Here is a 57,671-nt window from a genome sequence, read left to right on the forward strand (position 1 = left end):
ATATGTTAAAACGAAAAGAAGGAGCGGCGCTAAAGCCCTCCTTCTTTATTTTTCTTTCTCTATAGCAATGCTAATTTCAAGCACAGTATCAAAAGATATTGTATCGACTTTAAAACGATATATACGATCGTAATGTTTGTACGATTTATTTTCGATTGCTTTTTTGAGAAGGTCTTTGTTTTTTGCGATACTTTGAATGTTTTTCGTTAAAAGATGTTGAAGATCATTATGGATAGAAGTGGTCATATTTTCGAGTGTAAGGTTGTCTAAATCGTATTTTTCTCGATTTATAATTTTTATTTTAATCTCTTGGATGGTTAAGAGTCGTTTGTTTTCTGTATTCAATTTCTCTTGATCTTCGAGAAGGACGTGGAGTTTTGCTTCTTGCTTTTCTATAATTTCTCGTTGCTGTGCTATTTTACTAGCTTGTTCTTGCTGGAAAACACCGTATATGTACAAAAAAACAAACCAGCTCAATACGCCTCCAACGGCAGCACCAGCTAAAACTAAATACCATCTTTTAGCTGTATTGGCACTTGGTACTCTCATACATGTTCCTGCGTTAGCCATTTAATAATAGTAAGACCTGTTTGCATACCACCAGTTGCGAAAAAAATAAGGAGAATTTGTTTTACGATATCTTTCATATCTCCGCCAAAGAAACTTCTTTCAAAGCTATAAAAAGTATCAAATGTTCCGCCAATTGCTGCAACAAGTGCCCAAATTCTTAAATTTTGAGCAAATTGATTAATATAAGTTAGAGCTGGTTTTCCGATAAGAAATGCACCAAATCCGCCAATTAATGAACCGCCAAGTATAACCCCAAAGGCAATAAAATAACTAATAATAAGCAGAGAGAAAAAAGTATGTTCTCTTACATCCATCGTCATTCCCCTTTCTTCTTCATATATATGGACAAAGTATAAGAAGTATGTTTTGATTTCCACTTTCCTCTTCACCTATAATAAAAGTAGTCAAATAGGTAAAGAGAGGGTACAACAGTGAAGTTTGTGCATTTACAATGTCAAACCGTTTTTAGTTTATTAAAAAGTGCTTGTAAAATTGATGAGCTTGTAGTCAGGGCGAAAGAGCTTGGTTTTTCCTCGCTGGCTATTACGGATGAAAATGTTATGTATGGCGTTATTCCGTTTTATAAAGCATGTAAGAAAAATGGTATACAGCCTATTATCGGCTTAACAGCTTCTATTTTTAGTGAAGAAGAAGAAAGGTCTTATCCGCTTGTCTTACTTGCTGAAAATGAAATAGGCTATCAAAATTTATTAAAGATTTCTAGTAGCATTATGACGAAATCGAAAGAAGGTATTCCGAAGAAGTGGCTGGCGCATTATGCGAAAGGGCTAATTGCAATTTCACCAGGGAAAGACGGGGAAATTGAGCAGTTATTATTAGAAGACAAAGAGAGTCAGGCTGAAGAAGTAGCTCGAACATATCAAAATATGTTCGGCGATTTTTATATAAGTTTGCAGCATCATGCGATTCAAGATGAGCTGCTTTTACAAGAGAAGCTACCTGAATTTATTAATAAAGTAAACGTTCCAGTCGTTGCAACAAATGATGTACGTTACATCAATCAAAGTGATGCACTTGTTCATGAATGTTTATTATCTGTTGAAAGTGGAACGAAAATGACGGATCCAGATAGACCGAGAATGAAAACGGATCAATATTATTTAAAGTCATCAGATGAAATGGGAGCACTATTTTCCCAAGCAGAAGAAGCTATTTATAACACAGCAAAAATCGCAGAACGTTGTAATGTAGAAATACAGTTTCATGTAAATCAATTACCGAAATTTCCTGTTCCATCTAGCGAAACGAATGATACGTATTTGCGCCGTGTTTGTGAAGAAGGTATGCGTAAACGATATGGTACGCCGAAAGAAGTGCATATAGCGCGTTTGAATCATGAATTAAATGTCATTTCTAGCATGGGATTTAGTGATTATTTCCTTATCGTATGGGACTTTATGAAGTATGCGCATGAAAATCATATTTTAACAGGACCAGGCCGTGGGTCGGCTGCTGGCTCACTCGTTTCTTATGTATTAGAAATTACGGATATTGATCCGATTGAATACGATTTATTATTTGAAAGATTTTTAAATCCCGAACGTGTGACACTTCCGGATATTGATATCGATTTTCCAGATATAAGACGTGATGAGATGATTCGATATGTGAAAGATAAATATGGTCAGCTTCGTGTTGCGCAAATTGTAACGTTTGGTACGCTTGCGGCGAAAGCAGCAATTAGAGACATTGCACGTGTAATGGGGCTGCCGCCGAGAGATATTGATATATTTTCAAAACTTATCCCGTCAAAGCTTGGTATAACGTTAAAAGATGCTTATGAAGAATCACAATCGCTTCGTGAGTTTATTCAAGGAAATCTTTTGCATGAACGTGTATTTGAGATTGCAAAGCGTGTAGAAGGCTTACCGCGTCATACGTCTATTCATGCAGCTGGCGTTATTATGAGTCAAGAACCATTAACGGGAAGTATAGCGATTCAAGAAGGGCATAACGATGTTTATGTTACACAATATCCAGCTGATGCATTAGAAGAACTCGGGTTGCTCAAGATGGACTTTTTAGGATTACGTAATTTAACGTTACTTGAAAATATTATAAAGTTTATCGTGAAAAAAACGGGGGAGCAAATTGATATAAGAAAGTTACCTCTTCAAGACGAAAAGACGTTTCAATTGTTAGGGAGAGGGGATACAACAGGTGTATTCCAGCTTGAATCAGGTGGTATGCGAAATGTACTTCGCGGATTAAAACCGAATGAATTTGAAGACATTGTTGCTGTTAACTCGCTATATAGACCAGGACCGATGGAACAAATCCCCACCTTTATTGAATCGAAGCATGGAAAAAGAAGTATTGAATATTTACATCCGGATTTAAAACCGATTTTAGAAAGAACATACGGTGTAATTGTATACCAAGAACAAATTATGCAAATTGCCTCGAAGTTAGCTGGATTTTCGCTCGGAGAAGCAGATTTATTGCGCCGTGCAGTGAGTAAAAAGAATCGTGATATTTTAGATCAAGAACGTAAGCATTTTGTGCAAGGTTGTTTGAAAAACGGTTATGAAGAGACATCTGCAAATAAAATTTACGATTTAATTGTAAGATTTGCAAATTACGGTTTTAACCGAAGTCATGCTGTAGCTTACAGTATGATTGGATATCAACTTGCCTATTTAAAAGCGAATTATACGCTGGAATTTATGACGGCATTATTATCAAGTGCAATTGGAAATGAAGATAAGATTGTGCAGTATATACGAGAAACGAAGCGGAAAGGTTTTCACGTTTTGCCACCGTCTCTTCAAAGAAGTGGTTACAACTTCCAAATAGAAGGGAATGCAATACGTTACAGTTTACTTTCAATTCGAAATATCGGAATGGCTACAGTGACGGCATTATTAGAAGAACGCGAGAAAAAAATGTTCGAAGATTTATTTGAATTTTGTCTTCGTATGCCATCAAAGTTTGTAACAGAGCGAAATTTAGAGGCGTTCGTCTGGTCGGGATGTTTTGATGATTTTGGTATTTCGAGAACAAATTTATGGAAAAGTCTTAAAGGAGCGTTAGAGTACGCCAATCTTGCACGTGATTTAGGAGATGCTGTTCCAAAATCAAAATACGTACAAGGAGAAGAGCTATCTTTTATTGAACAATTAAATAAAGAAAAAGAAGCACTGGGCTTTTATTTATCAAGTTATCCGACAGCGCAGTATGTGAAGTTAGCAAAAGAATTAGAAATTCCATCACTCGCTCAGGCGATGCGACATAAGAAAAAAGTACAAAGAGCTATCGTGTATATAACAAGTGTGAGAGTGATTCGTACGAAAAAGTTGCAAAAGATGGCGTTTATTACATTCTGTGATCAAAATGATGAGATGGAAGGTGTTATGTTTCCGGAAACGTATATCCATTTTGCAAATAGGTTACAAGAAGGAGCAATTGTTTTAGTCGATGGTACGATTGAGCTAAGAAACCATAAGCTGCAATGGATTGTAAACGGAATATATCCATTAGAAGAAATGGATGTTTACGAAGAAAAGAAAGACGCATCCGTTTACGTGAAATTGCCGTCTCAGTATGAGAAAAAGCTTTTAAATCAGGTTACAAAATTATTGTTTGACTATTCAGGTTTTGCGAAAGTACTAATTTATTATGAAAAGGAACATAAAATGGTACAATTATCTCGAAGTTTATCGATTTATCCAAGTGAAGAATGTTTAGGAGCACTTCGTGAAATTGTCGGGGAAGAAAATGTGGTTGTGAAAATATAATGGACAATTTCCCTACACTTCGATTATTATAGTAGTAGTGTTCGTGGTCAGACCACTTGGAGAAATTGATATCAGCAAGAATAATTTGAGGAGAGTGGATAGTTTGTCAACACTTCGTGAAGAAGCACTTCACATGCATAAAGTGCATCAAGGAAAATTAGAAACTGTGTCAAAAGTAAAAGTAGAAAATGCAAAAGATTTAAGTCTTGCATATTCTCCAGGGGTTGCAGAGCCTTGTAAAGAAATTTATGACGATAAAAGTAAGGTATATGAATATACAATGAAGGGAAATATGGTAGCAGTTGTGACAGATGGAACAGCTGTACTTGGTCTTGGTAACATTGGACCTGAAGCATCTCTTCCAGTAATGGAAGGTAAAGCTGTATTATTCAAGAGCTTTGCTGGTGTAGATGCATTCCCAATTGCCTTAAATACAAACGATGTAGATAAAATTGTTGAAACTGTAAAATTAATGGAGCCAACTTTTGGCGGCGTTAACTTAGAAGATATCGCAGCACCAAACTGCTTCATTATTGAAGAACGTTTGAAAAAAGAAACGAATATTCCTATCTTCCATGATGATCAACACGGAACAGCTATCGTAACAGTAGCGGGGCTTGTGAACGCATTGAAATTAGTTGGAAAGAAAATGTCTGACATTAAAGTTGTCGCAAATGGCGCAGGTGCAGCAGGTATTGCAATTATTAAACTTTTATATCGCTATGGTGTACGTGACGTTATTATGTGTGACCGTAAAGGTGCGATCTACGAAGGTCGTCCTGCAGGTATGAATCCGGTGAAGGATGAAGTTGCAAAATATACGAATAAGAATCGTATTGAAGGTTCTTTAGCTGATGTTGTACAAGGTGCGGACGTATTTATTGGTGTATCTGCAGAAGGTGCATTAACAGAAGAGATGGTTCGTACAATGAATGACGATGCAATTATTTTTGCAATGGCGAATCCAGTTCCAGAAATTATGCCAGAATTGGCAAAAGCAGCGGGCGCAGCTGTTGTTGGAACAGGTCGTTCTGACTTCCCGAACCAAGTAAATAATGTACTAGCGTTCCCTGGTATTTTCCGCGGAGCACTTGACGTACATGCGACACAAATTAATGAAGAAATGAAGATGGCAGCTGTACAGGCTATTGCAGAGCTTGTAGCAGAAGATGAGTTAAATGCAGACTATATCATTCCAGCACCGTTTGACGCGCGTGTAGCGCCTCAAGTAGCGGCTTATGTTGCGAAAGCTGCAATGGAGACAGGAGTAGCTCGCCGTCAAGTAGATCCAAACGAGATCGCTGAGAAAACAAAACAATTAGCGCTGATTGGTAAAGAATAAGCGAGGAATTTCCATTGACATCATCAAACACAAAAGTATATCTCGAAATTGTAAAAAAAATCCGTTCCATTATGGAAGAGGATGGATTGGTAGCGGGGGATCGTTTGCCGTCTGAGCGTGAGTTAAGTTCACGCTTAAACGTTGGACGTTCCTCTGTAAGAGAAGCATTGCGTGCTCTAGAACTTGTAGGGTTAATTGAAACGAGACGTGGTGAAGGAACGTTTATTCGAAACTTTTACGATAACGGTCTTGTACAATTAATCGCTCCGTTTTTACTGCAAGATGAGAAAACAATTCGTGATTTATTGCAAACAAAACGATTGCTTGAAAAAGATATGATTCGAATTGTATGTAATTTACCGAAAGAAACGTTTTCTAAAGTACTAAGGAAATTAGATCAAGTACTTGAAGGAAATGAAAGCTCAATTCCAACGCTTCATCAAACGTTCTTTAAAACACTTATTGAACAAGTCGATAATTATTTACTATATCGCATTTGGATGATCGTAAATGATTATGTAGCAACTCTTTCTTGTGAAGTTTCAGGAGACTCTATCGATTTGTATAGAAAGCTTTATGCGATTTTGGAAGAAAAACAAGAAAATGATGCACTAAAAATTTACGATGAATTAGTAGAGAATATACAGTTTCACTCGTAATGTATAAAATTTGTCGAAATGACCATGACACGTTATGACAAACATTCTACCGCATAGCGGTTAAAGTTAAACGTAAAGAGAGAGGTTATTAGACAGATTGAGAAGATAAGGCTAACATCAAACTTTGGTGTTAGCCCCATTTTCTTCTTACGCTAACCTTAGCTCTCAACGAAGGGGGTCAAATTGTGCTAAGAGATTTATTCGTGAAAAAGAAAAAGTATGCTGCAATACCTTCAGAACAAGTACGGAAAGATGTGCCGGATGGTGTTATGACAAAATGTCCGAAATGTAAAAAAATCATGTATACGAAAGAAGTTCTAAAAAATTTAAAAGTATGTGTGAACTGTGGATATCATCATCCTATGAATGCATGGGAACGTCTTAATAGTATATTGGACGAGGGGTCATTCCGTGAGTATGACAAAGAGATGGTTTCATTAAATCCACTCGAGTTTCCTGGATATGAAGAGAAACTAGAGAGCGATCGTAAGAAGACTGAATTGAACGAAGCGGTTGTAACTGGTGAAGGAACAATTGATGACATGCTTGTTGTTGTTGCAGTAATGGATTCTCGTTTTCGAATGGGGAGTATGGGCTCTGTAGTAGGAGAAAAAATTGCCCGTGCGGTTGAAAAGGCATACGACTTACAAGTTCCATTTATTATCTTTACTGCTTCGGGTGGTGCCCGTATGCAAGAAGGGATATTAAGTTTAATGCAAATGGCGAAAACAAGCGTAGCTTTGAAAAAGCATAGTAATGCAGGAGGATTATTTATTTCTGTTATGACTCATCCAACGACGGGCGGGGTTTCAGCGAGTTTCGCTTCACTTGGTGATTATAATCTTGCAGAACCAGGCGCACTTATCGGATTTGCCGGTAGACGTGTAATTGAACAAACCGTGCGTGAGAAACTACCGGAAGATTTCCAAACGGCAGAATTCTTACTAGACCACGGTCAATTAGATGCGGTTGTGCATCGTGATGATATGAAAGAATCACTTCGCAAGATTTTAGAAGTTCATCAAGGAGGGGAAATGGCTGTATGGCAGAGCTAGAATTTGAGAAACCAGTTGTTGAGCTAAGAAATAAGATTCGTGAACTGAAAGACTATACGAAAAACAGCCAGATGGACTTCAGTGAGGAGATTCGCATTTTGGAAGACAAGCTAGAAAATTTAGAGGAAGACATATACGGCAATATGAAAGTATGGGACCGTGTTCAAATTGCTCGTCATGCAGAACGACCGACAACGCTCGATTATATTGAGCACTTATTTACTGATTTTTTCGAATGTCATGGAGATCGCCTATTTGGTGATGATGCAGCGATTGTCGGCGGCATTGCGAAATATAAGGGGATGCCTGTAACTGTAATTGGGCATCAACGCGGAAAAGATACGAAAGAAAATATTCGTCGTAATTTTGGGATGCCTCATCCAGAAGGATATCGAAAAGCACTGCGTCTCATGAAGCAAGCGGAGAAGTTTAATCGTCCAATTATTTGTTTTATTGATACGAAAGGAGCTTATCCTGGTAAAGCTGCTGAAGAACGTGGGCAAAGTGAAGCTATCGCCCGCAACCTATTTGAAATGGCAGGTTTAACGGTACCTGTTATTTGTATCGTTATCGGTGAAGGGGGTAGTGGTGGCGCGCTAGGCCTTGGAGTAGGAGATTACATTCATATGCTAGAAAATTCCACTTATTCTGTTATTACGCCAGAGGGCGCAGCGGCAATTCTTTGGAAAGATGCAGGAAAAGCGAGGGAAGCTGCAGAAGCGATGAGAATTACAGCGGCAGATTTGAAAGAATTAGGTGTAATTGACGAAATTATTCCAGAAGCAAAAGGTGGAGCACACCGTAATGTTTTGAAGCAGTCGGAAAATATAGACTTAATGATTAGAAAAACTTTTGAACAATTAAACGGAATTTCGAAAGATGAATTAATCGAAAAACGTTATGAAAAATATATGAAAATTGGGCAAGTTTCGTTTTCAAACGCTTCCATTTGGATAAAATAATAAAAACGTGCGTTCCACTTCGCGAATGCACGTTTTTATTGTGAAAAGACACATCTTCTCCATTGTAATTTTATATTTTTTCGTGTTATTTTATTATAAGGTAAATAATCTTTATGAGGTGAGTACAAATGAAACGTATTGGTGTATTAACAAGTGGTGGGGATTCACCTGGTATGAATGCTGCCATTCGTGCAGTTGTTCGTAAAGCGATTTTCCATGATATTGAAGTATATGGTATTTACCATGGATACGCTGGTTTAATTTCTGGTCATATTGAAAAATTAGAACTTGGTTCTGTTGGCGATATTATCCACCGCGGTGGTACAAAATTATATACAGCAAGATGTCCTGAGTTTAAAGACCCAGAAGTACGATTAAAAGGTATCGAGCAATTAAAGAAACACGGTATCGAAGGACTCGTTGTTATTGGTGGAGATGGTTCTTACCAAGGCGCTAAAAAATTAACTGAACAAGGATTCCCATGTGTTGGTGTACCAGGTACAATTGACAATGATATTCCTGGAACAGACTTCACAATTGGTTTCGATACAGCTTTAAATACTGTTATTGATGCAATTGATAAAATTCGTGATACAGCTACATCTCATGAACGTACATATGTTATTGAAGTAATGGGACGTCACGCTGGTGATATCGCATTATGGGCTGGTTTAGCTGATGGTGCAGAAACAATCTTAATTCCAGAAGAGAAGTATGACATGGATGATGTTATCGCTCGTCTGAAACGTGGTAGTGACCGTGGTAAAAAGCACAGTATTATCGTTGTAGCTGAAGGTGTTGGAAGTGCAATTGACATCGGTAAGCACATTGAAGAAGCAACAAATTTTGATACTCGTGTAACGGTATTAGGTCACGTACAACGTGGTGGATCACCAAGTGCACAAGACCGTGTATTAGCAAGTCGTCTTGGCGCAAGAGCAGTTGAATTATTGATCGCTGGTAATGGCGGACGTTGTGTTGGTATTCAAAATAATAAACTTGTTGATCATGACATTATCGAAGCGTTAGCTCAAAAGCATACAATCGACAAAGATATGTATCAATTATCTAAAGAGTTATCCATCTAATCGGTTTAATGTCAGATATTTGGGAACGGTTTCATAATTTTCGGAGGTGCAATATGCGTAAAACTAAAATTGTATGTACTATAGGTCCTGCTAGTGAAAGTATTGAGAAATTAGAACAATTAATCGAAGCGGGTATGAACGTTGCTCGTTTAAACTTCTCTCACGGTAGTCATGAAGAGCATGGAGCTCGTATTAAAAGCATTCGCGAAGCTTCAAAGAAAACTGGTAAAACAGTTGGTATTTTACTTGATACAAAAGGTCCGGAAATCCGTACTCACGACTTCGTAGACGGGCAAGCTGAGCTTGTAACAGGTGCAGAAGTAGTTATTTCTACTGAGCAAGTGCTAGGTACTGCAGAGAAGTTCTCTGTATCTTATGCGGGTCTTTATGACGATGTAGATCCAGGTTCTCGTATTCTAATCGATGACGGTCTTATCGAACTAGAAGTAATCGAGAAGGCTGGCGGAAACATCCGTACAAAAGTATTAAACAGCGGAACTGTAAAAAATAAAAAAGGTGTTAACGTACCAAACGTAAGCATTAAGCTTCCTGGTATTACTGAAAAAGACGTAAAAGATATCGTTTTCGGTATCGAGCAAAAAGTTGATTTCATCGCAGCATCTTTCGTACGTAAAGCATCTGACGTATTAGAAATTCGTGAATTATTAGAAGGGCATAACGCTCAATACATCCAAATTGTACCGAAAATTGAAAACCAAGAAGGTATCGACAACATCGATTCAATCTTAGAAGTTTCTGACGGTTTAATGGTAGCTCGTGGTGACATGGGTGTAGAAATTCCGCCAGAAGAAGTACCATTAGTACAAAAACGTCTAATCAAAAAATGTAATGTGTTAGGTAAACCGGTTATTACTGCAACACAAATGTTAGACTCTATGCAACGTAACCCGCGTCCGACTCGTGCGGAAGCAAGTGACGTAGCTAACGCAATCTTCGATGGTACAGATGCAATCATGCTTTCAGGTGAAACAGCTGCTGGTCAATATCCATTAGAAGCAGTAACAATGATGGCTAACATTGCAGTACGTGTTGAAAAATCATTACAATATGAAGATATGTTCAAAAAACGTATTAAAGAGTTCACTCCAACAATTACAGATGCAATTAGCCAATCTGTTGCGCACACTGCACTTGCTCTTGGTGTAGCTGCAATCGTAGCTCCAACAGAAAGTGGATATACTGCGAAAATGATCTCTAAATACCGTCCAAAATCTCCAATCGTAGCTGTAACAACTGACGAGCAAGTAGGACGTCGTCTTGCACTTGTTTGGGGTGTACAAGCATTTATGGCTGATAAGCGTGCAGCTTCTACTGACGAAATGTTAGATACTGCAATTCAAACAGGTATGGATGCGGGTCTAATCGGACTTGGAGACACTGTAGTAATCACTGCTGGTGTACCAGTTGCTGAAACTGGTACAACAAACTTAATGAAAATCCATGTTGTTGGTGAAGAAGTTGCTAAAGGACAAGGAATCGGTCGTAAAGCTGCAAAAGGTAAAGTAGTTGTAGCGAAAACAGCTGCTGAAGCTGTAGCGAACGTAAACAAAGGTGATATCCTTGTTACAACAAGCACAGATAAAGATATGATTTCTGCAATCGAAAAAGCTGCTGCTTTAGTTGTAGAAGAAGGCGGTCTAACAAGCCATGCAGCTGTTGTAGGTGTATCAATCGGTATTCCTGTTATCGTGGGTGTAAATGGCGTAACAACAACTTTAAAAAATGGCCAAGAAGTAACAGTTGATGCAGCACGCGGAATTGTTTATAATGGACATGCGGAAGTGCTATAAGTAATACGGAGAGAAGGATCGGAGTCCTTCTCTTTTTTTTACACAAAAAAGAGATATAGATAGCTTAAAAAGCCTGGAAATGCTTTAAAAATCGTTTCTTATGGAGTTTTAATAGGGAAAGGTTGTTTATCTTTTTGGGAGCTTATAAGAGCGTTGTGAGTGCTTTAAAGGTAATGTTAGAAGAGATAATGTTTGAGTTTTTTTGATAGAATATGAAAGGAGTGTGGAACCGTGAAATGGTTGTTATTTTTACTTATTTTAATACCTGCGATTGAGATTACGGTCTTAATTGGATCAAGTCATGTAATAGGTTTATGGTCTACGTTCGCTATGATTGTATTTACAGGAATTGTAGGCGTGTATTTGGCAAAACGACAAGGGTTTAAAGTGCTTAGAGAGATTCAATTTAGGTTAAATAGAGGAGAAATGCCGGGCGATGCAGTCCTAGATGGTATTTTTGTCTTTATAGGAGGTATTCTTTTGGTGCTTCCTGGATATGTGACGGATATAATAGGGTTTATCTTTGTTATTCCTGTAACGAGGGCTTTATTGAAGCCGTTTGTTATGAAGTGGATGGAATGGAAGTTTAGAAAGAAATCTACTATTATTATTCAGAAATAGTGCTTAGATTATAGCAATCTAAGCACTATTTTTTTATCCTGCAAAAGCCTGATTGGTGCGGGAGATTAAAGTATTGTTTTATCCGGCTATTTGCCGGATAGCAAGACTCCTGCTTCAAAATTCGGCGAATGCTAGGAAGTTAGGTGGGAGATAACTGTCCGAATTGGTGTGGGCTGTAATCAGTGGGGATGAACCTCTGCTTTATTGTGTTCCCTGTGTATTTTCGGTTCAATATATAATTCTCAACGTTATATATAAGATTAAGTAGCATCAAGAAATGATATTAGAGCGGAGAAATTGTTGGTGAAAAGTCTTCTCTTATGCTATTTTGTATATTTATTCATTTACATAAAAAGTAATAAATGTAAGTAATAATTATAAAGGGAATAGAATAAAAATGTAAAAACGCCACGAAATATGCGTTTTCTATGCAAAAAAACAAGAAAATTATCCTTTTTTAGGAAACCCTCTCGTTTAAAATGTAATTAATATAAAAATAAGTACAATGAATAATCAGTGGGAATTTCCCACTGATTACAGTTAAGTTTTTTGTTGTATGTGAATTAGAATTTATTATTTTGATGGTGAGCCTTTAATGAATTTCCACAAGTCATGGAATACATGAGCTTTGTGCAATGTATTAAGTAGTACTAATGTGACTGGACCGATGATTAATCCTAAGAAACCAAAGAGCTTAAAGCCGACAAATAGAGCGATTAGTGTCGCTAATGGATCGAGGCCGATACTAGATGAAAGTACTTTAGGCTCCATAATTTGTCTTTGGACAATCACGACGATGTATAAGATGAGAAGACCGATGGCGAATGCGGTGTCGCCAGTGAAAAATACGTATATAACCCAAGGAACGAAGACAGCTCCTGTTCCTAAATAGGGGAGTAAATCTACAACGCCTGTAATAATTGCGATAGTAATAGCGTATGGTACGCGTAATATTAAAAGTCCAATTAACACAATAACGGTTGTCATAGATACGAGTGTAAGTTGTGCTTTAACAAAACCGAACAAAGCTTTTCGTAAGTCGACAAAAATCGTTTTTCCGTAGCCGTGTACACGATTCGGTAGCAATTTTCTTGCTTTCTGAGCAAGGCGGTGCCAATCGTAACTAATAAAGAAAGTGGCTAATAAAACGAATACAAGAACAGTTAAAGTTGTTGGTAATGCGCTAATGAAATTTGTTAACCCGCTTATAATGGCGGTTAAAAGTTCTTTCATTTGTGTTGTTGCTTCGGTTCCTAAATTTTGAATGTTTTGTGTAATTGTATAGCGCTGTGGTTCTCCAAGATGATTAAATTTAGAGATTAAATCATCGTAGAGAGGCATAATATGATTAAGTGCAAATTGTTGAGCGAATGTAACGATATCTGGAAACTTCACTGTAACAATTTGTAGTAAGTATGTTGTGGCAGATATTGCTTCAGTTACAAGGTATGTAACAAGCCCGACGATAGCTCCGAATACGAGAATTAAACTAACGAGTACTGCTAGTGCGCGAGGAAATTGTAGTTTTTGATTAAGGAAATTGACGACAGGATTAATCAAATAAGCAAATGCAAAAGCGATAATAAAAGGATAGATAAGTCCTGACATGTATAGCAATGCATAGAACCCAACTACTGTTGCCACAATGACAAATATGAGTCGCAATATCATATATAGTAAGTTTCGGTTCAAAGATGTTTACCTCCCATTCCAATTTGGATTATCCTAATTCGTTCAACTTATAACGAGTGTGCTTCACTGATTAAAGTTTCACTTTATGTTATAGTGGAATGATGGATTTGGCCTGCTTTTTAAGTGCATGAATGACTGCGAAAGCCTGTTGATGATGCTTCTACTATATGGTAAAAAATTCATTTTCTCTTCTTTTTATTTTACCTGTTTCTTATTAGAAAAGAAAGGAGAGACAAGCGTTTTCAAAAATGTATACATGCTTTAATTTTTTTGTTAAAGTCTCGTTTTGTAATTTGAAAATGCATATAAATAATGAAGTTGTTGCCTTATTGTCATCGATATAGCATGTATAACGATAGGTTTAAAGGTATTTTTGTTTGGAAACGAGTTCATTATTTTCAGAAAGGAAGTGTAATCATGATTAGTCAGTCAACTTTATTTTTATTCATACTACTTATTATAGGACTTATTGCGAAAAACCAATCGCTTACTGTAGCTGTCGGTGTGTTATTTTTATTAAAGTTTACGTTTTTAGGAGATAAAGTCTTTCCTTATTTACAAACAAAAGGAATTAACCTCGGTGTGACGGTTATTACAATAGCGGTGCTTGTACCAATTGCAACAGGGGAAATAGGTTTTAAACAACTTGGAGAAGCAGCGAAATCGTATTATGCGTGGATTGCTTTAGCTTCAGGGGTAGCGGTTGCTTTGTTAGCGAAAGGCGGCGTACAATTATTGGCGACGGATCCTCATATTACAACTGCACTTGTTTTTGGGACGATTATAGCAGTTGCCTTATTTAATGGGGTTGCTGTAGGTCCGTTAATTGGGGCTGGAATTGCCTATGCAGTTATGAGTATTATACAGATGTTTAAATAAGGAATTTTATAGTAATATAAAAATTTTGAATTCTTTCTGTTCACAAAAGTCAGATAATTGTTTATAATAGGATTAGAAACTTTGAAAAGTTACATAACAGCAGAGACTTTACACCAAATAAAATAAAAACAACATAAAACAANNTTGTTTTATGTTGTTTTTATCATAAAACTCTTCGGAATTTATTTTCCTCACTAACTTTTTGTTCTGAGCGTGAGGATTCGGGGAGACATTCACGCTCATGCTTCCATGTAGGCAATGGACATTAAGAGGGGAACATCGCAAAAAAATTGCATGATCGTGCATTTTGCTTGCCTAAAGAGTGAACGGGCGTTCATAATTTATAAGGGGAGCAAATAGATATAAGGAGCAAGGTTGGGAGAATTTTCAGGAAAAGGAGAGAATGTCATGACTGTTATTCGAGGTTTAGAAGGGGTAGTAGCAACAACATCATCTGTGAGCTCTATTATTGATGATACATTAACTTATGTTGGGTATAATATTGATGATTTAGCTGAGAATGCTACATTTGAAGAAGTAGTGTACTTATTATGGCATCGCAAGCTTCCTAACGAAAAAGAACTAGCGGAATTTAAAGACACTGTATCTGAATACTATAAAGTGCCAGGTGAGATTTTAACATATTTGAAACAAGTAGATTTAAAAATCGCACACCCGATGTCTGTTTTACGAACTGCAATTTCCATGCTATCATTATACGATGAGAGCGCTGAAATAATGGATGGAAAGTCCAATTATTTGAAAGCGGTTAAATTACAGGCTCAAGTGGGAACTTTAGTTGCTGCTTATGCAAGAATCCGTAAAGGTTTAGATGTTGTTGAGCCGAGAAAAGATTTATCATTAGCTGCAAACTTCTTGTACATGTTAAATGATCGCGAGCCAAATGAAGTTGAAATCGAAGCTTTTGATAAGGCGCTTGTACTTCATGCAGATCATGAGTTAAACGCTTCTACATTTACTGCACGTGTTTGCGTAGCTACACTTTCAGATGTATATTCTGGTATTACAGCAGCAATCGGTGCATTAAAAGGTCCTCTTCACGGCGGAGCAAATGAAAATGTAATGAAGATGTTAACTGAAATTGGCGAAGAAGAAAATGTAGAATCATATATTCATAATGCTCTTCAAAATAAAGTGAAAATTATGGGATTTGGCCACCGTGTATATGAGCATGGTGATCCACGTGCGAAACACTTACGTGAAATGTCTAAGAGATTATGCGTGCTTTTAGGAGAAGAGAAATGGTATAATATGTCTATCAAAATTGAAGACATTGTAACAAAAGAAAAAGGTCTTCCACCAAATGTTGATTTCTATTCAGCATCTGTATACCATTGTTTAGGAGTCGACCATGACTTATTTACACCTATTTTTGCGATTAGCCGTATGTCAGGCTGGTTAGCTCATATTCTAGAACAATATGAAAACAACCGTTTAATCCGTCCACGTGCTGATTATAATGGACCTACGCATCAAGTGTATGTTCCAATTGGACAACGATAAGTAAAAAACACTATTTAGATAGTGAAAATACGCTTTCAAAAGTCTGATTTTTTAGGGAAGATGTAATGATTAGAATATTTTAATTTGACTAACGGTTTGAACTGAGGGGTTACTCCCTCAGTTTCATACATATGAAATTTCAAACATGGGGGTTATCACATTGACGACAGGTGAAAAAATTACTGTAACTAATGGTGTTATGAATGTACCAAACAATCCGATTATTCCATTTATCGAAGGAGATGGAATTGGTCCTGATATTTGGGCTGCAGCATCTCGCGTACTAGAAGCAGCAGTTGAGAAAGCATATGATGGTGAGAAGAAAATCGTTTGGAAAGAAGTGCTTGCAGGGGAAAAAGCATTCAACCAAACAGGCGAGTGGTTACCGGAAGAGACTTTAAATTTAATTCGCGAATATTTAATCGCAATTAAAGGCCCACTTACAACTCCAGTTGGCGGTGGTATTCGTTCTCTAAACGTAGCGCTTCGTCAAGAATTAGATTTATATGTATGTCTACGTCCAGTTCGTTATTTTGAAGGTGTTCCTTCACCTGTAAAACGTCCGGAAGATACTGATATGGTTATTTTCCGTGAAAATACAGAAGACATTTATGCTGGAATTGAATATGCACAAGGATCTCCAGAAGCAGAAAAAGTTCTTGCTTTCTTAAAAGAAGCAATGGGTGTTAATAAAATCCGTTTCCCAGAAACATCTGGTATTGGTATTAAGCCAATTTCAGAAGAAGGGACAAAGCGTCTTGTTCGTGCTGCAATTCAATATGCAATTAACGAAAAACGCTCTTCTGTTACATTAGTTCATAAAGGAAACATTATGAAATTTACAGAAGGTGCTTTCAAAAACTGGGGTTACGAAGTAGCTGAACAAGAATTCGGCGATAAAGTATTTACTTGGGCTGAATATGATCGTATCGTTGAAAAAGATGGAAAAGATGCAGCGAATAAAGCGATGGCAGATGCAGAATCTGCTGGGAAAATCATCGTAAAAGATTCTATTGCAGACATCTTCTTACAACAAATTTTAACTCGTCCACGTGAGTTCGATGTTGTTGCAACAATGAACTTAAATGGAGATTACATCTCTGATGCACTTGCTGCACAAGTAGGTGGAATTGGTATTGCACCTGGTGCAAACATTAACTATGTTACTGGACATGCTATCTTTGAAGCTACACATGGTACAGCTCCAAAATATGCAGGTTTAGATAAAGTAAATCCATCTTCTGTTCTTCTTTCAGGTGTATTATTATTAGAGCACTTAGGATGGAACGAAGCTGCGAAATTAGTAACTGCTTCAGTTGAGAAAACAATTGCTTCAAAAGTAGTAACATACGACTTCGCTCGTCTAATGGAAGGCGCAACAGAAGTAAAATGTTCAGAATTTGCTAATGAGCTTATTAAAAACATGGATGTAGCGATAATCAAAAACGCATAATTAAAGCGGGGGGTAAATTATGACAATCAAACGCAAGAAAGTTTCAGTCATCGGTGCAGGATTTACAGGAGCAACAACAGCATTCTTATTAGCACAAAAAGAACTTGCAGATGTTGTATTAGTGGACATTCCACAGCTGGAAAATCCAACAAAAGGGAAAGCGTTAGATATGTTAGAAGCGAGCCCAGTACAAGGTTTTGATGCTAACATTATTGGTACATCAGATTACGCAGATACTGCTGATTCTGACGTTGTCGTTATTACAGCAGGTATTGCGCGTAAGCCTGGTATGAGCCGTGATGACTTAGTAGCAACAAACTCTAAAATTATGAAAAGTATTACGCGCGACATTGCAAAACATTCACCAAATGCAATCATTGTTGTATTAACAAATCCAGTTGATGCAATGACATATTCTGTATTTAAAGAAGCAGGATTCCCGAAAGAGCGTGTTATCGGTCAATCGGGCGTATTAGATACAGCTCGTTTCCGTACATTTATTGCACAAGAATTAAACCTTTCTGTGAAAGACATTACAGGATTTGTTCTTGGTGGACACGGTGACGATATGGTACCTCTTGTACGCTATTCCTATGCAGGTGGCATTCCGTTAGAAACGTTAATTCCAAAAGAGCGTTTAGAGGCAATTGTAGAACGTACACGTAAAGGTGGCGGCGAAATTGTAGGCTTATTAGGAAACGGTAGTGCATATTACGCACCAGCTGCTTCTTTAGTTGAAATGACAGAAGCAATCTTAAAAGATCAACGCCGTGTATTACCGGCTATTGCGTACCTTGAAGGTGAATATGGTTATAGTGACCTTTACTTAGGGGTACCAGTAATTCTAGGTGGTAACGGAATTGAAAAAATTATTGAATTAGAACTTCTTGCAGATGAGAGAGAAGCGTTAGATCGTTCTGTAGAATCTGTACGTAACGTTATGAAAGTTCTTGTTTAACGATTTAATATAAGTGAAAAAGATTCGGGGCCCCGAATCTTTTTCTACTATTTACCGAATTGTTTTTTTGAAATAATATGAAAACGCTATCATTTGTAGTATCCTATAATGAAACTATAGATTTATACTATACATTGCCCTCATCATAGTAAATTTCGGAGAAGGTATCGCTTTTAGTAGGATAATAAGGTGAAAAAATCGGAGGGGGTTGTAACATGTTAAAGAAAAAAGTTCAAATTGGTCGTAAAATGGATGAAATTACAGTAGGAGAGAAATTATCTATCACTGAAAAAATTGAGGATAAAGATTTGTTATTGTACTTAGGGTTAACGAATGATGCCAATCCATTATATATTCAGCATGATTACGCATCCCAAACTCCGTACGAAAAGCCGATTGTACCGAGTATTATGCTAACAGGGCTCATTACAACGGCAGTTACGAAATATTTACCAGGTCCAGGTAGCCATATTACTAGGAAGGACCTTACATTCGTGAAGCATGTTCACCATTATGAGACGTTACAAATCCACTTTGAAGTTGTGGCTGTTTCAGAGGAGGAACATACAATTGATATGCTTGTATCTGCTCATGATGAAAAAGGAGATACTGTTGTGAAAGGCTCATTAACAGTAACACCACCTTATAAATCTGTTTCTATTATGGAAAAAGCATTAGATAATTTTTAAAACATGAAAATGCGAATAGCGCTAGCATACCTTTAATAAGGGAGCTAGCGCTATTTTTAGTTGAAGAATCCTTGTTTGAACCCTGCAGCGAAATCTGAACAGCTTGTTTTAATAGTATCCCAGCTAGGGGCGTTGAAAGAATACATGTTACTACTAAAGAGAGAATTGGTAGTACTAGTCGCACATTGTTAATATTTATATATTAGAATCAATAATATAAACTATCGCATAATGTAATAGTTGAAGTTAATTGAAGGAGTGATTTTTTAAGGTGAAATGGAAAAGAGAAGACATAATCTTTGAAACGATGAGAGAAGCTGAAGTGTGGGCCGATTCGATCGCGAATGAAATGTATGGAAGAGTATTTGATGGATATGAAACGCTAGACTATAAGATAGCGTATGTTCTTTCTTTTTTCTTAGCGCAGGAGAGGGAGTGGATAGTTCATACGGAAAAACACTTTGAAAAAGATAGAGTCATCTATAAAGTCTGGGTAACGGTGGTAGAAGGAATGAATTTATGAATGCTTCTATTTACGAAACAGTAGTACAAACGAGCTCCATGAATAGACAATTATATTGAGGGGGACCTTGTTTTCTAGTATGATGAGAATAACGGGGAAAATACTAGGATGAAGAAGGTTTCAAGTCTATAACTTGGAGGAAAAGAATGAACAATCGTATTTTGGTAGTTGATGATGAGGAGTTTATCTTAACTTTAATTGAATTTAATTTACAACAAGCTGGTTTTGAAGTTATAACAGCGATGGATGGAGAAATGGCGCTTCAAAAAGCGACAACAGAACGTCCAGATTTAATTATATTAGATTTAATGCTTCCGAAAATGGATGGTATGGAAGTTTGTAAAGAATTACGATTGCAACGTGTCATGACACCGATTTTAATGTTAACGGCAAAAGATGATGAATTTGATAAGGTGCTCGGTCTTGAACTTGGGGCGGATGATTATATGACGAAGCCGTTTAGCCCAAGGGAAGTTGTTGCTCGTGTGAAGGCGATTTTGCGCCGTACGAAGTTACAACAAGAAGAACAAGTTGCAGAAGCACCAGATGAAGATAGCATCACAATTGCAGAACTTAAAATTTTACCGGAGTTTTATGAGGCTTATTTCCAAGGAAGAAAGCTTGAATTAACACCAAAAGAATTTGAACTACTTGTGTATCTTGCGAAAAATAAAAGTCGCGTGTTGACGCGTGATCAATTATTAAGTGCTGTATGGAATTATGATTTTGCTGGTGATACACGAATTGTTGATGTTCATATTAGCCATTTGCGCGATAAAATTGAACAAAATACGAAAAAACCGACGTACATTAAAACGATACGTGGTTTAGGATATAAATTAGAGGAGCCAAAAGGGGATGAATAAATTTCGTTCCAGGCTTCTTTTTACATTTGTTTCTCTTATTGTTTTTATTTTAGTTGGACTAGGTTTATTGTTAGAAACTGTGTTTGAAAACTACTATATCGATCATGCTAAAGAGAGAATGGCAAAAGAGACAGGGTATGTTGCTGTATTAGCAGAAGAACAAGGGTTTGATGATGTTTTAAAAAATCCGTATATATTTGAAAAGCTAGAAGAAAAAATACCGGCTTCTATCCTATTTATAGATGAAAAAAAGAAAGTTCAATACAGTAAAGGACAACAATCTGCCTTTAGTCAAGAGACGATTAAAGAGCTTTCTTCGGAAGCAGCAAAACAAAAAAATAAAGTCATTACGAAAGAAACGGACCAAAAGAATGAGTTTTATCATGTTGTATTCGTTCAGGATGTAGAAGGGAAACAAGGATATATTTTGGTGAAAAGTACAGTTGATACTTTGAGGGACGTTCACCAGAAAACGTGGGGATTATTAATTATTGGATTCGTCATTGCTTGTCTTGTAGTTGTATTCTTAGGTGTCAAAATTACAGGGCAATACATTAGGCCAATTGAATCAGTTACGAAAGTTGCAATCGAATTAGCGAAGGGTAATTATAAAGCGCGTGCATACGAAAGTCATTCGGATGAAACAGGGATGTTGAGTAAAGCAATTAATATTTTAGCGCGTAACTTACAAGAGATGACACTTGAACAAGAAATGCAACAAGACCGCCTGCACACATTAATTGAAAATATGGGAAGTGGAATGATTCTAATTGATAGCCGTGGCTATATAAACCTTGTAAACCGTTCTTATAAGGAGACTTTCCACGTAACAGACGAAGAATATTTAGACCGTTTATACTATGAGTCGTTTCATCATACGGAAATTATTGAGCTTGTAGAAGAAATCTTTATGACAGAAGTGAAAGTGCGTAAACAAATGTTGTTGCCACTTGGTATTGAGCGAAAGCATTTTGAAGTATACGGAGCTCCAATTATTGGGACAAACCATGAGTGGAAAGGAATTGTTCTCGTATTCCATGACATTACTGAGCTGAAGAGATTAGAACAAATGAGAAAAGACTTTTTAGCGAATGTTTCTCATGAGTTGAAGACACCGATTACTTCTATTAAAGGTTTTTCAGAAACACTCTTGGACGGAGCGATGGATAATAAAAAATTCTGCGAACATTTCTTGCATATTATTTTAAAAGAAAGTGAGCGCATGCAAGGCTTAATTGAAGATTTATTAGATTTGTCAAAAATTGAGCAGCAAGGATTTAAATTAAATATGGGTACGGTTGATATGAAGGGGATTCTTGAAGATATTCAAATGGTGCTTGATAATAAAGCTGGCGAAAAAGAAATCTTTTTACAAGTGAATGTATTAAAGCGTGTTTCTGTCATCGGAGATCCAAGTCGTTTGAAACAAATCTTTATTAATTTAATTAATAATGCAATCGTATATACACCTGCCGGAGGCGTTGTTTCTGTTGAATTAGCAGAAGATAAATATAATGCTTATATAAAAGTATCTGATACTGGAATTGGTATTAGTAAAGAGGAAATTCCGCGTATTTTTGAACGCTTTTACCGAGTGGATAAAGCTAGAAGTAGAAATACTGGTGGTACAGGTCTTGGATTATCGATTGTAAAGCATTTAGTTGAGGCACATCATGGTACAATTACGGTGGATAGTGAAGTTGGAGAAGGGACGACATTTACAGTTGTTTTACCAAAATCAGCAACTGATAAATAGGATGAAGGATATTTACAATATATTAACATTGGCTTAATTAAATATTAATAAAGCTCTGTTAATATAATAGATGAAAACCCCTTCATCCAAGGAGTAATTTTGGACGAGAATAGTTATGCTGTTCTCGTCACTTCCCTTTTATGTTAATAAACGTTTGTATATATGAAAGAAAATAACCGTTATTTTTCTTCTCTCTATTAGTCATGTTAATATAGAGAGAGGAAAGAAACGGTTTTTTTCTATGGAAAAATCGTTTCAAATTTGTATGGGGAGGTTTGTAGTTTGGAAAAAAAAGTCGTATTAGTAGATGGTAATAATATCGCGTATCGTGCTTTCTTTGCACTACCGCTTTTAAATAACGACAAAGGTATACATACGAACGCAATTTACGGTTTTACAATGATGTTAATGAGAATATTAGAGGAAGAAAAGCCGACGCATATGTTAGTAGCATTTGATGCAGGAAAAACAACATTCCGTCATAAAACGTATAGCGAGTATAAAGGAGGACGTCAAAAGACTCCACCTGAATTATCAGAGCAATTCCCGTTTATTCGTGAGATGCTTGATGCATTCAACGTACCGCGTTATGAGCTGGAAAATTACGAAGCGGATGACATTATGGGAACGTTAGCGAAAGAAGCGAGTGAGCAAGGGGCGAGTGTAAAAGTTATTTCAGGAGATAAAGATTTACTTCAACTTGTTTCTGATAACACGCTTGTATGCATTCCTCGAAAAGGGATTACAGAAGTAGATGAATATACGACAGAAGCTTTATTTGAGAAATACAGCTTATCGCCAAAACAAATTATCGATATGAAAGGTTTAATGGGAGATCAGTCAGATAACATTCCAGGTGTACCAGGAGTTGGTGAAAAGACTGCCATTAAATTATTAACGCAGTTTGAAACGGTAGAAGCGGTATATGAAAATTTAGATCAAGTAAGCGGGAAGAAATTAAAAGAAAAGCTAGAAGCAAATAAAGAACAAGCTCTTATGAGTAAAGATTTGGCGACTATTATTACAGATGCACCAATTACTGTGCATGTAGATGATATGGAATATAAAGGATATGAACCAAGTGATGTCATTCCGATGTTTGAGAATTTAGGATTTACATCTCTTTTAAATAAGTTAGGTGTTACGCCAGAGGAAACAGCTCCAGCGGAATTAGATGATATTACATTTGATATTGTGGAAGAAGTTACAGAAGAAATGCTTCAGCAAGATAGTGCGCTTATTGTTGAAGTACAAGAAGATAACTATCATAAAGCGGATATTCAAGGTTTTGGTATTCAAAATGAAAATGGTTGTTATTTCATTTCGGCAGAAACAGCTCTTAAATCAGATGCATTCAAAACATGGCTTGCAAATGGAGAAATGAGAAAGCATACATTTGATGCGAAGCGTGCTATCGTTGCACTTAAATGGAATGAGATAGATATTCAAGGGATTGACTTTGATCTATTAATTGCTGCTTATTTACTTGATCCAGCTGATACAGACAAAGATTTCCGTACTGTAGCGAAAATGAAAGAAACACATGCTGTGAAATCAGATGAAGAAGTTTACGGAAAAGGTGCGAAGCGTGCTGTTCCAGAGTTAGGTGTAGTAGCGGAGCATGTAGCTCGTAAAGTGCATGTATTATATGATGTAAAGCAAACGTTCGTAGAAGAATTAGAAAAGAATGAGCAATATGAGCTATTCACAGAGTTAGAATTACCACTTGCACGTGTATTAGCTGACATGGAAGTAAAAGGTGTCAAAGTTGATACGGAGCGTCTTCGTAATATGGGAGAAGACCTTGCAGGTAGATTAAAGGAAATGGAACAGGAAATTTATGAGCTTGCGGGAACGGAATTTAATATTAATTCACCGAAGCAGCTTGGGGTTATCCTGTTTGAAAACTTAAACTTACCAGTTATTAAAAAGACGAAAACAGGTTATTCTACGTCAGCTGATGTACTAGATAAACTGATGGATCACCATGAAATTATTCCAAAGATTTTACATTATCGTCAATTAGGGAAACTAAATTCAACTTACATTGAAGGTTTACTGAAAGTTGTACATGAAGATTCATCTAAAATCCATACTCGTTTTAATCAAGTGTTAACGCAAACAGGCCGATTAAGTTCAACAGATCCAAATTTACAAAATATCCCGATTCGATTGGAAGAAGGAAGGAAGATTCGTCAGGCATTTGTTCCATCAGTAGAAGGATGGATTATGTACGCGGCCGATTATTCACAAATCGAACTTCGTGTATTAGCTCATATTGCAAATGATAAAGGGTTAGTGGAAGCGTTCCAACATGACATGGATATTCATACGAAAACAGCTATGGATGTATTTGGCGTTGAAAAAGATGAAGTAACTTCGAATATGAGACGACAAGCAAAAGCAGTTAACTTCGGAATTGTGTATGGTATTAGTGATTATGGTCTTTCGCAAAACTTAGGAATTACAAGAAAAGCAGCAGCGGAATTTATTGAAAAGTACTTAGAAAGTTTCCCTGGTGTACAAGAATACATGGATGACATCGTAAAAGATGCGAAACAAAAAGGATATGTGGCTACATTATTAAATCGTCGCCGTTATATCCCAGAAATTACGAGTCGTAATTTCAATTTACGTAGCTTTGCTGAGCGTACAGCTATGAATACACCAATTCAAGGTAGTGCAGCTGATATTATTAAAAAAGCAATGATTATTATGGCGGATCGTCTAGAAGAAGAAGGATTACAAGCGCGCCTTCTTCTGCAAGTGCACGATGAATTAATCTTTGAAGCACCAAAAGAAGAAATTGAAAAATTAGAGAAGCTTGTACCTGAAGTGATGGAACATGCAATTGAACTAGCTGTTCCGCTGAAAGTTGATTATTCTTACGGTCCAACTTGGTACGACGCAAAATAAGGACGTGATGAAATGCCTGAATTACCAGAGGTTGAAAATGTTAGACGGACGCTTGAAAATCTTGTGACAGGAAAAACGATTGAAGATGTCATCGTTACTTATCCCAAAATAGTAAAGCGCCCAGATGATGCAGAAATCTTTAAAGAAATGCTAAGAGGCGAGACAATTGAAAATATAAAGCGAAGAGGAAAATTTTTGCTTTTATATGTAACGAATTATGTCATTGTGTCACATTTGCGTATGGAAGGTAAGTTTTTACTGCATCAAGAGGGTGAGCCGATTGATAAACATACGCATGTCCGTTTCTTATTTACAGATGGAACTGAATTACATTATAAAGATGTGAGAAAGTTTGGTACGATGCATCTCTTTAAGAAAGGTGAAGAATTGAATCAAATGCCTCTTGCTGATTTAGGACCGGAGCCATTTGATGCTGAATTGACACCGAAGTATTTGCAAGAGAGATTGCAAAAGACAAATCGCAAAATAAAAGTCGTATTATTAGACCAGCGTCTTTTAGTAGGGCTTGGAAATATATATGTAGATGAAGTTTTATTCCGTTCTCAAATTCATCCGGAACGAGAAGCTTCGTCTTTAACAATAGAAGAAATTGAGCGGATTTATGAGGCTACCGTTACAACACTAGGCGAAGCAGTGAAGCGTGGCGGAAGTACAATTAGAACGTATATCAATTCGCAAGGGCAAATTGGTTCATTCCAAGAACTTCTAAATGTATATGGAAAAAAGGGAGAACCATGTGTGACTTGCGGTACGATTTTAGAAAAAACAGTTGTTGGTGGAAGAGGAACACATTACTGCCCAATTTGTCAGCCTAGAATATAGAAAAGAGATAACATCGGATAGGCATTTGTCATATACATACAGCAGAGCTATGTATAAGGGAGGAGCTTACCGATGTACCTTTATTTATCTCTTATTTTATTGGCTTTTACATTAAGCTTAGATAGCTGTAGTGTAGGGCTAACGTATGGTTTAAGAAGTGTAAGAATTCCACTAAGATCAATTATAATTATCGGAATCTGTTCAGCGGCTGTTATGCTTGTTTCAATGGGAATTGGACATATGATCGCGAAAATTTTTTCACCTGTTATTGCAACGCGTATCGGTGGGCTTGTTCTTATTGGAATCGGGATTTGGGTATTATACCAATTTTTTCGGAGTGATAAAAAAGAAGAACCGAAGCAAGAAGAGAAGGTTTGGAAATTAGAGATCGCTTCACTAGGACTAGTGATTCAAATTTTACGGAAACCGACAGTTGCAGATTTTGATAAATCGGGCACCATTTCTGCAGGAGAAGCGCTACTTCTTGGTATAGCTCTTTCTATAGATTCGTTTGGTGCTGGAATTGGTGCATCTTTATTAGGATATGCACCTGCGATGATGGCGGTATTAGTTGCAGTGATGAGTTCTTTGTTTTTATTTATTGGAATGAAACTTGGAACGGTTTTATCCAATATGAAATGGTTACAAAAATTTACATTCCTGCCTGGAGTATTACTCATTATTATTGGAATTTGGAAAATGTAAGTACGGGCGTGGAACATTAGTTTCGCGCCTTTTATATTGTGAGGGGGATTATTATGACAGTAGTAATTGGATTAACGGGAGGCATTGCAAGTGGAAAAAGTACAGTGTCTCAAATGTTTCGCGAGCTAAGTATACCAGTTATTGATGCAGATATTATCGCAAGAGAAGTTGTAGAACGAGGAAAACCAGCATATAACAAAATTGTAGAAGTATTTGGAACGGAAGTGTTACAAAAAGATGGAGAACTGGATCGACCGAAATTAGGAAGTGTCGTTTTCCATAATGAAGAAAAACGATTGCAGTTAAATGAAATTGTTCATCCGGCAGTACGTGAGGAAATGAATATGCAAAAGGAAATGTACATAAAAGAAGGTGTGCAAGCGGTTGTGTTAGATATTCCTCTTTTATTTGAAAGTAAATTAACAAGTCTCGTTGATCGCATTTTAGTTGTAGCAGTTACGCCGAGTACGCAATTAGACCGTTTAATGAAACGAAATAACTTTTCAGAAGAAGAAGCAACGGTGCGTATTCAATCTCAAATGCCGTTAGAAGAAAAAGTGAAGAATGCAGATGAAGTGATAAATAATGATGGCACAATTATGGAAACGAAAACACAATTACAGGTAATTTTAAAGAAGTGGAACATTATTGATTAAAAAATTGTGAAATTAATGAAAATGCTTAGTGACATCTCTCCTTTTTGTGTTATACTATTATTGGGATTAGAGATAAATAGTATAACGCATTCAAGGGGGATAACATATTATGACTCGTGTGGCAATTAATGGATTTGGACGTATTGGGAGAATGGTGTTTCGTCAAGCAATAAAAGAAAGCGCATTCGAAATTGTAGCAATCAATGCAAGCTATCCGTCCGAAACGTTAGCACATTTAATTAAATATGATACAGTACACGGTAAGTTTGCCGGAACAGTGGAAGCATTTGAAGATCACTTATTAGTAGATGGGAAAATGATTCGCCTTTTAAACAACCGTGATCCAAAGGAATTGCCTTGGAAAGATCTAGGTGTTGAAGTTGTAATTGAAGCAACTGGTAAATTTAATTCAAAAGAAAAAGCAATTCTTCACGTTGAAGCTGGAGCGAAAAAAGTTATTTTAACAGCGCCTGGTAAAAATGAAGATGTAACAATTGTAGTTGGTGTGAACGAAGACCAATTAGATATTACAAAACATACCGTTATTTCAAATGCATCTTGTACAACAAACTGTTTAGCACCTGTTGTGAAGGTGTTAGATGAGCAGTTCGGAATTGAAAACGGTTTAATGACAACTGTTCACGCTTATACAAATGACCAAAAAAATATTGATAACCCACATAAAGATTTAAGAAGAGCGCGTGCTTGCGGACAGTCAATCATTCCGACAACGACGGGTGCTGCGAAAGCGCTTGCAAAAGTTCTTCCGCATTTAAATGGAAAACTTCATGGTATGGCACTTCGTGTACCAACACCAAACGTGTCTCTTGTTGACTTAGTAGTAGATGTAAAACGTGATGTAACAGTTGAAGCTATTAATGAAGCGTTCAAAACTGTTGCAAACGGTGCGTTAAAAGGAATCGTAGAATTTAGCGAAGAGCCTTTAGTGTCTATCGACTTTAATACAAATACACACTCAGCTATTATTGATGGTTTATCTACAATGGTAATGGGTGATCGTAAAGTGAAAGTACTTGCTTGGTACGATAACGAGTGGGGTTACTCTCGTCGTGTTGTAGATCTTGTAACGTTAGTTGTAGATGAATTAGCAAAACAAGAAAATGTACAACATATTTAAGTGAAATAGGGGGAGGGCGAGTAAATATTTGCCCTCTTTTTTTTATTTTTTTCTGAAAAGAAAAAAATTATATGGGTATATTTTCAAATAGTGGACATACCAAAAACGTTGTAATTACTGTATTTGTGAATCATTTATTTTTTTTAGGGAAAAGTAAAGAGGAAAATATGACAGAAATTCGAAAAAACTGTTGTTGCAAAATGAAAATAAACAAAGTATACTAACACTCGTAAACTTAAGAGCTGAGGTACGTAGTCACTACTTAAAGGGTTAGGACCTCTCTGGACTAACTTTCCCCCGTGGTAGTGGAGCAAGCCAAATTGCAAATTAGTTTTCAATTCGAACAGTTAGAATAAATTTACAAGGGGGAACTGTAGAATGGATACTATGGATACGATGGGTCGTCACGTAATCGCTGAACTTTGGGATTGCGATTTCGACAAGCTTAATGACATGCCGTATATTGAACAATTATTTGTGGATGCAGCACTAAGAGCTGGTGCTGAAGTACGTGAGGTTGCTTTTCATAAATTTGCACCACAAGGTGTAAGTGGAGTAGTAATTATCTCGGAATCACATTTAACAATTCATAGCTTTCCGGAGCACGGTTACGCAAGTATTGATGTTTATACTTGTGGGGATCGTATTGATCCAAATGTTGCTGCAGAATATATTGCAGAAGGTTTAAACGCGAAAACGCGTGAGAGCATCGAGCTTCCTCGAGGCACTGGTAGCTTCGAAATTAAGCAGAGAGAAACAAAAGCTCTTTAAAAAAGAACATAATTGATTTAAAATGTAAAGAGGTGTATAATGCACCTCTTTTTTAGTTTATAAAAAAGGAAAAACGTAACGTACTCGTTAGTTGGATAAATTGAACTCTTACAAATAAGCTAGCGCTTCATCTACCATCTTATTTTTGAAAACGAGATGATAAAGTGAAACTTTAATTAGTGGGGGGCATCTCTCACTTAAGTTCTTTGCTGCAACCGAATTTTGAGCTGGGAGTCTTACTGCCCGCAAATAGCGGGATAAAATAATGCGTTTAAACTTAAAGTGGTAAGAGCGTTAGAATGAGTTATATAATATTGTATATATATATTTTCAGGTGAATTGAGTAGAGAAAAATAAAGAGTATAGTGTAAAGGAGTGAATGAATTGCGTTGTCCATCCTGTTCTCATAATGGCACAAGAGTGTTAGATTCGCGTCCGGTAGACGAAGGGCGCTCTATTCGAAGAAGGAGAGAGTGTGAAAGCTGTTTAAGCCGCTTTACGACATTTGAAAGAGTAGAAGAGTCACCTCTTATCGTTGTTAAAAAAGAAGGCACACGAGAAGAGTTTAATAAAGAAAAGATTTTACGCGGTTTAATTAAAGCATGTGAAAAAAGACCAGTATCTTTAAGACAATTAGAGGAAGTAACACAAAGTGTGGAACGTGAACTTCGTAATTTAGGTATTTCAGAAGTGAAAAGTGATATGATTGGTGAAATTGTTATGGAAGAGCTCCGTGATATCGATGATGTTGCTTACGTACGTTTTGCTTCTGTATATCGTCAATTTAAAGATTTAAATGTATTTATTGAAGAATTGAAAGATATACTGCAAAAAGAAAGAGAATAGAAGCTGTATTCCATTCTCTTTACATACTGTAAGTAATGAGATAAGAGAGCTAGAAGCGTAAGCTAATAGCTCTTTTTCACTAATAAAATATATAATGAAGATAGAACGAATGAAGTAGAGGATAGATTGGATGAGAGAAAGGAAAAGCAAGAATGGAAAAACAGTCATGGATGGAGCTATTGCCAATTGATCGTTATAAAGTAAGTGCGAAAGGACTACTACATAATTACGACCGAAAAGTGTTAACGATGTTGTATCAGCCGTTAATAGGTAGTAGAGCTTTTAGCTTATACATGACGCTATGGGGGGAGTTAGAGCAAGATCGTGTATTTGGAAAAGAGAATACACATCATTCCCTTATGGTGATTATGCAAATGCAACTTCCCGAAATATATGAGGAACGAGTAAAGTTAGAGGCAATTGGGCTTTTAAAGGTATATATTAAGAAAGAAAAAGATATTCGAATGTTTATATACGAGTTGCAACCGCCTTTATCTCCAAAGCAGTTTTTTGATGATATTGTTTTAAGTATCTTTTTATACAATCGATTGAGTCGGACAAAATATAATCAAGTAAAGCAATATTTCTTAGAAGAAGAATTTGATTTTGCTTCTTATGAAAATGTGACGCGCTCTTTCAATGAGGTGTTTGGCTCGTTTAATCCAGGACAGCTTGAGCATGCGCAAGAAGACCTTCGTATTCCAAAAACGACAACTATGCCAAGTAATGAGAAGGGAGACGCTCCGAAAGTTTGGAATGATTTCTTTGATTTCTCCTTATTTGTAGATGGGTTGTCCGCTCTTGTTCCTAAAAAGGCGATTACAGATCAAGTGCGAGAATGTGTCATCACACTCGCTTATGTGTACGGTGTAGATGTGTTATCGATGCAAAATATCGTTCTTGGTGCGGTGACAGAGATGCAAACAATTGATATCGAAAGGCTTAGAAAAGGAGCCCGCGATTGGTACCAATTTGAAAATGGTCAAGCATTACCTGTATTAAGTGAAAGAGTACAGCCGCATGCTGCACGTACGATGAAAGAGAAAGAGCCTTCATCGCAAGAAGAGATGCTAATAAAGCAATTAGAGGAAATATCACCCAAACAACTATTGAAAGAAATTTCGGGCGGTGCAGAGGCAACGAAAGCGGACTTACAAATTGTTGAGGATGTAATGATAAAACAAAAGTTAACGCCAGGGGTTGTAAATGTCCTTATTTATTACGTTATGCTACGCTCAGATATGAAACTTGCGAAAACGTATGTTGAGAAGATCGCTGGGCATTGGGCACGAAAAAAGGTCAGTACAGTAGGCGAAGCGATGGCGCTAGCAAAAGAAGAAAATCGTCAATACCAAGAGTGGGCTGAGACGAAGAAAAAAGGTCGTACCGCGAAGAAAACAGTGCGAAAAGAAATGGTACCAGATTGGCTGAAAGAAGAGCCTAACGAACAAGCAAAAGAACCTGTTAAGAAAGATGTAAGTTCAGAAAAAGGTGCAAGTACGTTAGAAGATGAACGAAAACGACTAGAAGAAGTGTTGAAAAAATATAAGCGTGATTAATAGAAGAGAATGAACGCTCTTTGAGGTGAGAAAATGGAGCATATTCAAAATTCATTTGCAAAATTAATGGAGAATAAAAATTTTAAAAATAGATATGAAGTATTAAAAGCAGAAGTGATGGCACACCCGCGTGTGAAAGAATTTATAGACGAACATAAAGGTGAAGTAACGACTTCGATGATTGAGCGCAGTCTTGTGAAGTTATATGAATATATTGGACAAAGTGTAGGGTGTGCGGATTGTCCGGATCTAGGGTCGTGTAAAAATATGCTGCAAGGATATGAGCCAAAGCTTGTTATCCAAGGTAAGATGATTGATATTCAATATGATCGTTGCATTAGAAAAGTAGCATATGATGAGAGAAAGAAATATGAAAAACTTGTTCAAAGTGTATATATGCCAACTGATATTTTACAGGCAACGATGGAAAACTTAGATCCGTCCGATTTAGATGCACGTATTGATGCAATTGGGGCAGCGAATGAATTTTTAAGCGCATATAAACCAGGTGAAAAAGTGCAAGGTTTATATTTGTACGGTAAATTTGGTGTAGGGAAAACATATTTGTTAGGAGCAATTGCGAATGAGCTTGCCCGAAAGAAAATAAGTTCGATGCTTGTATACTTCCCTGAATTTTTACGCGAAATTAAAAGTTCGATTCAAAATAATTCGATTGGGGAAAAGATCGATGCAGTAAAACGCGTACAAGTGTTAATGTTAGATGATATTGGAGCAGAAGCGATGTCAAGCTTTGTACGTGACGATGTGCTCGGTGCAATCTTACAATTCCGTATGCTAGAAAACTTGCCGACGTTCTTTACGTCCAACTTTGATTTCAAGGAGTTGGAACACCATTTAACGTATACACAGCGCGGTGAAGCAGAAGAAATGAAGGCAGCCCGTATTATGGAACGAATTAAATATTTAGCGAAACCAATTTCGATTGGTGGGAAGAATCGTCGTCATAAGTAAAGAGCAAGCTGAGAAGCTTGCTCTTTTTTTCGTTTCGGATATTTTTTCAGAGTAGTCGAATTGTAAAATGGACAGTTCTAATTGAAAATTCATAGTAGCTTGTATCATTTTTTTCTCCCTCCCTTAATATATATAAAATTAGCAAGCCATATCGAGTGGATTTTCTAACGATAGGAAATGTAATTCTACTAAGAGTGAACTTCCACAGGACGGACTCTTATAGGATTTGTAACGTATAGATACAATCCTTTAGAGCAGGGATAAAAGGGGGGACAAAAGTGATTGAAATTTGCTTCGAAGAAAAAAATGATGCTATGCACGTATATAGACAACTACTGAAAAGAGCGGAAATGTTATATAAGGAAACGAGTGTGTACTTACAGGAACAGAAAGTTGTGATTCACATACCAGTACGTGAATCGAATTATATTGAAAAGATTTTATTGCCAGTAATGGTGTATTTCATTGTGAATGTGAAACAAAATGAGTGGATTTATACAATTTTAAAAGAAAAGTTTTTTTATGAAGAACAAGAAGAATGCCATCAAATATTGCATATGGCACAAGAGATTTTAAAGGGAAGAAGAAAAGGGGTTACTCGTGAATTAACACGTCATACATTTGAATCGTATATAAAGTCTTCTTTAAACAATTGGGTTTGTGATCCGCTCTCATTCTCATTTTCATCATATGTTCGTTTTCGTCTTCGTACATATAGGGAGATGGTAGCTAGGCTTGCGGAAGTGGCGATTGATGAGTATAAGATGGAACAAGAATATCAAATGTTCATCGAGATGCTCCGGCAACAAGTTAGCAGTCGGAAGTCACGTTTGTCCTGTATACATCTTATTTTTGACGAAAGTTTTATTTTCTATGATGATAAAGGTAGACGTTTAAAACAAGAGAAATTGGTCCAATATATAGATGAGGATTTGTTAAAGCAAAAGGATGTATATATTGATACGAAAGTAATTGCACCACTTCTTTCTATTTCGCCGAAAAAAATTTATTTATATACGAAAGAACAAGACCATAATATGATTATTACTTTGCGAAATGTATTTCAAGAACGGCTACAATTACATGGATTGCATGAGTTTGAGCGCAATGTGAAAAAAATAAAAAATAAAGGTAACGCCCTTGATTTTCTAAGTTTTTGAGCATATAATTACCTACATAAATGAAATATATTGAAATGTCATGATGAGGACATGAGTAGTTTTCTACGATTTTCAGAGAGGGAAGCCTTAGGGTGTGAGCTTCCTAGTACGGGATTATTACTTACCACCTCTAAACTTTAGCAGTGAACGATTTTTCTAGTAATTGCTAACGGACAACACCGTTATGTTGAACTTGAGCAATTAACAATAATGTTAATTGGAACAAGGGTGGAACCACGAATTCAACACTCGTCCCTTTTTACGGGATGAGTGTTTTTTATTTTGAAAAAAAAGAGGAGTGACCAGTGATGGCAGATGTAGTTAAAATTACTTTCCCTGATGGAGCTGTGAAGGAGTTTCCAAAAGGCGTAACAACTGAAGAAATCGCAGCTTCTATTAGCCCAGGCTTAAAGAAAAAAGCTGTGGCTGGAAAATTAAACGATGAGATGATTGATCTTGTTACACCAATCGAAGAAGATGGTGCAGTTTCTATTATTACATTAGATTCTGAAGATGGCTTATACATTTTACGCCATTCAACAGCCCACCTTTTAGCCCAAGCATTAAAACGTTTATATAAAGATGTTAAGCTTGAACTTGGTATTGGTCCAGTAATCGAAAATGGCTTCTACTACGATATCGATATGGAAGAAGCAATTACAGTTGAAGACTTCAAGAAAATCGAAAAAGAAATGCAAAAAATCGTGAACGAGAACTTAGAAATCGTTCGTCATGAAATACCACGTGCAGAAGCACTTCGTCGCTTTGAAGAAATCGGCGATGAGTTAAAATTAGATTTAATTAACGATCTTCCAGAAGATGCAGTTATTTCAATCTATGAGCAAGGCGAATTTTTCGACCTTTGCCGTGGTGTTCACCTTCCATCTACAGGGAAAATTAAAGTGTTTAAATTATTAAGCGTTGCTGGTGCTTACTGGCGCGGTGATAGCAATAATAAAATGTTACAACGTATTTACGGTACTGCATTCGTTAAGAAAGCAGAATTAGATGAGCACTTACGTATGCTTGAAGAAGCGAAAGAGCGCGATCACCGTAAATTAGGTAAAGAATTAAAACTATTTACTAATAGCCAAAAAGTAGGACAAGGTTTACCACTTTGGTTACCAAAAGGCGCAACAATTCGCCGTATTATCGAGCGTTACATCGTTGATAAAGAAGCAAGCTTAGGCTATGATCACGTATACACTCCAGTACTAGGAAGCAGAGAGCTTTATGAAACTTCTGGTCACTGGAACCACTACCGTGATGGCATGTTCCCATCAATGGAAATGGATAATGAAGAATTAGTTCTTCGTCCAATGAACTGCCCTCACCACATGATGGTTTATAAAAACGATATTCACAGCTACCGTGAACTACCAATCCGTATTGCGGAACTTGGAACAATGCACCGCTATGAAATGTCAGGTGCGTTATCTGGATTACAACGTGTACGCGGAATGACTTTAAACGATGCACATATTTTCGTTCGTCCGGATCAAATTAAAGAAGAGTTAAAACGTGTTGTGAACTTAACTCTAGAAGTGTACAAAGATTTCGGTTTAGAGAACTACTCATTCCGTTTATCTTATCGTGATCCAGCAGATACTAAAAAATATTATGCTGATGACGAGATGTGGGAAAAAGCGCAAGGTATGTTAAAAGAAGCGATGGACGAAATGGGTCTTGATTACTACGAAGCTGAAGGTGAAGCGGCATTCTACGGTCCAAAACTTGATGTTCAAGTTCGTACTGCTCTTGGAAAAGACGAAACACTTTCAACTGTACAATTAGACTTCTTACTTCCAGAACGCTTTGAATTAGCTTACGTTGGTGAAGATGGTAAACAACATCGTCCAGTTGTAATTCACCGTGGTGTTGTATCAACTATGGAACGCTTTGTTGCCTTCTTAATTGAAGAATACAAAGGTGCATTCCCAACTTGGTTAGCTCCAGTTCAAGTACAAGTAATTCCAGTTTCTCCGCAAGTACATTTAGACTACGCGAAGCAAGTACAAGATGAATTACGACGCGCTGGCATCCGTGTTGAATTAGATACTCGTGAAGAGAAAATCGGTTACAAAATCCGTGAAGCGCAAATGCAAAAAATTCCGTACATGCTTGTAGTAGGTGACAATGAAGTAACTGAAAATGGCGTAAATGTACGTAAATATGGTGAACAAAAATCAGAAACAATCGCATTAGATGCTTTTGTTGACATGATTAAAGTAGAAGGAAAACGCTAAGACAAAGCCGCGGTATACCGCGGCTTTTCTATGTAATATAAGTAAGAAAAATTAGAAAAAATAACCAAGTAACACTTATCATAAAAAAGTATTGCAAGTATGCTAGTTGTTTGTTACAATATTTCTTGTTGTTAGTAAAACACATCGCGTCTTCTTGACAGACGTCATGTCCTATGATAAACTCATCAAGGATAATAGAATATTGTTTTGTGGAACAAGTAGAAGCACCCGCTTCTCACCTGATGGACGCATTCGCAGTTAGCAGGTAAATGTATTTCTTACTTAAGATTTTACAAGTGTGGGTGTCGTATGCCCGCACTTTTTTTGTCGGGTTCTATGACTACAAAATATGTTCTGATAAAACCTTGGAGGTGGCTTACTATTAGCAAGGATATGATGATTAACGAGCAAATTCGTGCACGTGAAGTACGCTTAGTTGGCGCAAATGGCGATCAACTTGGAATCAAGTCTCGTAATGACGCTTTAGACTTAGCTGCAAATCTTAATCTTGATTTAGTATTAGTTGCTCCAAATGCGAAACCGCCAGTATGCCGCATTATGGACTACGGTAAATTCCGCTTTGAGCAACAGAAGAAAGAAAAAGAACAGCGCAAAAATCAAAAAGTAATTAGCATGAAAGAAGTTCGTTTAAGTCCAACAATTGATGAACACGACTTTAACACAAAACTTCGTAATGCTATCAAGTTTTTAGAGAAAGGCGACAAGGTTAAAGCGTCAATTCGCTTTAAAGGACGTGCCATTACTCATAAAGAAATCGGTCAACGTGTTTTAGATCGCTTCTCAGAAGCTTGTGCTGAAGTTAGTACAATCGAATCTAAGCCTAAAATGGAAGGACGTAGTATGTTCTTAGTTTTAGCACCGAAAAACGATAAGTAATAGATAGAGGAGGAAATACCTATGCCTAAACAAAAAACTCATCGCGGCGCTGCAAAGCGTTTCAAAAAGACTGGATCAGGTAAACTGAAACGTTCTCACGCTTACACAAGCCATTTATTCGCTAACAAATCTACAAAAGCTAAACGTAAACTACGTAAAGCTGGTGTAGTAAGCGCTGGTGACTTCAAACGCATTCGTCAAATGCTTGACAACTTAAAATAAGTTCGGCTGATATATAGAACAATTAGGAGGTAATATTATGCCAAGAGTAAAAGGTGGTACAGTTACTCGTCAACGTCGTAAAAAAGTAATAAAATTAGCAAAAGGTTATTACGGTTCTAAAAATACATTATTCAAGGTTGCTAACCAACAGGTTATGAAATCTCTAATGTATGCATTCCGTGACCGTCGTCAAAAGAAACGTGACTTCCGTAAATTATGGATCACACGTATCAACGCAGCAGCTCGTATGAATGGTCTTTCTTACAGCCGCTTAATGCACGGTCTTAAAAATGCTGGCATCGAAGTTAACCGCAAGATGCTTGCTGACTTAGCTGTTCATGACGAAAAAGCTTTCGCTGAATTAGCAACAGTTGCAAAAAACAACATTAACTAATTAATCAAAACCTTAGAAGATTTTTCTTCTAAGGTTTTTTTATTTGCATTTATTATTTGTAAAATTCCCCATTTGTTAGCGTTATTTCTTGCTCAAGTATATTAATATGTGCTTGTAAGAACTTTTGTAATGATAACGAAGAGATGTTTATATGGAAGAAGGGGAGATTAACGGACGTGTCATTATCGATATGACAAAATTAATATAAAAATCATAGCAATATAAAAGAATATATATATATAAAGCAGGAGAATCCTCCTGCCTTTTTTTATTTGCACTCATTCTTAATGAAGTGTATCTTTCCTAGCTGAAACGACACTGCTATAATGGAAAGATGATATGGAACTTTCATCAGATAAAGTAAAACTTTAATCAGTGGTGTACTACCCTCGGCTAAGTATTAGCCATAACCAATTGGATGAACAGTCTAATAGTGATGATTGAAACGTATTTGTAAATTAAGGACAAGCTATCTTTATAAAGATGTAGGTAGCTGACTTGTTAATAAGAACCGAAAAATAATAATGAACTTTGAGATGAAACAACATTGTTGCGTAAAATGCGATGTTGGAGGAGGACAATAGAATGGACTTACTACAACTATTTAAATTACAAAAAGAATTAGATGACCGTATTGCGAAAGAACATGACTTACAGCCGAAAAAGTTGTTGAAAGAAAAAATGTTAGCTCTTCTTGTAGAAATTGGAGAACTTGCAAACGAAACACGTTGTTTTAAATATTGGAGTAAAAAACCAGCTTCGGAACGTGAAGTAATATTAGAAGAATACGTGGATGGTTTGCATTTTATTTTATCAATCGGAATTGATTTAGGTATTGATAAAAACTTCCTATTCTATAAATGTGCACAAACGAATAAAACACAAGTAGAAATTTTCTTAGACACATATGCGAAAGTGATTCGTTTTACAGATCAACCATCTATTACGAACTATATTGAATTATTTACAAGCTATCTTCGACTTGGACAAGCGCTTGAATTTGAACAAGAAGAGATTGAAAAGGCCTATTTAGATAAAAATGAAGTGAATCACCAGCGTCAAACACAAGGATATTAATTTGATTTTTGAATATTTCAATTTAATTATTGTATAATGAAGTGACTGAAGAAAAAGGAGGGTGTTGGCAATGACAAAATTAGACTCGACATTGACAATGCTAAAAGAATTAACGGATGCACGTGGTATTGCTGGTAATGAGCGTGAACCACGTGAAGTAATGAAGAAATATATCGAGCCGTTTGCGGACGAACTTTCTACGGATAATTTAGGAAGTTTAGTTGCGAAAAAAGTAGGGGAAGAAAACGGCCCGAAAATTATGGTTGCAGGTCATTTAGATGAAGTTGGCTTTATGATTACGCAAATTGATGAAAAAGGTTTCCTTCGTTTCCAAACGGTTGGTGGCTGGTGGTCACAAGTTATGCTTGCACAGCGCGTAACGATTGTAACGCGTAAAGGAGATGTAACAGGTGTAATTGGTTCAAAACCACCGCACATTTTACCTCCAGAAGCACGTAAAAAGCCAGTTGAAATTAAAGACATGTTCATCGATATCGGTGCTTCTAGTCAAGAAGAAGCGACAGAGTGGGGCGTACGACCTGGAGATCAAGTTGTACCTTACTTTGAATTCCAAGTGATGAAGAATGAAAAAATGTTACTTGCAAAAGCATGGGATAACCGAATTGGTTGTGCAATTGCGATTGATGTATTAAAACAATTAAAAGATGAAAAGCATCCAAACGTTGTATATGGCGTAGGGACTGTACAAGAAGAAGTTGGTCTTCGTGGTGCAAAAACATCTGCAAACTATATTAAACCAGATATCGCATTCGCAGTAGATGTTGGTATCGCTGGGGATACACCTGGTGTAACGGCAAAAGAAGCACAAAGTAAAATGGGTGATGGACCGCAGATTATTTTATATGATGCTTCTGTTATTGGTCATACAGGTTTACGTGACTTTGTAGTTGATGTTGCTGATGAGTTACAAATTCCATACCAATATGATTCTGTAGCGGGTGGTGGAACGGATGCAGGAGCAATTCACATTGCTGTAAACGGTATTCCATCTATGGCAATTACAATTGCGACACGCTACATCCATTCACATGCGGCAATGTTACACCGTGATGATTATGAAAATGCAGTGAAGTTAATTGTAGAAGTTATTAAACGTCTTGATAAAGAGGCTGTACATAACATTACATTTAATTAATAAGAAAAAGCGAAGGATAACCACCTTCGCTTTTTATGTTTTAAAAAGGTCTTTCTAATCCTGCGGCAGTATGGGTTCCTAAAATAATTAAGCGCGTTAATTGCATTGCCATAAAATGTGGGGTATAGATCATACCCTTTTTAAGCCATGACATAATCATTCCTAGATGAGCACCAGTAACATAGCTAATGAGGATATCACGAGGGACCATAAGCTTTTCGTCGTTCGGCTGTGAAATAGATAAGCTTAAAGTTAAATATGTTTGAATTGTTTTCAGCATTTTATGAGTATAGTTTCCAGCTGCTTTATCACCAAGCATAACGTTATAAAACTTAGCGTTTTCTGCAATATGCTCAAATAAAGCCAAAAATGTCGGATGTGGTGAATCGAATGTCAGTTGAAACTCTTCTTTATTTCTAATTTTCGGTTTAATTACTTCTGTTAACTTTTCTAACATTTCTTCAATACTTTTTTCTAATAGGTCATATTTATCGTGGTAGTGGCTATAAAACGTAGCACGGTTTACAGGAGCACGTTCTGCGATATGTTGAACAGTTACATTTTCAAAACCTTTTTCGCCTACTAAAGCGACAAAAGCATCCTGTATGAATTGTCTCGTCCGCTTTACACGTGGATCATTTGTATTTTTAATAGACATTTTAACTTCTCCTCGTTTAGTTTTTTGTACTTAAACAACACATTGATATTATATTGTTGTTTAACCGACATTTCATACTCAAATTGTCGGTTGTAGATTCAAAATAATTATTTATAATTATAAACGATAGTCCTTCAGTAATCAGCACCGCTCGCAGGCAGACGAATTACAGTTTACACTGCAGATGGTGTGATTTTTTTGTTTAAAAGTTAATATAATTAACAATTAAACAATATAAACAATAAGGATGTAAATAGTTTAGAAAAAAATTATATGCGATATAAGGAGAGGAATGCAATGAATCAGTTTCGAAGAATGGTAATTATCAACATTATCACATTGATTGTATTAGTTGGCGGCGGTATTGGCGGTTATTACTATTACAATCAAACGGAAAACTATTTAAAAACAGACAATGCAAAAATTGACGGAAAGGTAATTCCAATTGCGTCACCAGTAGCAGGTAAATTAACCGACTGGAAAGCTGAAGTGGGAAAAAATTACAATGAGAACGATAAATTAGGTGCTGTTACTGTAGCGGCAGCAAATGGAGAACAAACAGTAGACGTAACAATTCCGCAAAATGCAACAGTTGTACAATCAAACGCAACAACAAATGCGTTCGTTGGAGCAGGTAGCCCAATTGCTTACGCATTTGATATGAATAACTTATGGGTAACAGCAAACATTGAAGAAACAACTATTGATGATGTTCAAAAAGGCCAAACAGTAGATGTGTATGTAGATGCATACCCAGATACAACGTTAACAGGAAAAGTAGAACAAGTTGGATTAACAACAGCAAATACATTCTCAATGTTACCATCAAGTAACGCAACAGCGAACTATACGAAAGTGAAGCAAGTTGTACCAGTTAAAATTTCTCTAGACCATAGTAAATCAGTAAATATTGTTCCTGGAATGAATGTGTCAGTTCGTATTCATAAGTAAGGGGGAGATGAGATGTCCTCAATTGCAATTGTAGGATATGCACTATTTTGTATAATCGTCTTCTTCCTTGTAAATCGTCTTTTACGAAAGAAAAAAACGAACGTGGGAGAAGAACAAGTCCCAGCCGTAAGTAAAATAGAAGTAAGTAAGGCAGAAACAGTAGAGAAAGAAATTAAACAAGAACAAGAAACAGAAGTTTCTAACGTTGTGGAATTAGAAACAGGGAAGCAAGAGCAAGTAAAACAGGAAAAAGAAATGCTGAAGAGACAATTGCCGATAGAGAATGTGAATGTAAAGGCAGTTGTAACTGTATTAATTCTTGGTATGTTCATCTCTATTTTAAATCAAACGATCATTAATGTTGCATTGCCTCCGTTAATGAACGAATTTAACGTATCAACTTCAACGGCACAATGGTTAATTACAGGATTCATGCTTGTAAACGGAATTTTAGTGCCGATTAGTGCCTTTTTAGTTTCACGATTTACTTATCGTAAATTATTCGTAGCTGCAATGTTATTCTTCACGGTAGGATCTATCATTTGTGCTACATCAGGTAACTTTACAATGATGATGACGGGCCGCATTATTCAAGCGGTCGGTGCAGGTATTTTAATGCCAGTTGGTATGAATATCTTCATGACATTATTCCCGCCTCATAAACGCGGAGCAGCGATGGGGTTACTAGGGGTAGCGATGATTTTAGCGCCAGCTATCGGACCAACTATAACAGGTTGGGTAATTGAAAATTATAGCTGGAACTTAATGTTTTATGGAATGTTTGTGGTTGGCTTAATTATTACGTTCTTATCTTTAAAATTCTTTACACTAGCACAGCCGGTGTCTAAAACAAAGTTAGATGTATTTGGTGTTATTAGTTCAAGTATTGGACTAGGAAGCTTATTGTACGGATTTAGTGAAGCTGGAAATAATGGCTGGACTAGTGCAGAAGTTATTATAACACTGATCATCGGTGTCATTGGTTTAGCAGTATTTATTTGGAGAGAGTTAACAACGGACAATAAAATGCTTGATTTACAAGTGTTTAAATATCCAACGTTCACTTTCACATTAGTAATTAACGCAATCGTAACGATGGCATTATTCGGAGGTATGTTATTACTTCCAGTATATCTGCAAAATATTCGTGGCTTTACGCCGATGGAATCTGGTCTACTACTCCTTCCGGGATCATTAATTATGGGGATTATGGGACCAGTAGCAGGTAAACTATTTGATAAGTATGGCATTCGCCCGTTAGCAATTGTTGGATTAGCCATTACAACATTTGCGACATATAAATTTACAACGTTATCGATGGATACACCGTATATCGTTATTATGACGGATTATATTATACGTTCAATTGGTATGTCATTCATTATGATGCCAATTATGACAGCTGGTATGAACGCACTGCCGATGAAATTAATTTCTCACGGTACAGCAACGCAAAATACGTCAAGACAAGTAGCTGGTTCAATTGGAACAGCGATATTAATCACACTTATGACGCAACAAACTACTGCTCACGTAGCGGATTACGGCAATATGTTAACAACGTCAAATCCAATTTTAGTTGATAAAGTTCATGGCATGGGCCAAAGCTTAGCGGCATTAGCCGGGTCAGCACAAGCAGGAGATGCAATGAGTACGCAACTATTATTTGGACAAATTTCAAAGCTATCTGCAATTAACGGTATTAACGATGCCTTCTTAATTGCAACAATATTAGCAGGTATCGCTTGGGTGTTATCATTCTTCTTACCATCCGGCAATAAACGAAATAGAAAAGCAGGGAATTAATTTCCCTGCTTTTTTATGTTTTCATGTAGTTAGATATAAAAGATGATAAGCAGTCAAAGAGCATAATCCCGTTATAAACAAAATTATCCCCATAGAACGAATATGTGTTAGTTGTCTCCCGCTTATAGTAGCTAATAGCCCGGCTAAAAGGAAGAAGCTCCAATATAAAGTTCCTGAAATTGGGAGTCTCTGCTCTAAATCAATTCCAATTCCTATACAAATGATAGGAACAATGATAAGCAATACGCTAATCACTCCCGCTATAAAGGTAAGTAATTTACGATATTTAATTCCGGAAACAATCAAAAAAATGCCAACGATGAATTCGCATAACATCAAAATAGGAGCCAAAATAATCCAAGTTAATATTCCAAACACTTCTGTCTTACCTCCGATTTGTGGGTTTCTAAAAAACTATTGGATATAGAATGAATCCCCTACTGACATGAGTTGCCAGAAGATAACCCCTAATATTCCAGCAATAAAAATAATAAATCCCATATTACGTATACTTTTAATTTTTCCTTGTAATCCACTTAATCCCGCGAATAATCCAGTTAAAGAAAACAGTATCCAATATAAAGTAGTTGAAATAGGGAGGAGTGTATCGCTATTCACCCCCATACCCCAAAAAACAAAAGGTAGTGTGACAAAGGAGAAGCTAAGTAGCCCCATTAAACCAACAAATAATTTGCGATGTTTAATGCTAGTAATAATTAAAAAAATACCACCAAAAAATCCGCATAAAACAAGAAGTGGCATATAAAAAATCCAAAGTAAGCTTAACATAAATAATCTCCTTCTATGTAATGAGTTATATTTTACTACATGAGGGTTATTTTGGATATTATTAATAAATATATATAATTTGATAGAAATGAATAGTAACGATACGAATTAATAGATGTAGAGTATGTTGGAGAGGAGGGGACACATGAAAATTACAGAAGAGAACGTTGTGAATCAGCTAAGGAAAAGGAACGAAAAAGCGTTATACTTTATTATCGACCAATATGGCGGACTTATAAAAAGTATTATTCAGAAGCATTTAGCTTCGTTTCAAGATGTACAAGAGGAATGTATGGATGATGTATTATTGGCGATTTGAAAAATTAGAGGATAGTGTAACGAAAATTGTCCTGACGCCTGTCTTAACTTCTGGTGAAGAAGGAGAAAAGAAAACGAATTATCGAAAAGTGTTAACGGAAGAAGAGTTTGAAGTTGTGATAAAAGAGTAAAAAAAGAGGTATCGTGATGATACCTCTTTTTAACTTAAAAACGCCAACGTATTATTCATAATATGAAATAACATAGCTGGAATAATGGACTTTGTTTTTTTACATAAAATGGCCATTAATAATCCCATAAAGAAAGTAATTATCATTACCCCAAGTGAGTATGTATGAGCGATACCGAAGAAGAAACTTGTTACGATGGCTGCAATCCAAAATGGAAAGCGTTCTGAGAAGAAGCGAAGTATAAAACCACGGAAAATAAGTTCTTCAAAAATGGGTGTGAGTATTGCAAAGCTGAGAAGTAATAATATTTGATATTGCTTAAAGACGTCTAAGCTTAGTGCGGAAGATTGCTGCTTTGTTGCGTCTTGGAACACATAATTTAATAAGAAGTAGTTGAGTATGATGTTTATAGCGAAGAAAAGAAGTAAATATACGTATGTGCGCCATTCTTTCAGTGCTTTAAAGTTAAAAGAGTTCAGTAATAATCTTTTCGCAGGTTCGAATTTAAAAATAAAGAATAACAAAATGGCTAGTTGTAACCCTATACTTGCGGTGTTTGCAATAGATTCATACAGGGCAATTTGCTTTTTATTTGTAAGACCAGCCGTATAAATTGTTAAGGGCATTATTGCTAGGAGCAAAGTAATGAGTCCGGTTCCGAAAAAAGCGAATAAAACGGAGCTAATAAATTGTCCCCATGACATAGAGTATTTCTGTTCATTAGAAAGTTGTGTAGCGGGTTGCATTTGTAAAATCACCTCTTTATATTTGTATATTTAATTATAAAGCATTTTGTTTTTGGATGTAATATTTAAATATTACATATAAAGGTGTATTTTCCATAAAATAATAAAAGAGGTATCACCCTATAGTGATGCCTCTTTCTCATTGATAACTATGTTCTGCCTTGTTATTCGATTTCGATTGCTCTATTTGCAATTCACGCTCTACCAATCGATCTAACTGCTGCATTGCTTTTAACGCTTTTTCATAAGAAATCGTTCTATAATGGTGCGCTCCGCCGGGTTCTTCATCTGCTTCATCCGCCCATTTAATAATGTTTTGCAGAGATGTTCTTTCAATTTCTTGTTCCACTAAGAAAGAATCTGTATGAAGGAGAATCGCGATAGAAATTTCTTTTGCTAGTTTCGGATGTTCTCCTAATCTAATAAGCAATTTGTGAGCTCTTTCTGCCCCTTTAATTGCATGTATGTCATTCTTTTTATATAAGTCATAGTCCCATTCGCCGCCTGTGTACCACGTATGGTGTCCGATATCATGAAGGAAACCAGCTTTTGTCGCAGCATCGACTGAGGCGTGATGCTTTTTAGCTAAGTGAAACGCATGGTAAGCGACAGCAATCGCGTGGACCATCCCAGAACGGTTTACGTATTTTTGTGTAATGTGGTGTTTAAAAACTTGTTCAAGCGTAATACGGTGCATAAAACATTCACTCCTTTTTATCTAATGGTGTCTATAAAGAAAATCGATCGGTTTAAATGTATTTTGAACATTGTACTCCATCGGGATGGCGTTAGTAAAGTAGAAATGTTTAGGAAAAGAAAAATTTTATGGGCATAAAAAAATCACCTTAGTGTTTTCTAAGGTGACTTTTTATTGATTATTTTTTTAATCCTTGCTCCAGTGTTTCTAACATTTCGTGTTTTTCATTTTCATCAGCATTTTTCCAAATAACTTCGAATAAAACGCCAAGACCTGGAAGCATTTTTTCTTCACCGCTTTGAATTGCATCAACAATCGTTTCTTGTAATTGGTCTTGTGAATTTCCAGATACATTCGCTAATACAGCGCCGCGTAAATTAAAACTCATGATTTTCACCTCTTCTTCAGAATTGAAACTGACGTTAGTTTTTGTTCTTTTTTATGTAAATATGTATGAAAAATAGGCTATAATGATAAGACAAGAAGAGAGGGAAATACATATTATGAAAAACATTGATTCAGTACAAAATCCGCGTGTGAAGCAGTGGAAAAAGCTGCAAACCAAAAAAGAACGCGATAAAAAAGGTTTATTTTTTGTAGAAGGATTCCATTTAGTAGAGGAAGCTTTAAAGGCAGGAGTTGTAACAGAACTTATCGTTTCAGATCAAACAGACCTTCCGAAAGATTGGACGGTTAATGATGTGGAAATGTATATTGTGCCTGAAGCAATTGTAAAAGTACTTCGTGAAACAGAAACGACACAAGGTGTATTTGCTGTTTGTGAAAAGCATGAGAAAGAAGTAGCTCTTACTGATGGGAAATTTCTTTTATTAGATGGCCTTCAAGACCCAGGTAATTTAGGAACGATTATTCGTACAGCTGATGCAGCTGGTATTCATGCCGTTGTGCTTGGAGAAGGTTGTGTTGATGTTTATAATAGTAAAGTACTACGCTCTACACAAGGTTCTATTTTCCACTTACCGATTGTAAAAGGGAACTTAGAAGAATGGGTAGACAAGTTAAAAGAAAATAACGTCCCTGTATATGGAACAGCTCTTGAAAATGGAGTTCCGTATGGTGAAGTAACACCGGCCGGAAGTTTTGCATTAATTGTAGGAAATGAAGGAAGCGGCGTACGCCAAGAAATTCTTGTGAAAACAGATCAAAACTTGTATATTCCGATTTACGGCGGGGCAGAATCATTAAATGTTGCGGTTGCAGCAGGGATTTTAACGTATTATTTACAAAGTCCAGTTGCGAACAAATAAAAAACTTCTTATAATAAGTTGAAGTACATGTTCATAAAAAAGTGGTGAACTGAGTATCGAACTTTTTTGAACATACAATAAAAGTTAAATAACGAAAAACGTTGATAGAGAAGAGTAGCTTACAAAATCGCCATATAGGGAGAGAATGCCGTAGACTGAAAGCATTCTTATGGTAGACGGAAGTGAATTCACCTCTGGAGTTGACGCCAGGACCATGTATATGTAAAGGCGTTCCGGTCAGAATTGATCGTTATAACTAATGAGTGGGCAGACTTGTTCTGTCAATTTAGGGTGGTACCGCGAATTTACCTCGTCCCTTTTTGGGAGCGAGGTTTTTTTATTTTTAAAATTAGGAGGGTTCCAAATGGAAGCACGTTTAAAAGAGCTAAAACAACAAGCGTTAGCGCTTATTGAAGAAGCGAAAGAGCTAAAAGGCTTAAACGATGTACGCGTAGCGTATTTAGGTAAAAAAGGTCCAATCACTGAAGTATTACGTGGTATGGGAAAATTATCAGCAGAAGAGCGTCCACGTATGGGAGCATTAGTAAATGAAGTACGTGAAGCGATTCAAACGCGTCTAGAAGACAAAATTGGTAACTTAGAAAAAGCAGTAATTGAAGCGAAATTAGCTACTGAAACAATTGATGTTACATTGCCAGGTCGTCCTGTTGAAACAGGTTGTCACCATCCGTTAACAACTGTTGTTGAACAAATTGAAGATGTATTCATCGGTATGGGTTATGAAGTAGCTGAAGGAACAGAAGTAGAAAAAGACTACTACAATTTCGAGGCGTTAAACTTACCGAAAGATCACCCAGCGCGTGATATGCAAGATACATTCTACATTACAGAAGAAACGTTACTACGTACACATACATCTTCTGTGCAAGCACGTACGATGGAAAATAATAAAGAAAAAGGCCCAATTAAAATTATTTGTCCTGGTAAAGTGTATCGCCGCGATGACGATGATGCGACGCATTCACACCAGTTCATGCAAATTGAAGGTCTTGTAATTGACAAAAATATTCGCATGAGTGACTTAAAAGGTACACTGCAAGTCTTCGTGAAGAAGATGTTCGGTGAAGATCGTGAAATCCGTCTTCGTCCAAGTTTCTTCCCATTCACAGAGCCATCTGTAGAGATGGATATTTCTTGTATGATGTGTCACGGCAAAGGTTGCGGCACTTGTAAAGGAACTGGCTGGATTGAAATTTTAGGCGCAGGTATGGTTCACCCGAACGTACTTGAAATGGCTGGTTATGATTCAAAAGAATATCAAGGTTTCGCATTCGGTATGGGCGCAGAGCGTATCGCAATGTTGAAATACGGCGTTGATGACATTCGTCATTTCTATACAAATGATGTACGTTTCTTACAACAATTCAAACGAGCGTAAGGGAAGGAGAGGATAAATATGTTCGTATCATATCGTTGGTTACAAGAGTATGTAGATATTAAAGATGTAACAGCACAAGAACTAGCAGACAAAATCACGAAAAGTGGTATTGAAGTAGAAGGTGTTGAAGTATTAAATAAAGGTGTAAAAGGTGTTGTAGTTGGTCACGTATTAGAATGTGAAAAACACCCAGAAGCTGATAAATTAAGCAAATGCTTAATCGATATCGGTGAAGAAGAACCAGTACAAATTATTTGTGGTGCTGCTAACATTGCAAAAGGTTTAAAAGTACCAGTTGCAAAAGTTGGTGCTGTACTTCCTGGTAACTTCAAAATTAAAAAAGCAAAACTACGTGGTGAAGCTTCTCACGGTATGGTTTGTGCTCTTCAAGAGCTTGGCATTGATGGAAAGTTCGTTTCAAAAGAATACGCAGATGGTATCTTCATCTTCCCAAGTGACGCTGAAGTTGGTGCGGATGCACTTGAAATTTTAAACTTACATGATGAAGTACTTGAGCTTGGTTTAACACCAAACCGTGCAGATTGCTTAAACATGTTAGGTGTAGCATATGAAGTAGCTGCTATTTACGGACGTGAAGTGAAACTTCCAGCTATCGACTTACAAGAAACAACAGAAAAAACTTCTGATTACATTTCTGTAAGCGTAGAAGCGAAAGAAGAAAATCCATTATACATTGCAAAAATGGTGAAGAACGTAAAAATTGGCCCATCACCAATGTGGATGCAAACGCGCCTTATGGCAGCTGGCATTCGTCCAATTAGCAATGTAGTTGATATTACAAACTACATTTTAATGGAATACGGTCAACCGTTACATGCATTTGATTACGATAAATTAGGTTCAAAAGAAATCGTTGTTCGTCTAGCAACAGAAGGCGAAAAGATTCAAACGTTAGATGATCAAGAACGTGCATTACAAAGCCATCACCTTGTGATTACAAATGGTACAAAAGCTTTAGCTGTTGCTGGTGTAATGGGCGGGGCTGATTCTGAAGTTACAAATGATACAGTAAACGTTCTAATTGAGTCTGCATACTTTGCAGGTCAAACAGTACGCCGTACATCAAAAGACTTAGGTCTTCGTAGTGAATCAAGCGCACGTTTCGAAAAAGGAATCGACCCAACACGTACATTCGAAGCAATTCAACACGCAGCTGCTTTAATGGCGAAATACGCTGGCGGTGAAGCACTTGAAGGTGTAGTAGAAGCTGATAACTTACAAGTAGAAGAGCGTACAGTATCCGTTACTGCTGAAAAAGTAAACCGTGTATTAGGTACAAATATTTCTGCGAGTGAAATGGGTACAATGTTCACAAACTTGAAATTCCCATTCACAGAAGTAGAAGGAACATTCCATGTAAATGTACCAGCACGTCGTCCTGATATTACAATTTCAGAAGACTTAGTAGAAGAAGTGGGCCGTCTATACGGTTATGACCACATTCCAGTTACATTACCTTCTGGAACGATGACTCGTGGTAAATTAACAGCAGCACAAACGAAACGTCGTAAAGTACGTCGCTTCCTAGAAGGTGCTGGTTTATATGAAGCAATCACGTATTCATTAACAAGCGCTGACAAAGCGAAACAATACATGGTTGAGCCAAACGAAAAAGCACCTGTAAACCTTTCACTTCCAATGAGCGAAGAGCGTAGCCAACTTCGTTTAAGCTTAGTACCACAATTGTTAGAAGCAGTTTCATACAATGTTGCTCGTAAAAACGACAGCGTTGCTTTATATGAAGTAGGTTCTATCTTCTTACCAACAGAAGCAGGAGAACTTCCGAAAGAAGAACAACATCTTGCAGGTGTTATGACAGGCCTTGCTCTTCACCATGCATGGCAAGGTGAGAAGAAAGTTGTAGACTTCTTCGTAGTTAAAGGTGTGTTAGAAGGATTATTCGACGTACTAGGCGTTGCAAATCAAATCACATATGCACCAACAAAACGTGAAGGCATGCACCCAGGCCGTACAGCTGACATCGTATTAGATGGCGAAGTAATTGGTTTCATTGGTCAATTGCACCCTGAAGCAGAAAAACAATTAGATGTGAAAGATACATTCGTATTCGAACTATCTCTTGCAAAAGTATTCGGTGCAGACGTGGAAGAAACTTACTACTTAGCAATTCCACGTTTCCCATCTATGACACGTGATATGGCTGTTGTAGTAACAAAAGAAACAAAAGCTGGTGAAATGAAGCAAGTCATTGCTGAAGCTGGCGGAGAACTTCTGAAAGACGTAACACTATTTGACTTATACGAAGGTGAAAAAATGGAAGAAGGCAAGAAATCACTTGCATTCTCTATGAACTACTTCGATGCAGAACGTACATTAACAGACGAAGAAGTAACAGAAGCACATAACCGTGTATTAACAGCGGTAGAAGAGAAATTTGGTGCGGAGTTACGTAAATAATAAGAAATTGCCGGATTCATTCCGGCAATTTTTTTTATGGAACGATTGTCGAAAAGTGTCGGTAGGTCGATATTCTGTGTCGAACCGCCGATATATTTAAAGTTACGGTTGATATATTATGAAAATCGCTGATATATTTGGAGTTACGGTTGATATATTGTAAAAATCGCCGATATATTTTCTGGCGTCTTGCATCTTTCTCTCGAATGTAGTACATTAATTTTAGTTTAACAAAATGAAAGACGATGATAAGGAAAAGTAGTATATACTATAATCCAAAGCGAGTCAGGGGCGGTGAGAGCCTGATGAGGCGGTATATGTGAAGAACACCTTGGAGTTGCTAACCGAAATTGAAGCTTGTATTCAAGAGTAGATTTAGACGGGAATCCGGCCTGTTACAAACCGGGAAGTATGTATTACATACGAGTTAAAGTTGGTCTTTATGACAAATTGGGTGGTACCGCGAAGTTTAACCTTTCGTCCCTTTATGGATGAAAGGTTTTTTTGTATTTAAATACATGAGTAAAGGAGCATTTCACTATGGAAAACACATTAGTAAAAAGTCTGTATAGAGATACAGAAAAGTATGCAGATCAAACAGTACAAGTATCAGGGTGGATTCGTAACTTACGTGATTCAAAAGCATTTGGTTTCATCGAATTAAACGACGGTAGCTTCTTCAAAAGCGTTCAAATCGTTTTCGATACAGAATTAGAAAACTTCAAAGAAATTGCAAAGCTTCCACTTAGCTCTTCAGTTAAAGTAGAAGGTAAAGTAATTGCAACGCCTGGAGCGAAGCAACCATTTGAAATTAAAGCAGAAAAAATTGATATCGAGGGCTTATCAGATTCTGATTACCCACTTCAAAAGAAGCGTCACACATTTGAATACTTACGTACAATCGCTCACTTACGCCCAAGAACAAATGCATTCTCTGCAACGTTCCGTGTACGTTCTATCGCAGCATTTGCAATTCACCAGTTCTTCCAAGAGCGTGGATTCGTACATGTTCACACACCAATCATCACTGGTAGTGATACAGAAGGTGCTGGCGAAATGTTCCGCGTAACAACGCAAGATTTAAACAACGTACCAAAAGGTGAAGACGGACAAGTTGACGAATCAAAAGACTTCTTCGGCAAAGAAACAAACTTAACAGTAAGTGGACAGCTGAACGCTGAAGCTTATGCGTTAGCATTCCGTGATGTTTACACATTCGGACCTACATTCCGTGCAGAAAATTCAAACACAACTCGCCACGCAGCTGAGTTCTGGATGGTTGAGCCTGAGATTGCATTCGCTGAATTAGGTGACGTAATGAACCTTACAGAAGATATGCTGAAATATGCAATGAAATACGTACTAGAACATGCACCAGAAGAAATGGAATTCTTCAACAGCTTCGTTGACAAAACAGTTCTAGAGCGCATGAACAACGTAATTAACTCTGACTTCGGCCGCATCACTTATACAGAAGCAATTAAAGTGCTTCAAGAGTCAGGCGCTGACTTCAAATACCCAGTAGAATGGGGTATTGACTTACAAACAGAGCACGAAAGATACTTATCAGAAGAAATCTTTAAACGCCCTGTATTCGTAACTGACTATCCGAAAGACATTAAAGCATTCTACATGCGCTTAAATGAAGACGGTAAAACAGTAGCTGCTACTGACCTTCTAGTTCCTGGCATCGGCGAATTAATCGGCGGAAGCCAACGTGAAGAAAGAATGGACGTTTTAGTAGACAGAATTAAAGAACTAGGTATGAACGAAGAGGACTACTGGTGGTACTTAGAACTTAGAAAATACGGCGGTACAAAACACGCTGGATTCGGTCTAGGTTTCGAGCGCTTCCTAATGTACATCACTGGCATGGCTAACATCCGTGACGTAATTCCATTCCCAAGAACTCCAGGTTCTTCTGAATTCTAAAATATAAAAAAAAGCGAGAGCAATTGCTCTCGTTTTTTTTTATTGGAAAAGGGTGTAATTAGAACTCGAATTTTATAAAGTATTTTACGATTGAGAAAGATGTTGTTCAAAGTTTCCTTCTCACTTCATATATAAGTAAAATGAATGCGACATTTATGGGGAAGGGGTTTTGATGCAATGGGGGACATTCCAAGTCATACAAAGTGGACTTTGCGTGACAAGTATATAGTAATCACTGGTGCAACAAGTGGTATTGGATTAGCGGCAGCTAAAGTATTTGCAGAACGTGGTGCCAAGCTAGGAATCATTGCTCGTAATGAAGTGAAAGCGAATGATGTGATGACTCAAATTGAAAATTTAACGAATGGGAATGCAGTAGTAGATATATTTTTCGCTGATATGGCTTCCCAACAATCTATACGCCAGGTAGCTACTGAGATTTTAGAAAGGTGTCCGAGAATTGATATATTAGTGAATAATGCTGGAGCTTTATTTCAAACAAGGCAACTTACAGAGGACGGTTTGGAGATGACTTGGGCGGTAAACCATTTAGGTCCATTCTTACTTACTAATTTACTGTTGGGGCGTTTAAAAGAAAGTGCTCCTGCTCGTGTTATCACCACCGCATCTCACGGTCACAAAATGGCTAAAAAGGGAATTGATTTCGGTGATTTAGATGCAGAACAACTTTATCGTGGTGTTAAGAAGTTTATGGGCGGTCCTACCATGCGTTATGCTCAATCAAAATTAGCAAATATTTTATTTACCGCTGAATTGGCAAGGCAGTTGGAAGGGACGGGTGTTAGTGCATACAGCTTTGACCCAGGGCTAGTGGCTACGAATTTCAACCAACATAATGGTCTAGTTGCTCGCTTAACGATGGCAGCAATGAAACCTTTCTCGCGTACGCCTGAGGAAGGTGCTGAAACTTTAATATGGCTAGCAGAATCAACTGGAGTTACTAATCATAGTGGCTGTTACTATGCCGATAAGCAAATCGGAAAAACGTCTGAAGCTGCCTTGGATAAAGATGCCGCAAAACGTCTATGGGACATTAGTGAAAAACAGATAGGAGAGTAAATGAGTGTTTGTTCATATGGCTATGTTGAATAGTTTTTTACCCTTAAGTAAAAAGTAATCTTGGGGGTGAGTACAATGAGTAAAAAAGTGAAAACAGATCATTCTAGATCAGTCCTAGGTTCTCCAGAGGTGGAAGGACAAGGAACAACAACGCATGAAACGGGTTCTCATAAAGTACCTTCATCAAATAAGAAGCAGAAGCGAAGTTAAATATGAAGAAGGGGAGTCATGGAGACTCTCCTTTTTTACTTAATAAAGAATGTTGTATATTAGCGATTCGAAACAGCATATTAATTTGCCCATATTTCATTCATAAAAGGCGAAAAGAATTCAATTCTTTTCGCCTTGTTTAGTTCATAAAAATCCTGTCGATACTAAAAAGTAGTTATTTTTTCAATAAGCGAAACGCCTTCTCTGTATTAGCAAAATGCAGTTTCACAAACTCAGGTAGTCTTTCTTTTCCGACTTTCTGAATTAATTTAGCAGCGGCAATATCAACTTGTTTACCGGCACCTTTTGGAAGTGGCATACCAGCTTTTTTACTTAGTTCATCAAACTGTTTTACGAATGAGTAACGGGCTAAAATGGAAGCGGCAGCTACTGCTAAATGGACACTTTCACCTTTTGTAGCGAAGTAAACATTTTCACGCTGTACCTGTTTTTGTTTTGCTAAATATTTATAGTATGTATCAGGTTGTGTGAATTGGTCGATTAAGATGCCTTCTGGTTTTGTTGGGGCCATTTTTGCTAATAAGTTTGTAATTGCTTTATTGTGTAGTAAAGCTTTTAGCTTACCTTGATTATTTCCTTTATCAAACAGCTCGTTATATTTTTCGTTATGAAGGACAAGAGAGCTGTAAGGAACAACGTGTAGAAGTTGTTTCGCAATCGCAGTAATTTGATCATCATTTAAGTTTTTAGAGTCTTTTACACCAAGTTCTTTTAAAAGTGGAATTTGCTTCGCATCCACATATACAGCAACTACTGTCATCGGTCCGAAGTAATCACCAGTACCAACTTCATCAGACCCTACGATAGACATTGTACCGATGGAAGTAGGCGGTGCATAACGGTGTGAATCAACAGATTTTTTTACAGCTGTTTTAGGTGTTTGAGAGACAGTTTGCCAACGAGAAGCTTCTGCCTCAGCACGTCCACCTTGGAACATTACTTTTCCAGATTTATATGCTGTAATTGTGCAAGATGGCACCTTTGCCATAAAGATACCGCCTTGCGGAATTTTCGGGCTTAGCGCTTGTTTATATTGTTGTTTCATGTCTTCAATTACTGTAGAACTTGTTTGTATTACGATAGAATTTGACAATATGGTCGCTCCTTTTTTTATATTGTTATTTTTATCATATCGGATTGTTCTTTCTGTTTCCATATTATGATGGTTCATGGTATTATAAACTTTAGGATTCTGTACGTGATTGGAGGCCGGTGAGTTGTCACAACAAAAGGGAAATAAAAGTCGAATTAATGTAGAAATATATGGCCAACAGTATTCAGTTGTTGGCGATGAAAGTACAAGTCATATCCGCATGGTAGCAGCGATTGTGGATGATAAAATGCGCGAACTCAATGCCAAGAATCCTTCGCTTGATACGAGTAGACTAGCGGTATTGACGGCGGTAAACGTCATACACGATTACATAAAATTAAAAGAAGAACATGAAAAATTGAAAGAAAGTATGACAAAAAAAGGAATGGAATAACATGATTGATATTATTATCATTTTACTGCTTGTTATGGGATTTTTCCTGGGCTTACGCAGAGGGTTTATTCTGCAACTTGTAAAGCTAACAAGCTTCATTATCGCATACCTTGTTGCATACTGGTACTGTAAAGATTTAGCGCCAGCACTTGCGAAATTTATTCCGTATCCATTTGATAAAAACGTATCTGTTCCAGAATGGATTGATGCAAATAATATTGAAACTGTATTTTATCAAGCGATTGCGTTTATCGTATTATTTATTATTACAAAAATCGCACTTTCATTGCTTGGTAATTTGTTAAATATGTTTGCAGAAATACCGGTTTTAAAGCAAGTAAATGCGTTTGCGGGGGCAATCCTCGGATTTTTAGAAGTATACATTATTTTGTTTGTCTTAATTATCGTTGGAAATATTCTTCCGATTGAACAAGTACAAACACCATTACAAAAATCATCAATTAGCAAAATAATTGTAGACGATACACCGATTCTTTCTGAAAAGGTGAAGGAGCTATGGCAGACAGGTAGCAAAGTATAACTTCTCTTTTTTCGGAAAGAGAAGTTTTTTTCTATGAAAGAAAGGCGGGGCAATGATGAAAGTAAATAAAAAACAAGTTATCAAATTACTGGAAACAATTGGACTTTTTATGGAATTGAAGGGTGCGAATCCATTTAAAATATCTGCATTTCGTAAAGCAGCAGCAGCGTTAGAAAGTGATGATCGTAGTCTTTCTGAAATTGAAGATTTTACAAAGATTCCGGGCATCGGAAAAGGAACGGCGGCAGTTATTCAAGAATATATAGAGTCGGGAACATCCGAAGTATTACAAGAGCTTGAAAAAGAAGTACCGAGCAGTTTATTACCGTTATTAAAACTTCCAGGCCTTGGTGGTAAGAAGGTAGCTAAGCTATATAAAGAACTTGGTGTTGTTGATATGGACTCGCTAAAAGCTGTTTGTGAAGAAAATAAAGTACAAGCTTTAGCAGGTTTCGGTAAGAAAACAGAAGAGAAAATATTAGAAGCAATCGATCAAGTAGGATCTCGTCCAGAGCGTTTACCAATTGCGATGGTATTGCCTATTGCCGGGGAAATAGAGGAGAAATTGTCGAATATTGCTGAAGTGATTCGTTTCTCTCGCGCTGGTAGCTTACGCCGTGTTCGTGAGACAGTGAAGGATTTAGACTTCATTATTGCAACGACAGAACCAGCTGCAGTACGTGAGCATTTACTGAAATTCGATAATATGATTGAAGTAATCGCAAGTGGAGATACGAAAGTTTCTGTTCGTCTTCAATATGAATATGATATTTCAATTGATTTCCGCTTAGTAAAACCAGAAGAGTTTATTACAACTCTTCACCATTTCACAGGATCAAAAGATCATAACGTGAAAATGCGCCAAATTGCAAAAGATAAGGGCCAAAAAATTAGTGAGTACGGTGTGGAAAACTTAGAAACAGGCGAAGTGAAAACATTTGACACAGAAGAGGAATTCTTCGCTCATTTCGGTCTTCCATTTATCCCGCCAGAAGTGCGTGAAGATGGAAAAGAAATTGAATTAATTAAAGAGTATCCAAACTTAATTCAATTCTCTGATATACAAGGTGATTTACATATGCATACAACATGGAGTGACGGTGCTTTTTCCATTGAGGAAATGGTACAAGCATGCCGTGCCCGTGGATATAAGTTTATGGCGATTACGGACCATTCACAATACTTAAAAGTAGCGAACGGTTTAACGAAAGAGCGTCTTCGCGAACAAGCGAAAGAAATTGAGCGCATGAATGAAAAGTATCCAGACATTACAATTTTACGCGGAATTGAAATGGACATTTTACCAGATGCCTCGCTTGATTTTGATGACGAAGTATTAGCAGAATTAGATTATGTTATTGGAGCTATCCATTCTAGCTTCTCACAAGACCGCGAAACGATTATGAAACGACTTCGCACTGCACTTGAAAATAA

General features: G+C 36.9%; 53 protein-coding genes, 2 pseudogenes and 4 other annotated features (1 of these 59 only partly in view). Of the genes and pseudogenes, 45 read left to right on the forward strand and 10 right to left on the reverse strand.

From position 1 onward, the window contains the following. Nucleotides 1–45: 45 nt before the first annotated feature. Both ytrI and COC96_RS12480 read right to left on the reverse strand, forming a co-directional pair. Nucleotides 46–549: a sporulation membrane protein YtrI gene (ytrI, locus tag COC96_RS12475; protein WP_098268844.1), complete on the reverse strand. Its 504-nt coding sequence runs from the start codon at nucleotides 547–549 to the stop codon at nucleotides 46–48. Next, the gene (locus COC96_RS12480) at nucleotides 546–959 is read right to left on the reverse strand and encodes a YtrH family sporulation protein (protein WP_141535886.1); all 414 of its coding nucleotides are present in this window, start codon (nucleotides 957–959) and stop codon (nucleotides 546–548) included. The genes ytrI and COC96_RS12480 overlap by 4 nt, the downstream gene beginning before the upstream one ends. Nucleotides 960–1,001: 42 nt before the next feature. On the opposite strand from COC96_RS12480, the gene dnaE reads away from it, so the two are divergent. From dnaE to COC96_RS12520, 8 genes are all read left to right on the forward strand, one after another. Further along, nucleotides 1,002–4,328 carry a DNA polymerase III subunit alpha gene (gene dnaE / locus COC96_RS12485; RefSeq protein ID WP_098268843.1) on the forward strand — a complete coding sequence of 1,109 codons (3,327 nt, stop codon included), beginning with the start codon at nucleotides 1,002–1,004 and terminating at the stop codon, nucleotides 4,326–4,328. Between the two features lie 133 nt (nucleotides 4,329–4,461). Further along, on the forward strand, nucleotides 4,462–5,670 hold the full coding sequence (locus tag COC96_RS12490; RefSeq protein WP_170959836.1) for an NAD(P)-dependent malic enzyme: 1,209 nt from the start codon (nucleotides 4,462–4,464) through the stop codon (nucleotides 5,668–5,670). 14 nt (nucleotides 5,671–5,684) lie between these two features. Next, nucleotides 5,685–6,329, forward strand: a complete 645-nt coding sequence (locus COC96_RS12495; RefSeq protein ID WP_098268841.1) for a FadR/GntR family transcriptional regulator — start codon at nucleotides 5,685–5,687, stop codon at nucleotides 6,327–6,329. A 185-nt stretch (nucleotides 6,330–6,514) separates the two neighbouring features. After that, nucleotides 6,515–7,384, forward strand: a complete 870-nt coding sequence (gene accD, locus COC96_RS12500; RefSeq protein WP_098268840.1) for an acetyl-CoA carboxylase, carboxyltransferase subunit beta — start codon at nucleotides 6,515–6,517, stop codon at nucleotides 7,382–7,384. Next, on the forward strand, nucleotides 7,372–8,346 hold the full coding sequence (gene accA, locus COC96_RS12505; RefSeq protein ID WP_097905751.1) for an acetyl-CoA carboxylase carboxyl transferase subunit alpha: 975 nt from the start codon (nucleotides 7,372–7,374) through the stop codon (nucleotides 8,344–8,346). Before accD ends, accA begins: the two co-directional genes overlap by 13 nt. A gap of 128 nt (nucleotides 8,347–8,474) precedes the next feature. Continuing rightward, a complete protein-coding gene (gene pfkA, locus COC96_RS12510; RefSeq protein WP_097905752.1) occupies nucleotides 8,475–9,434 on the forward strand; it encodes a 6-phosphofructokinase in 960 nt (319 codons plus the stop codon). Between the two features lie 53 nt (nucleotides 9,435–9,487). After that, nucleotides 9,488–11,245 (forward strand): pyruvate kinase, encoded by a 1,758-nt coding sequence (pyk, locus tag COC96_RS12515; RefSeq protein WP_098768881.1) that lies wholly within the window; start codon nucleotides 9,488–9,490, stop codon nucleotides 11,243–11,245. Between the two features lie 231 nt (nucleotides 11,246–11,476). Further along, nucleotides 11,477–11,866, forward strand: coding sequence for an FxsA family protein (locus COC96_RS12520; RefSeq protein ID WP_098768882.1), 390 nt, complete (start codon nucleotides 11,477–11,479; stop codon nucleotides 11,864–11,866). Nucleotides 11,867–12,439: 573 nt separating this feature from the next. On the opposite strand, the gene ytvI is transcribed toward COC96_RS12520, so the two are convergent. Next, nucleotides 12,440–13,558 (reverse strand): sporulation integral membrane protein YtvI, encoded by a 1,119-nt coding sequence (ytvI, locus tag COC96_RS12525; protein ID WP_098268837.1) that lies wholly within the window; start codon nucleotides 13,556–13,558, stop codon nucleotides 12,440–12,442. 417 nt (nucleotides 13,559–13,975) lie between these two features. Here ytvI and COC96_RS12530 point away from each other — a divergent pair, with 417 nt between their 5' ends. The 24 genes from COC96_RS12530 (at nucleotide 13,976) to COC96_RS12660 (ending at nucleotide 39,764) form a co-directional block, all read left to right on the forward strand. Then, on the forward strand, nucleotides 13,976–14,437 hold the full coding sequence (locus COC96_RS12530; RefSeq protein WP_098268836.1) for a DUF441 domain-containing protein: 462 nt from the start codon (nucleotides 13,976–13,978) through the stop codon (nucleotides 14,435–14,437). Nucleotides 14,438–14,812: 375 nt separating this feature from the next. Further along, the gene (citZ, locus tag COC96_RS12540) at nucleotides 14,813–15,961 is read left to right on the forward strand and encodes a citrate synthase (protein ID WP_141436523.1); all 1,149 of its coding nucleotides are present in this window, start codon (nucleotides 14,813–14,815) and stop codon (nucleotides 15,959–15,961) included. Between the two features lie 160 nt (nucleotides 15,962–16,121). Further along, nucleotides 16,122–17,414, forward strand: a complete 1,293-nt coding sequence (icd, locus tag COC96_RS12545; RefSeq protein ID WP_141436524.1) for an NADP-dependent isocitrate dehydrogenase — start codon at nucleotides 16,122–16,124, stop codon at nucleotides 17,412–17,414. Between the two features lie 19 nt (nucleotides 17,415–17,433). Next, entirely contained in the window at nucleotides 17,434–18,372 is a 939-nt protein-coding gene (mdh, locus tag COC96_RS12550; protein ID WP_000153234.1) for a malate dehydrogenase, read from the forward strand. Nucleotides 18,373–18,587: 215 nt separating this feature from the next. Continuing rightward, on the forward strand, nucleotides 18,588–19,061 hold the full coding sequence (locus COC96_RS12555; RefSeq protein ID WP_098268835.1) for a MaoC/PaaZ C-terminal domain-containing protein: 474 nt from the start codon (nucleotides 18,588–18,590) through the stop codon (nucleotides 19,059–19,061). Between the two features lie 271 nt (nucleotides 19,062–19,332). Beyond that, on the forward strand, nucleotides 19,333–19,584 hold the full coding sequence (locus COC96_RS12565) for a hypothetical protein (protein ID WP_098268834.1): 252 nt from the start codon (nucleotides 19,333–19,335) through the stop codon (nucleotides 19,582–19,584). A 146-nt stretch (nucleotides 19,585–19,730) separates the two neighbouring features. Beyond that, entirely contained in the window at nucleotides 19,731–20,450 is a 720-nt protein-coding gene (gene phoP, locus COC96_RS12570) for a two-component system response regulator PhoP (RefSeq protein ID WP_098268833.1), read from the forward strand. Further along, nucleotides 20,443–22,206 (forward strand): sensory box histidine kinase PhoR, encoded by a 1,764-nt coding sequence (gene phoR, locus COC96_RS12575; protein ID WP_098268832.1) that lies wholly within the window; start codon nucleotides 20,443–20,445, stop codon nucleotides 22,204–22,206. The genes phoP and phoR overlap by 8 nt, the downstream gene beginning before the upstream one ends. 282 nt (nucleotides 22,207–22,488) lie before the next feature. Further along, on the forward strand, nucleotides 22,489–25,122 hold the full coding sequence (polA, locus tag COC96_RS12580; RefSeq protein WP_098268831.1) for a DNA polymerase I: 2,634 nt from the start codon (nucleotides 22,489–22,491) through the stop codon (nucleotides 25,120–25,122). Between the two features lie 12 nt (nucleotides 25,123–25,134). Then, a complete protein-coding gene (mutM, locus tag COC96_RS12585) occupies nucleotides 25,135–25,965 on the forward strand; it encodes a DNA-formamidopyrimidine glycosylase (RefSeq protein ID WP_098768883.1) in 831 nt (276 codons plus the stop codon). A 72-nt stretch (nucleotides 25,966–26,037) separates the two neighbouring features. Next, nucleotides 26,038–26,670: a sporulation membrane protein YtaF gene (gene ytaF / locus COC96_RS12590; protein ID WP_098268829.1), complete on the forward strand. Its 633-nt coding sequence runs from the start codon at nucleotides 26,038–26,040 to the stop codon at nucleotides 26,668–26,670. A gap of 53 nt (nucleotides 26,671–26,723) precedes the next feature. Then, complete coding sequence (gene coaE, locus COC96_RS12595) at nucleotides 26,724–27,326, forward strand: dephospho-CoA kinase (RefSeq protein WP_098268828.1); 603 nt, start codon at nucleotides 26,724–26,726, stop codon at nucleotides 27,324–27,326. Between the two features lie 109 nt (nucleotides 27,327–27,435). Next, complete coding sequence (locus COC96_RS12600; protein ID WP_000198961.1) at nucleotides 27,436–28,464, forward strand: glyceraldehyde-3-phosphate dehydrogenase; 1,029 nt, start codon at nucleotides 27,436–27,438, stop codon at nucleotides 28,462–28,464. A gap of 387 nt (nucleotides 28,465–28,851) precedes the next feature. After that, complete coding sequence (gene speD, locus COC96_RS12610; protein WP_002003660.1) at nucleotides 28,852–29,235, forward strand: adenosylmethionine decarboxylase; 384 nt, start codon at nucleotides 28,852–28,854, stop codon at nucleotides 29,233–29,235. A 384-nt stretch (nucleotides 29,236–29,619) separates the two neighbouring features. After that, nucleotides 29,620–30,081, forward strand: a complete 462-nt coding sequence (gene nrdR, locus COC96_RS12615; RefSeq protein WP_001203687.1) for a transcriptional regulator NrdR — start codon at nucleotides 29,620–29,622, stop codon at nucleotides 30,079–30,081. A gap of 152 nt (nucleotides 30,082–30,233) precedes the next feature. Then, nucleotides 30,234–31,640: a replication initiation and membrane attachment family protein gene (locus tag COC96_RS12620; protein ID WP_098768884.1), complete on the forward strand. Its 1,407-nt coding sequence runs from the start codon at nucleotides 30,234–30,236 to the stop codon at nucleotides 31,638–31,640. Nucleotides 31,641–31,673: 33 nt separating this feature from the next. Beyond that, nucleotides 31,674–32,612 (forward strand): primosomal protein DnaI, encoded by a 939-nt coding sequence (dnaI, locus tag COC96_RS12625; RefSeq protein ID WP_098268826.1) that lies wholly within the window; start codon nucleotides 31,674–31,676, stop codon nucleotides 32,610–32,612. 278 nt (nucleotides 32,613–32,890) lie between these two features. Next, nucleotides 32,891–33,772 (forward strand): putative sporulation protein YtxC, encoded by an 882-nt coding sequence (gene ytxC, locus COC96_RS12630; protein WP_098268825.1) that lies wholly within the window; start codon nucleotides 32,891–32,893, stop codon nucleotides 33,770–33,772. Nucleotides 33,773–33,803: 31 nt separating this feature from the next. Beyond that, nucleotides 33,804–34,032: a binding site (T-box leader), on the forward strand. Between the two features lie 48 nt (nucleotides 34,033–34,080). Then, on the forward strand, nucleotides 34,081–36,018 hold the full coding sequence (gene thrS, locus COC96_RS12635) for a threonine--tRNA ligase (RefSeq protein WP_098268824.1): 1,938 nt from the start codon (nucleotides 34,081–34,083) through the stop codon (nucleotides 36,016–36,018). 210 nt (nucleotides 36,019–36,228) lie between these two features. Next, nucleotides 36,229–36,349 (forward strand) — a sequence feature (ribosomal protein L20 leader region). 62 nt (nucleotides 36,350–36,411) lie between these two features. After that, nucleotides 36,412–36,915, forward strand: coding sequence for a translation initiation factor IF-3 (gene infC / locus COC96_RS12640; protein WP_000973214.1), 504 nt, complete (start codon nucleotides 36,412–36,414; stop codon nucleotides 36,913–36,915). A 21-nt stretch (nucleotides 36,916–36,936) separates the two neighbouring features. Next, nucleotides 36,937–37,137, forward strand: coding sequence for a 50S ribosomal protein L35 (gene rpmI / locus COC96_RS12645; protein ID WP_001125945.1), 201 nt, complete (start codon nucleotides 36,937–36,939; stop codon nucleotides 37,135–37,137). 37 nt (nucleotides 37,138–37,174) lie between these two features. Further along, the gene (rplT, locus tag COC96_RS12650) at nucleotides 37,175–37,531 is read left to right on the forward strand and encodes a 50S ribosomal protein L20 (protein ID WP_001138362.1); all 357 of its coding nucleotides are present in this window, start codon (nucleotides 37,175–37,177) and stop codon (nucleotides 37,529–37,531) included. A gap of 585 nt (nucleotides 37,532–38,116) precedes the next feature. After that, nucleotides 38,117–38,608, forward strand: coding sequence for a dUTP diphosphatase (locus tag COC96_RS12655; protein ID WP_097905773.1), 492 nt, complete (start codon nucleotides 38,117–38,119; stop codon nucleotides 38,606–38,608). Between the two features lie 70 nt (nucleotides 38,609–38,678). Next, on the forward strand, nucleotides 38,679–39,764 hold the full coding sequence (locus COC96_RS12660; RefSeq protein ID WP_098268823.1) for a M42 family metallopeptidase: 1,086 nt from the start codon (nucleotides 38,679–38,681) through the stop codon (nucleotides 39,762–39,764). 40 nt (nucleotides 39,765–39,804) lie between these two features. Here COC96_RS12660 and COC96_RS12665 read toward each other — a convergent pair whose 3' ends face one another. Next, nucleotides 39,805–40,422 (reverse strand): TetR/AcrR family transcriptional regulator, encoded by a 618-nt coding sequence (locus tag COC96_RS12665; protein WP_098268822.1) that lies wholly within the window; start codon nucleotides 40,420–40,422, stop codon nucleotides 39,805–39,807. A 297-nt stretch (nucleotides 40,423–40,719) separates the two neighbouring features. On the opposite strand from COC96_RS12665, the gene COC96_RS12670 reads away from it, so the two are divergent. Beyond that, nucleotides 40,720–41,373 (forward strand): HlyD family secretion protein, encoded by a 654-nt coding sequence (locus COC96_RS12670; protein ID WP_071771032.1) that lies wholly within the window; start codon nucleotides 40,720–40,722, stop codon nucleotides 41,371–41,373. Nucleotides 41,374–41,385: 12 nt separating this feature from the next. Further along, the gene (locus tag COC96_RS12675) at nucleotides 41,386–43,179 is read left to right on the forward strand and encodes a DHA2 family efflux MFS transporter permease subunit (protein ID WP_098268821.1); all 1,794 of its coding nucleotides are present in this window, start codon (nucleotides 41,386–41,388) and stop codon (nucleotides 43,177–43,179) included. 21 nt (nucleotides 43,180–43,200) lie between these two features. Here COC96_RS12675 and COC96_RS12680 read toward each other — a convergent pair whose 3' ends face one another. Next, on the reverse strand, nucleotides 43,201–43,557 hold the full coding sequence (locus COC96_RS12680; protein ID WP_098768885.1) for an ammonia permease: 357 nt from the start codon (nucleotides 43,555–43,557) through the stop codon (nucleotides 43,201–43,203). 36 nt (nucleotides 43,558–43,593) lie between these two features. After that, on the reverse strand, nucleotides 43,594–43,968 hold the full coding sequence (locus COC96_RS12685; RefSeq protein WP_098768886.1) for a DNA-binding protein: 375 nt from the start codon (nucleotides 43,966–43,968) through the stop codon (nucleotides 43,594–43,596). 145 nt (nucleotides 43,969–44,113) lie between these two features. Here COC96_RS12685 and COC96_RS12690 point away from each other — a divergent pair. Both COC96_RS12690 and COC96_RS27220 read left to right on the forward strand, forming a co-directional pair. After that, nucleotides 44,114–44,284 (forward strand): annotated as a pseudogene (locus COC96_RS12690) (sigma-70 family RNA polymerase sigma factor); the annotation flags it as partial. After that, nucleotides 44,274–44,417 (forward strand): annotated as a pseudogene (locus COC96_RS27220) (DUF4179 domain-containing protein); the annotation flags it as partial. The pseudogenes COC96_RS12690 and COC96_RS27220, both read left to right, overlap by 11 nt. A 29-nt stretch (nucleotides 44,418–44,446) precedes the next feature. On the opposite strand, the gene COC96_RS12695 reads toward COC96_RS27220, so the two are convergent. The 3 genes from COC96_RS12695 to sspI all read right to left on the reverse strand — a co-directional run bounded on the left by COC96_RS12695 (nucleotide 44,447) and on the right by sspI (nucleotide 46,248). Beyond that, on the reverse strand, nucleotides 44,447–45,163 hold the full coding sequence (locus COC96_RS12695; protein WP_098268817.1) for a CPBP family intramembrane glutamic endopeptidase: 717 nt from the start codon (nucleotides 45,161–45,163) through the stop codon (nucleotides 44,447–44,449). A gap of 139 nt (nucleotides 45,164–45,302) precedes the next feature. Next, the gene (locus COC96_RS12700; RefSeq protein ID WP_097905780.1) at nucleotides 45,303–45,860 is read right to left on the reverse strand and encodes an HD domain-containing protein; all 558 of its coding nucleotides are present in this window, start codon (nucleotides 45,858–45,860) and stop codon (nucleotides 45,303–45,305) included. A 178-nt stretch (nucleotides 45,861–46,038) separates the two neighbouring features. Then, nucleotides 46,039–46,248 (reverse strand): small acid-soluble spore protein SspI, encoded by a 210-nt coding sequence (gene sspI, locus COC96_RS12705; RefSeq protein ID WP_000009509.1) that lies wholly within the window; start codon nucleotides 46,246–46,248, stop codon nucleotides 46,039–46,041. An 82-nt stretch (nucleotides 46,249–46,330) separates the two neighbouring features. Here sspI and COC96_RS12710 point away from each other — a divergent pair, with 82 nt between their 5' ends. The 6 genes from COC96_RS12710 to COC96_RS12735 all read left to right on the forward strand — a co-directional run bounded on the left by COC96_RS12710 (nucleotide 46,331) and on the right by COC96_RS12735 (nucleotide 54,188). Then, nucleotides 46,331–47,128 carry a TrmH family RNA methyltransferase gene (locus COC96_RS12710; protein WP_141535885.1) on the forward strand — a complete coding sequence of 266 codons (798 nt, stop codon included), beginning with the start codon at nucleotides 46,331–46,333 and terminating at the stop codon, nucleotides 47,126–47,128. Between the two features lie 92 nt (nucleotides 47,129–47,220). Further along, nucleotides 47,221–47,449 (forward strand) — a binding site (T-box leader). Between the two features lie 43 nt (nucleotides 47,450–47,492). After that, entirely contained in the window at nucleotides 47,493–48,527 is a 1,035-nt protein-coding gene (gene pheS, locus COC96_RS12715; RefSeq protein ID WP_098768888.1) for a phenylalanine--tRNA ligase subunit alpha, read from the forward strand. An 18-nt stretch (nucleotides 48,528–48,545) separates the two neighbouring features. Then, nucleotides 48,546–50,966, forward strand: a complete 2,421-nt coding sequence (gene pheT, locus COC96_RS12720) for a phenylalanine--tRNA ligase subunit beta (protein WP_098768889.1) — start codon at nucleotides 48,546–48,548, stop codon at nucleotides 50,964–50,966. 236 nt (nucleotides 50,967–51,202) lie between these two features. Beyond that, nucleotides 51,203–51,454: a binding site (T-box leader), on the forward strand. 52 nt (nucleotides 51,455–51,506) lie between these two features. Further along, nucleotides 51,507–52,898, forward strand: coding sequence for an asparagine--tRNA ligase (asnS, locus tag COC96_RS12725; protein WP_000432184.1), 1,392 nt, complete (start codon nucleotides 51,507–51,509; stop codon nucleotides 52,896–52,898). A gap of 177 nt (nucleotides 52,899–53,075) precedes the next feature. After that, on the forward strand, nucleotides 53,076–53,978 hold the full coding sequence (locus COC96_RS12730; protein ID WP_098768890.1) for an SDR family oxidoreductase: 903 nt from the start codon (nucleotides 53,076–53,078) through the stop codon (nucleotides 53,976–53,978). A 75-nt stretch (nucleotides 53,979–54,053) separates the two neighbouring features. Continuing rightward, nucleotides 54,054–54,188 carry a YuzL family protein gene (locus tag COC96_RS12735; protein ID WP_002138569.1) on the forward strand — a complete coding sequence of 45 codons (135 nt, stop codon included), beginning with the start codon at nucleotides 54,054–54,056 and terminating at the stop codon, nucleotides 54,186–54,188. A 175-nt stretch (nucleotides 54,189–54,363) separates the two neighbouring features. Here the strand turns inward: COC96_RS12735 and rnhC are convergent, their stop codons facing one another. Next, nucleotides 54,364–55,302: a ribonuclease HIII gene (gene rnhC / locus COC96_RS12740; protein ID WP_098268812.1), complete on the reverse strand. Its 939-nt coding sequence runs from the start codon at nucleotides 55,300–55,302 to the stop codon at nucleotides 54,364–54,366. A gap of 124 nt (nucleotides 55,303–55,426) precedes the next feature. Between rnhC and zapA the strand changes: the two genes are divergently transcribed. The 3 genes in view from zapA to polX are tightly spaced (at most 55 nt apart) and all read left to right on the forward strand, a layout consistent with a single transcriptional unit that may run on beyond the window. After that, nucleotides 55,427–55,696: a cell division protein ZapA gene (zapA, locus tag COC96_RS12745; RefSeq protein WP_000082703.1), complete on the forward strand. Its 270-nt coding sequence runs from the start codon at nucleotides 55,427–55,429 to the stop codon at nucleotides 55,694–55,696. Nucleotide 55,697: 1 nt separating this feature from the next. Then, the gene (locus COC96_RS12750) at nucleotides 55,698–56,237 is read left to right on the forward strand and encodes a CvpA family protein (protein WP_098268811.1); all 540 of its coding nucleotides are present in this window, start codon (nucleotides 55,698–55,700) and stop codon (nucleotides 56,235–56,237) included. 55 nt (nucleotides 56,238–56,292) lie between these two features. Next, nucleotides 56,293–57,671, forward strand: partial view of a DNA polymerase/3'-5' exonuclease PolX gene (gene polX / locus COC96_RS12755; RefSeq protein WP_098768891.1) — the 5' portion only. 340 nt of this gene lie beyond the right edge of the window; the window shows 1,379 of its 1,719 coding nt (coding positions 1–1,379); it begins with the start codon at nucleotides 56,293–56,295; the stop codon falls past the right edge of the window.

Source organism: Bacillus cereus, from assembly GCF_002577405.1.
Lineage (GTDB): Bacteria > Bacillota > Bacilli > Bacillales > Bacillaceae_G > Bacillus_A > Bacillus_A cereus_AU.

Excerpts from the sequence above, each read along its gene's own strand:
- ytrI (WP_098268844.1), bottom strand. The coding sequence starts at position 549 with ATGAGAGTACCAAGTGCCAATACAGCTAAAAGATGGTATTTAGTTTTA.
- COC96_RS12490 (WP_170959836.1), top strand. The coding sequence starts at position 4,462 with ATGCATAAAGTGCATCAAGGAAAATTAGAAACTGTGTCAAAAGTAAAA.
- accA (WP_097905751.1), top strand. The coding sequence starts at position 7,372 with ATGGCAGAGCTAGAATTTGAGAAACCAGTTGTTGAGCTAAGAAATAAG.
- pfkA (WP_097905752.1), top strand. The coding sequence starts at position 8,475 with ATGAAACGTATTGGTGTATTAACAAGTGGTGGGGATTCACCTGGTATG.
- pyk (WP_098768881.1), top strand. The coding sequence starts at position 9,488 with ATGCGTAAAACTAAAATTGTATGTACTATAGGTCCTGCTAGTGAAAGT.
- COC96_RS12530 (WP_098268836.1), top strand. The coding sequence starts at position 13,976 with ATGATTAGTCAGTCAACTTTATTTTTATTCATACTACTTATTATAGGA.
- mdh (WP_000153234.1), top strand. The coding sequence starts at position 17,434 with ATGACAATCAAACGCAAGAAAGTTTCAGTCATCGGTGCAGGATTTACA.
- COC96_RS12555 (WP_098268835.1), top strand. The coding sequence starts at position 18,588 with ATGTTAAAGAAAAAAGTTCAAATTGGTCGTAAAATGGATGAAATTACA.
- phoP (WP_098268833.1), top strand. The coding sequence starts at position 19,731 with ATGAACAATCGTATTTTGGTAGTTGATGATGAGGAGTTTATCTTAACT.
- phoR (WP_098268832.1), top strand. The coding sequence starts at position 20,443 with ATGAATAAATTTCGTTCCAGGCTTCTTTTTACATTTGTTTCTCTTATT.
- mutM (WP_098768883.1), top strand. The coding sequence starts at position 25,135 with ATGCCTGAATTACCAGAGGTTGAAAATGTTAGACGGACGCTTGAAAAT.
- ytaF (WP_098268829.1), top strand. The coding sequence starts at position 26,038 with ATGTACCTTTATTTATCTCTTATTTTATTGGCTTTTACATTAAGCTTA.
- coaE (WP_098268828.1), top strand. The coding sequence starts at position 26,724 with ATGACAGTAGTAATTGGATTAACGGGAGGCATTGCAAGTGGAAAAAGT.
- COC96_RS12600 (WP_000198961.1), top strand. The coding sequence starts at position 27,436 with ATGACTCGTGTGGCAATTAATGGATTTGGACGTATTGGGAGAATGGTG.
- speD (WP_002003660.1), top strand. The coding sequence starts at position 28,852 with ATGGATACGATGGGTCGTCACGTAATCGCTGAACTTTGGGATTGCGAT.
- COC96_RS12620 (WP_098768884.1), top strand. The coding sequence starts at position 30,234 with ATGGAAAAACAGTCATGGATGGAGCTATTGCCAATTGATCGTTATAAA.
- dnaI (WP_098268826.1), top strand. The coding sequence starts at position 31,674 with ATGGAGCATATTCAAAATTCATTTGCAAAATTAATGGAGAATAAAAAT.
- thrS (WP_098268824.1), top strand. The coding sequence starts at position 34,081 with ATGGCAGATGTAGTTAAAATTACTTTCCCTGATGGAGCTGTGAAGGAG.
- infC (WP_000973214.1), top strand. The coding sequence starts at position 36,412 with ATGATGATTAACGAGCAAATTCGTGCACGTGAAGTACGCTTAGTTGGC.
- rpmI (WP_001125945.1), top strand. The coding sequence starts at position 36,937 with ATGCCTAAACAAAAAACTCATCGCGGCGCTGCAAAGCGTTTCAAAAAG.
- rplT (WP_001138362.1), top strand. The coding sequence starts at position 37,175 with ATGCCAAGAGTAAAAGGTGGTACAGTTACTCGTCAACGTCGTAAAAAA.
- COC96_RS12655 (WP_097905773.1), top strand. The coding sequence starts at position 38,117 with ATGGACTTACTACAACTATTTAAATTACAAAAAGAATTAGATGACCGT.
- COC96_RS12660 (WP_098268823.1), top strand. The coding sequence starts at position 38,679 with ATGACAAAATTAGACTCGACATTGACAATGCTAAAAGAATTAACGGAT.
- COC96_RS12665 (WP_098268822.1), bottom strand. The coding sequence starts at position 40,422 with ATGTCTATTAAAAATACAAATGATCCACGTGTAAAGCGGACGAGACAA.
- COC96_RS12670 (WP_071771032.1), top strand. The coding sequence starts at position 40,720 with ATGAATCAGTTTCGAAGAATGGTAATTATCAACATTATCACATTGATT.
- COC96_RS12675 (WP_098268821.1), top strand. The coding sequence starts at position 41,386 with ATGTCCTCAATTGCAATTGTAGGATATGCACTATTTTGTATAATCGTC.
- COC96_RS12685 (WP_098768886.1), bottom strand. The coding sequence starts at position 43,968 with ATGTTAAGCTTACTTTGGATTTTTTATATGCCACTTCTTGTTTTATGC.
- COC96_RS12695 (WP_098268817.1), bottom strand. The coding sequence starts at position 45,163 with ATGCAACCCGCTACACAACTTTCTAATGAACAGAAATACTCTATGTCA.
- COC96_RS12700 (WP_097905780.1), bottom strand. The coding sequence starts at position 45,860 with ATGCACCGTATTACGCTTGAACAAGTTTTTAAACACCACATTACACAA.
- sspI (WP_000009509.1), bottom strand. The coding sequence starts at position 46,248 with ATGAGTTTTAATTTACGCGGCGCTGTATTAGCGAATGTATCTGGAAAT.
- COC96_RS12710 (WP_141535885.1), top strand. The coding sequence starts at position 46,331 with ATGATAAGACAAGAAGAGAGGGAAATACATATTATGAAAAACATTGAT.
- pheS (WP_098768888.1), top strand. The coding sequence starts at position 47,493 with ATGGAAGCACGTTTAAAAGAGCTAAAACAACAAGCGTTAGCGCTTATT.
- pheT (WP_098768889.1), top strand. The coding sequence starts at position 48,546 with ATGTTCGTATCATATCGTTGGTTACAAGAGTATGTAGATATTAAAGAT.
- asnS (WP_000432184.1), top strand. The coding sequence starts at position 51,507 with ATGGAAAACACATTAGTAAAAAGTCTGTATAGAGATACAGAAAAGTAT.
- COC96_RS12730 (WP_098768890.1), top strand. The coding sequence starts at position 53,076 with ATGGGGGACATTCCAAGTCATACAAAGTGGACTTTGCGTGACAAGTAT.
- COC96_RS12735 (WP_002138569.1), top strand. The coding sequence starts at position 54,054 with ATGAGTAAAAAAGTGAAAACAGATCATTCTAGATCAGTCCTAGGTTCT.
- COC96_RS12750 (WP_098268811.1), top strand. The coding sequence starts at position 55,698 with ATGATTGATATTATTATCATTTTACTGCTTGTTATGGGATTTTTCCTG.